The sequence below is a fragment of the Brachyspira sp. G79 genome, assembly GCF_002379365.1.
Lineage (GTDB): Bacteria > Spirochaetota > Brachyspiria > Brachyspirales > Brachyspiraceae > Brachyspira.
The window spans coordinates 2,205,871-2,250,358 of sequence record NZ_JQIU01000008.1 but is presented as its reverse complement, the minus strand read 5'-3'; the positions used below and the strand labels follow the sequence as shown (position 1 = coordinate 2,250,358).

Sequence of the window (44,488 nt, the reverse complement as noted above, 5' to 3'; positions counted from 1 at the left end):
TACAAATAATGATATATTTTTTTCTAATTTAGTACACTTTTTGCAGATTTGATTGAAGATATAAGAAACGCCCTCAACAAGGGAGCATACTTGTTCAAGAGATATACTATTATGAGGGCGGTTACTAGCATAATTAAATAATAAAGAATTGCTCATTTTATCTCCCTTTTTTAAAAAAAAATTTTTTAATCTCTTGAACTATAATCAGTATAGTACATATTAGAAAAATAATCAAGTAAAAAATCAAATAAAATTAAAAAAAAGTGTACAAAAAATAAATTCCTATTTTTATTTAAAAAAAATTGTATATAAAGTTGACATTAACTTAATATAAATATATACTGTATTTATAAACATTATTAAAGGATTTTTCAAAAGCTACGATAATGAGTCTATCATTGCTAGCTTATAGCTTAATCCTGAAATAACGTTTGGAGCTAAGCAATGTATGAGTTCAAAGAATTAAAAGAAGAGTTTATAAATTACTGTCATTTAAGTATAAGCAAGGTTACAACATATAACTATTGCTATGCTTTAGAAAAATATTTTTTCAAACATTGTGATGTAGCTATATCTGAATTAAAGAAAAGACACATCATTCAAATATATTCTAAAACGATAAACGAAAAAGGAAGAAATATAGCAAAAAATGTAAAAAATGCAATTCATAAATATTTTGATTTTTTAAATGATGTTTATGAAGCAGATTTAAATACTAGTATATTAAATGTAAAAATACCTGAATATGTTATACAAAATACTTCTACGATAGACAGCAATAAAACAATAGAATTAATAGAACTTATGAAAAAGAAAAAAGGTTTTGCTAATCAAAGAAATATTTTAATGTTTTTAATTTTAGCAACAACTGGAATACGTAGGAAAGAAGTTGTTGGAATAAAACTAGATGATATAGATTTTGAAAATAATACAATTTACATAGCTAATCCAAAAGGCAATAAAAAGCCTCGCTATGTATTATTAGCTGAAATAGTAAAAAATTATTTGAAAGATTATTTAATAGAGCGAAATAAAAGAGCAGAAAAAAATATACAAAATCTTTTAATCACTCAGCAAGGAAAAAAATGTACAATAGGAAGTATAAGTCATATAGCTAATAGACTTTCAAAAAAATATAATATTGATTTTACACTTCATAGTTTTAGAAGAGGGTTAGCTACTGAACTTTATAATGATAATAATATACAAGTTCAGGATATAGCATTATTACTTGGACATAAAAAAGTACAAACTACAGTAGATCATTATATTAAAGCTGATAAAAAAAGATTAAATATAGCTTTAGAAAATCATAACTTATTTAAAATAAAAGAAGAAGAACCTAAATGCGTACATTTTAATGACATATTAAAAATGTTTAGAGGAAGAAAAATAAAAGAAAATTAATATAAACTTTTTTATTAATTTGAAAGCAATGATATAAAAAATGGCACTCTTTTTTTAGAGTGCCGATTGTTTAACTAAGCTATTAAATAGTATATATTTTATTTTATGATTGTCAATTTATTAATTAGTATTAGTCTGAATAGAATACCAAGCCTCCCACTCATTTAACTTGATGAGAGTTTTTTGATACTCTTTGAATAAGTCCTTTTGAGTTTTAATCTGCCCTTCAGACACAATATAAGGTTCAGGCGGAGGAGAAAGCGGAACTGTAACATATTTAACAGTAGTACAGCTAACAGAAAATATAAGTAAAAATAAAAATAATATTTTATCCATCTATAAACTCTAATAATTCATTTTGACATCTTTTACATAAACCATAATCATAACATATAAAATCAACATAATTAACACCGCAACGGCTACAACGCATTTTTAATTGATATTTTAGTATATCTGTTTTTTTCCTATACGACCAATATTTACTTTCTGTTCTTTTTATTTTCTTATTGCTTTTGTGTTTAATATATATTAAGTCTTTATGATATTTTTCTTTTAATTCTTTATTAGAAAAAGAAATATCAGTATTGTAATAATTTTCTATAATATCTGATAAGTATTCCAATTTGTCAGATATTTTATATATTTTAGTTATTGTTTTTTCAGTTGCTAAAACTTTTTTATCAATACTTACTTCTTTATTTTTTTTCATTCTACAATTTCCAAAAAATATTTGATTCTTTCTTTAGTTATCAAACATCTTAAAGGTATATAAAATATTTGAAATATTACAAAAAATATGAACTCAATAATATTAAAAAAATAGAATACAGTTTCTAATAAATTAAGAGGTGTATCTTCTTTTAATAATTTAATATATTTGAGAATATACCTATAAAGATTTTTATAACTAATTAATATTAATTTAAGCATTATTTAGTTTCCTCGTTCAATACTTTTGTTATTTTGTCAAACAGTTTTTTATATTTTCTAGCTTTTTTCTTAATTTTTGTTATTTGCTTTTTAGTTAAATAATTTTGTTTCATCTCTAATCCTGTTCATACACACTCCAAAATTAATAATAAATTAATATTACCAAAATATTTTTAACTATCTTGGCGGAGAGCGTGCGTTATTGTAGTCTTTAATTATTTTATCTAATGTCATAATCTCATTAGAATTATATTTTTTATCTTCAGTAAGTTTTTCTATTGCCTCACTGCTGTTTGTGTATATCTCTTTTATATATTGACTATTAGACTGAAAAGCAATGTTTTTTTTAATGACCATATTTGACAATTCAAGTTTTGTAGTGTAGAGTGTTTCTTCAAGTTCTTTTATTTTTATGTCTTTGCTTTTTAATTGAAATATTATAAAAAATACCATAAAAGCCATCAATGAAAAAAGCACAAACACTAAAAAATATTTAGATTTAATAATCTCAAGCACTTTATTTTTAATGAAGTTTAATATAAAAGTTATAGCTACCGACATTTTTATACTACCTATTTTTATATATACATTCTTTTATTTTTTCTATATCTTCAATAGAATTATCTTCTAATTTTTTTGATGTTTCTTTAATCATATCCCAACGATTATGATTTTGATTTCTTTTTTCTAATATAGTATTAATTTCTTTTTGAGTTTCTTCTGACTCTTCTTTAGCTTTTAATCTTTTATAATCTATAAGCCAATTATACAATTCTCTATATTCTTCAGCTTTTAAATTATCATAGTTTTTTAATAGCTCATATTTTTTCTTATAAAAAGTTATAGTTTCATCAAGAGTTCTTATCATTTTTTATGTCCTTAATTTTGTTTAAAATTTCTTCATCAAGTCCTTCAATTACAGCATCTATTTCAGACTGAGTAATAACTTCTTTTTTACTTTCTTTTGAATGATCATAATAATCAACTAAATAAGTAAAAACACTGTCTAAAAAATCTAACTCTTCTTTATCAGTAATACTTTTTTGCTTACTATAAATAAAAAGCATACATTCTCTAATTGTCATTTGATTCCTTTTTTTCTTCTTTATTTTCAAACTTACTTTGAATTGTCTTGCCACCTACTAAAAACCCAAGGATAATCCCGAATGACATTATAGTTTCAGAAAGTGCTTGAGTATCTTTGATAGTAAGCCAAACAATACAAAAAAGAATAGTCAAGCTCCCTACTGTACTAATTAAACGCATTGAAGAATAATGTCCGCTTTTTGAACATTTGAGCATATCTTCAATAAAATTATCTTTTTTATCTTTCATAGATAGCGTTATCCTTGTCTAATTCATTATTTTTCTGTAAAGTTTCAATCATCTTTCCACCCAGAAAAATCTTTAAACCTTTTATCTCTTCTCTAACAACTCCAATTTCTACAGACATTAAATCAGAATAAAATATATCCATCAGTCCTAGTGCTGAATATATTTTATCTGATAAGTTTAAAGCAGCATTCTTTAATAACTCTTCTTTAGGTTTATTTGTTTTATTGACAACATCAATATGATAATCTCTCATCATATTGAAAATATATTTAATCATTGTTTTATACATAAAATAATCATTTCCTAAAATAGTTTCTATATTGTATTTTTCTAATAATGTACTATTTTTAAATTCATTATTTATATGAGTATTTAAATTATTTATAAACTTTTCTATATATTTATTGTATTCTATGTTGCCAATCGTATTTAGATGATTTCTAATAATAAGAATTGAAATATCGCAGATCATATCAAAAAGAACACTCCACACTATAAGCTCGCATATAAGTACAGTTTTTTGATATTTCACTTCTTTTTTTAATGTATTAATTAAATTAGTTAATCTGCTGATTGTTTCTTTGAAATCATTATTTTTTACAATGTCTATATTTAATTTTTCTACACTTTCATTCGGGCTTGATATATCTACTATTTTTTTTGTTTCCTGAACTTTTTTCTCTAATTCTTCAATAGTTTTATTAGAATTAAATTCTAGATCTATCTCAAAAGATTGATTTTTTAAATCCCCTTTCGATTTCACATTGAGATTTTTATCTTTATGTTTAAGCATCATAAATAAAATCCCAAAAAACATTACTAAAACGGTAAAACAAATTATAAATACAATAACCGCCTGAGTTCCCATTTATTCCTCCAATATTTTTAATATTCTATCAAATCTATTCTGCCTATCTTCAAGTCCGTTGTAACCGCCATTAATAAGTTTGGTAACTCCTTTAACATCTCCTTTACGTGCTAATAACCCTAAGCCTTTTTCCTTCCAAAAAAGCAAAGCTATTTCTATAGCAGTATCAGGTTCTTTTGCTAAGTCGGGACTATTTACCAAATCAATATTTAATTTTTCCCCATAATATTTATAATTATTTTTTCCAGTAAGCTGAATAATTCCTCTGCCTCTGTATTTGTATCCTTCATCTTTGGAATTACCTAAACGTCCGCCATAAACAAAGTCTCCTATAGCTTTGGCACCTTTAGAGCATAACTCTTTAGCTTTATCCAAACTTCCAACTCTTTTTTTGAACACTTGAAAAAGCCTTTCAGGTCTGTAATTAAAACTCTCTTCAAGCCTTTTATAATTATTGCTTTCATGAGTAGTCTGAGCTAAAAACATAGAAACTTCGTTCTTAGACGACTGTCCGCCTTCGGTGTCTGTAATATCATATTTTTCAAAAGCATTGTTCAAAGGCTCTAACCATTTTTCATTAATGCCTATTTTTATTATTTGTTCTCTATTAAGCATGTAAACCTCCTTTAATTTTCCTTTGGATATTCTGTTTTTATTTCTTGCCTTTTAGTTTGCAGACTTTCAAGCTGTGATTTTTGCTCTTCTGTAAGCAGTCCTTGACTAGCTAAATTATTTAATACACTCTCTACAAGTTCTGCTCTTTCACCATCTAAATTATACATATACTGACTTTGTCTTTGACTAATAATATAATTATTATATTCTTCAGTTGTTATTAGATTTTCTTTGAATAATTCTTCATAGCTTTTTTGTGTTATATATTTTCTGCCATCATCACTAGTTACTATCTTTTGTTTATCATCTAGTTCTTCAAGTCCTAATTCTACTAATCTAATAAAATCTTCTTGTATATTTTTATTAAGTTTATATATCCCACCGTTTCTTATTTCTTCAGCTTTTTCTAAAACTAATATTTTATTTTCAATTTGTTCTTCTAAACTCATTACAGAACCATCTTCTTTGATAGCTCTAATATCAGTAACACTCATATTTTGTATTTTTTCAAAAACTTTATATTTATCATCATCTAAAATAAAGTTTTTAAGTTTTAAATCTTTTATTACTTGTTCTGTATCTTTATTACTACTAATTATATTTTTTATCTTATTATCTTTATAAATTACTATATACATATTTTTTCTCCTATTATGCTATTCTTAACCATATTCTTATAAGCCTATTTTTAGGTCTATTTTCTGAACCTGTAGGAACAATACCATTAAAATCCATATGAAGAAATGAAGGGCGTGGGTTATAATCATTACTACTACCTCTTAATGCCCCTGAAGTTTTAAAAGCACCACCATAGGAGTATACACCACATTGTAAATCTGCATAAGCTGTTATATTTCTAATAGCATCACCCTGAACTCCATTAATTCTATTTTCATTTGCATATCCTCCCTCTGTTCTTAAGAATATGCCCTCGTTATTGTGTAATATTTGCCAAGTACCGCCAAATAATTTTTCTGGGCTTTTATTATTATCAAAACTGCCATTTACTTCTGATATTTGATAGTAAACCGAACCAATAGGTTTTATTCTATTTAATACTATTGTTTCTATATCATTCTGTACATTAGTAACTTCTTCTGATAAGACTTCTATAGCCTGCTGAACATTATCAACTCCTCTATAAACTGGTTCAAGTGTAGAGTTTTTATCAGGTGTGAGATTGAAAGTAAATACATCTCGTTGATTTATTTCACTTCCATCTTGGTAGGCTAAAATTAAACTATATATATTAGTTGTACTTGGGGATAAATATATCCCAAACTTAACCGCTTTGCCGCTGCTTGAAGTTATACCTGTTGTATTATTCAAACTAGTTTCATTAGCCACTAAATTAAAATAATTACTCATATCTAAATCAGAATAAAAATATATTGCGTTCAAGCTCGCAGTATATCCATTATAAGTACCTTGATACGATACAGTAGAATTTGTTTGAGTTAATTGTATTTGATTTATTGTTTGACCTGTTGTTGTATCTATATAAAATATATTAATATCTGTAGGTCTTAAAACTCTATTTTTTATATTTAATGTAATAGTTGAACCTGCTATAGATAAAACTTCTGTACTCTTTATTTTTAAATAAAGAGTACTACTCGGTCCGCCTTCAAAATAAAACCCAAATTGGAAATTATTTTTATCTTGTATATTAACTTCGTTTTCTAAAGTATCAAATAAAGTTAGAGATGATTCAGAAATATTCTCTATTTCAAAAAATTGTGATAATATAGCGGGGAAAACATAAGTTAACACACTTTCACTTATACCATTAATGCTTTTTATTTGAATATCTACTTCATTAGCATTTGTAATATTAAAGTTATCTAATACTCCGCTTAATAAATAGCTTCCGTCTTCCTGCTTGGAAATAGTAGCGTTATAATCATTTGTTCCGTCTGATAAAACTAAATTATAAGTTGGTATTTCTACACTAAATCTAGGAAAGTCATAACTAACTAACTGTAACTGTGCGTTGGTATTATCAAAAGAAACAAGTTCGGCTTTTGTAGCCAAGTTTCCGCTAGCACTTATTACATTATTTTCTATAGTGATATTAGTGCCTGCTGTGAGCTTGTCCTGTTTGGTAGCAAGGTCTGTCTGTGTGGCTACATTACTGCTTGTACTTATAGTATTTCCTTGAATAATTATATTCGTACCTGCTGTCAAATTATCCTGTTTTAAGGATAATTTTTGAGTGAGATATTGATTATTTACTATAGAAGTATTTGTGATTGAAGAAGGCATATTTACATTGCTTGCCCCCTCGCTGTCTCTTCCCATAACTGTATTTGCTGTTGCCTCAATAGCATAATCTTCTGTAAGTTTGTCCCAGTCAGTATTTAATGTTCCGCCCTCGTAAGCGTCCACTCCGTTTACAGTAGTTATGCTTGCCCCAGTAATTGGAGGATTGTTGTTTGATACTTGAGGATTATTTGCGTTTCTTCTAAACTGCCAAATACTGTAATCAGTTCCGTTTTTTATAACTAATGAGGCAATATTTCCTTCGCCATAATCAGCAGTTTCATCATAAAGTCCCCCTGTAAACTGTAAATACTGTACAGCTTCGGACAATAAATTATAATACCCGTTCAAAACATTACTGTCTATATTTGATTTAAACTCTATACCGCTCGCTATTGCCGCAATGTCTGGAACAAGTATATTGCTTGTATTTCCTGCTATATTTGTATTAATAATATTATTATTTAAGTTTGCCATTAATTACACCTCATCAATTAAATTAATTTCCATATTAAAGCCGATAGGCATATTTAATACATTTCTATAAGTGTTATAAATTATTCTAAAATCCTGTGAACTTTGAGTTGTCGGGAGATAAACTTTAAAATATTTTAATCTAGTTTTGTCTATTTCAATTTTCACTTCTGTAATATTTACTTCGCAAAAGTCCGCAAGCATTCCTGCTAAATTGGGTATGGACCAGTGAGTGTATTTTAAGTTATAAACAAAAGTAAATATTTTTTTTAATAAAGGAATAGGCACTAATTCGGCAGTACCATTTTCATCGTATTTATAGAAACTGTCATATTTAAGTCCGCTGTCATAGTATGTTCTGTCTACTAAATAGTGCGGTCTTTTCATACCGTAAACACTTTCTAAATAATACTGTAAATATTCTGTCTGAGCCTGATTAATACAAAACTCTTTTCCATATTCTCCAAGCTCTATTTCTTTTGTGTCTTTATTGTATTTAAAAAATAAATCATTATAATTTTCTTGAATATAATCTCTTAAAAAAGCAAAATAATTCACTATAGCGTCAGAGCGTTTATATTGCTGCCAAACCTTTATTTTACTTAATTCTTTTATCATACGCTAGCTCCTGTGAGATTACATTGTAGATTTAATAATGTGTATGCCTCATCAAACTCAGTCTGTAATTGTCTTTGAGCATTCAAAGAAGCAGGCTCATCATTGACAGTGAGCGTATAATTTATTCCAGTTATAATGCTTATATTGTAAAAATTATCTTTAAAACATTGATAAATTAAATCATCGAAAGCATAACCAGTAGGGCTATATCCTATTTTTAAATTATTAATATAATTTAAAAAATAAGTACGAAGCAGTAAAGTAAAAGCCTCGCTCGGTATATTAATAAATCCGCTTTGAACTGTAAGCGAAATATTTATGCTTAATTGATTAATTTTAGGTCTTGTATAAGTGATAGGAAAATCAACTTCATTAAAAGTAACATTTATATTTACTGTTCTGTTTGTTTCATCATTTGAAGGATTAGAAACAAAAATATCAGGATAAAGTACGCTATTAAATATAGCTAAAGCAACTTGATAATCATCACCTCCGCCAACAATAACTTCTAAAACTGCTTTACTTACTCCTTCTTCTACAATCTGCGAAGCCTGATAAGTACAAAGCCTATCAACTGTACCTTCCACCTTTTTTAATTCATCATTTAATGTTGCTACAGTTCCGCTTCTATTTGCTAAAGCTCTATTTTGAAAACGAATTCTAAACTCCGAAATAGTTTCGGCGGGTGTAGTTTCTACTGCATCATTTAAATTAGTACAGCTAGTAACATTTAATACTTGATTGAGCATAACTGTAAGAGTATTCGCAGGTGTAGGCGTATCATAATAATCAGCCCCCTCACAGTAAATACTTACCTGTCCTGAAGCATTTATAATATCGCTTTTTGTAGTAATAAACTTTTTAGAACTATCCTCATTGCTTATTTCTAAACCTTCTGGAATAACCACTCCAGCAAGTCCGTAGAAAGTTATAGTTGTATTTGGAAGTGCTTTATCTTTAATTTTTAGACCAAATGCTTCGCCAAGCTCTAAAATCATAAAGTCATTAGCATAAAGAGGCGATACGCTGTTCATAACATTAGAGAGCATATCTTGTATTTCAGAGATAACAATAACACTTTCATCTAAAAGATTATTCTGTATTCCGCTTGGGAGATTAGTAAAGCCCTCTACGTTGTCTATAGCTTGATTAAGAATATCATCTCTAATGTCTGTAGGGTTATCTTTAATTACTCCAGTATTGCCTATTATCATTATTGCTATGCTCCTGCTCGCCTTAAATATGCGAACAAGTAAACTTATTCGCAGGCTCGCATTCGCTTTCCTCCTTTTATTGCTATACTCCTATAATAGCAGTATAATTAAGTGTTTCATTATTACTGCTATTTTTTAGCTTCATATTTATGTCTATTTTCATTACTCTTGCTTTTTTATCTTCTTCCGATTTTCCAATCGTTACATCAAAATAATTATTAAAATCTCTTGCTATATTCTCAACTTCTACTTCAAGCAAAGAGGAACCGTTTATAATATTTAAAAAATCAAGTCCGTTATCAGCATTAAAAGACTGTTCACCTTTTATAGTTTGAAGCCTAGTAATAAAATCAATTATCCTAGTTTCAATATCGCCTGTTACTTCATGCCAAGCCCCATTAACATCTAAAAGCCATGCTCCCATTATTGCTATGCTCCTGCTCGCCTTAAATATGCGAACAAGTAAACTTATTCGCAGGCTCGCATTCGCTTTCCTCCTTTATTGTTATGTTCGCCCACCCAAAGGGTGCCTACTCGGTCGCCTAAAAGTATCTGCCAAACAAGTTTGTCAGATGGCTTCGGCTCACTCCTCCTTTATGCTCCTAAAACTTTAGTCTGTCCTGCCTGCTGTACTGTAACTGTTACCATAATTGTAGTTGTTGCCCCAGTGCTTGGGTCTGTAGCAGGGCATTGAACAGGAGTATTTGTTTTATCCCCTTCCAAAATTACAAGCACATTATCCGCCTTTACTTTTTGTGCAGTGCTTTCAATATTTCCAACACTTGGGGCAGTCTGAGCAAAATTACCTTGAGTAGCTCCCGCAACCTGTACTTTAAGAGGCGTTTTATATACTCCATTTCCGCCTGCTTTTACTTTTACAGATGGACTGTCTATTATAGTAGCCTGAGCTGTAGCATTGTCTGTTGTAAGCGTACAGCCTTGAACTGCTATGTATTTCACTGAAGCACCTCTAAATTATTATTTATTTTTACGCTTGTACTTCCCATTTCAATTACATTTCCGTTTTTATCTTCTACTGTTGCCCCACTGCTTGAAAGAGTTATTTTATTCTCGTTTACATCTGTAATGCTTATTCCGTCCGAACTCATAACAATATTATTTTTATTTGTGTCTAATATATTTATTCCGTTTTCATCTATCAAAATATTATTGTTATCGCCCTCATCATCGCCTGAGGCATTATCTTTTATTTGTATTTTATCATCATCAATGATTATTGAAGTTTTACCGTCCAGTGAATATATTTCAAAAGCCTTACCCTCTGTATCTTGAATAAAATCTAAATTGTCAGGAGCTAAAGGCAGAAACAAATAACCCGAACCATTGGCATTTTCAGGCATATTTTTTGGCGGTGTATTATTATCTTTTATATAACTTCCGCAAGGATAATTTGAGGCTATTAAAAGCCCAACATCGCCTTGTTTGATAGGGTAGGTAAAATAGATAGGGCGTATTATAGGCACATTATCGGCATAACCTATAACATTGTCATTTTCAAGCATTCTGGCAACTTTTACTTTATTGCCTTTCACTTCCTCAACCTTACAAGGCTCAGATTTTGGAAGGCTTTTTAATGCGTTGTTTATTTGATTAGCAATATTATTATTTATACTTTGATATGTGTCTATTTTTTGTTCAAACATCTTTTTATTACCTTTATTTTTATTATAAAAACAAAGCGTAAAAAAAGATTTATACTATAGTTAGTTTATCGATGTTTAGGGAATAAAAAAGCCGAAACCGTAAAAACGATGTCGGCTTATGTTTTTTATTAAGAAATAGTGTTTATTATCAAATACTGAAAATAAATGCTTTATCAGATATAATTAAACAACCACGCTGAATAATATCCATACCTATTATTACATCAAAAGTAGGATTATCTGCTATTTCAGAAACAAATAGTTCTTGAGAAAGAGCTATATTTTGAGGGAAAGGCAGAAAAATATTAACTTTATAAATATTAACTTCGCTAGTTCCTAAAGGAGAAAGCATAGCTCTTTTTGATATAGGCTGTATATTTAATTGTTTAATGACTTTAGAAGTAACAGCACTATTAGTAGCTCCTGTATCAAATAATACACGTACTTTATTCTCATTAGAAGTGATTCGCTGATGACTTATATTATCGTATATAAATGCTTCACAGATAGCTTGATTATTTACAATAGGAAGTGTCAATTTAGGCATTTAACACGCTCCCTATATATCCTAAATTGATAACAATATCATTCACTTTCTGTACAGAATATAAACCATCTTCATAAACTTTTCTAGCATATTTTAAAGCGTCATCTATTGAATCAAAATAATCTATTATTTGCTGTTTTCTTAATAATGCCACTTTATTAAGGCAGTCATAAGGAATGTGATTATTTTCTTTTTCTCGTAAAAAGAATTGATAATTCTGTGAAACTTCATTTTCTATTTCATCTTTAGTTACCATAACACCCTCGTAAAAATTATTTTTTGGGAATTATTAATCTCCCTGTAACAAATATATAATATATATTACTAAAATACAATACAAAAATAGACAAATTATATAAAAATGTCTAAAAAGCAACAAACACAATATATACTTCACACTTTCGCATAAAAAAATCCAAAAGACCGCTTATAAAAGGTTTAAAAAGTAGTAAAAATATATAAACTGTATATATAGACATTTTTTTAAAAGAGTTTAGAATATTAGTATATCTATAATATTTTTAAGGCTTATATATGAATAACAATATAAAAAAGAAGTCTAAAGATAGAGCTACTATATTAGCAGTTCTATCCGCTACCTGCCTTCCATTTGGATTACATAAGTTCTATTTAGGAATGTACAAAAAAGGAATATTATATATTTTATTTTGTTGGACATTTATTCCTCAAATTATTTCTTTGATAGAGTTTTTTCTATTTATAAAAATGAAAGATGATGATTTTGATATGAAATATAATAAGCTCTATGTTAGAAATGAAATATATAATAAAGTTATGGAAGAGTGTAAATATATAGAGGCAATTAATACGGAAATAGATAATTCTTTAACAAAAGATGAAAAATGTTTTTTAAAAACATATTCACAATGGTATGAATACAGAAAAATTAAAGGAAATGATAAATTAGAATTGATAACTCAAGGAAACTTTTATTTGACAAATAAAAGAATTTTTTTAGTTTCTAATACAGAAGTAAAAAAAATAGAATTGAAAGATATTATAGATGCCGTATGTAATAAAGATAATATAAACATTCCTAATATAGTAGAGATAACTAAGATAAAAGGTAAAAATGTTGTTTTTATGTTTGATAAATTAGAAGATATGTTTAAATTATATTTTATGATTATAGCTTATAAAAATAATTTACTAAAAATTAATAAAACTTATGAGGAATAAAGTTATGAAAAAAATAATCTTTTTATTTAGTATTTTTTATTTTGCTGTTATTTGCTATGGATATAAAATACCAGAAGGCGTAAACAATATTAAAGACAATAATAAAATACATTATGAATTAAATAGAGATACTTATAAATTTGTAATTTTACAAGAAAAAGAAACGCTTGAAGTTCCAGCACCTCATTTTTTTATTATCATAAGAACACAAACACCTGTAACAGAAGAAGATTTAACAAAAGGATGTTTTTTAGATATTAGAGAAAATAATAATATATATGGTTCTTTTTCTTTTGGTATGATTATAAGTTTAAATGAAAAAATTAATAATATGATGTATTTTTCTGGTATGCCTGATGTTTCTGAGGCAGAATTAGAAGATTTATCTACAAAAAAAGTAAATGCTGTTCTTATAAGAGCAGAAAACTTTAGCGGTATGCATTCTTTTTATGAAGACTTAGAATATAGAGATCAATCTAGTATACAAATAAAAGAAACAGAGAAGCATTTTATTAATGGAGAAATAGAGAAAAATGCCTCTCAATTTATCGATGATTTATTAATGATGACTAGGTTTTATTTTGAAGTATGCGAAAAAGTTTTAAATTAATTTAAGATAAAAGATTTTTACCTGAGTTTAAAGCCTTAATATCTTTAATTTTCACAGCTTCTAAAATTGTACAAAAAGCATTTATATCAGTATTCCTGCTTTGTAGAACATATCTAATAGTAGTTATTTGATATGTTCCCTCATACATTTTCGATACTCGGTCGGCAGTAATTCCAAAACCAGCAGGGTCTCCCTCTGTTATAAATGCCTGCCCGTAGCCTATAAAACTTTCTAATTTAAGCTGTATTGTTTGGAGTATTCTAAACTTAGAAGTAAGGGGCACTGTAAGAGTTATAGTGTTAGGATTAATTAATTGAGGCTGTCCGAGTAAATCTTTATCGCTAATTATATCTATTTTATTTATTGCAGGTTCTCCTATATATATTGTGCTCCCTTGTTTTTTTATAACTTCATTAAATGCTTTTTTTACATAATCAGCTAAACATACCGCCCCTTTTCTTTTTGTTTCAAATATGCCTTCAATATTATTTGAATGAATATTAGTTTCTGCTAATTCAATACTGCCTTCCGTGTGAATACCAATTTCCGCAGAAATGCCTTCTTGTTTTGCTCTTGTTAATATTAAATAATTATCTATGAATTTTTTTACATCATTTCTCCATTCTGTACCTTGATATATATTTAATTGATTAACAGAGGCTTTTTCGTCTTCTGTTAATTCTCTTACAGGGATTAAGTTTAAAACAAGAACTGTACTTGCTCCGTCCATATTGGCATAGCTGTTTGCCACATAACCGTCATAAATTGGCGTTGTTGTTATTTGACTGTCATTTAAAGCATAGCAGGTATTTTTTGGATCAACCAATCCTTGATGATAATGTATAGGTGTTGCTTTTACTCCAGCATAAATTACAATTCTAGCTCCTGCCAATTTTCCTGCGGAGTTTTCATTATGCCAATATCTATTTACATTATATAAACTTAATACTGCCATGTCATATATATTTTTATTGCTTGTATCACAATATGAAACGCACTCAAACTCTATATGTATATTGTCGCCCATATTGCCTAAGTTTTGCTGTAATACCAAAGTTGTTGGCGGTTGGTAGTTAGGCTGTTTGCTTCCGCCTACACTCACGCCGTTTTTTGATGTTAGTTCTATTTTATAAGCTCTCATCTATGCCCTCCAAGTAAATAACTCCTGTATTTCCTCTTCAAACTCTTTATAAATGTCTATGAGGCAGAGTTTTACTTCATTTAATTTATTTTTAGAAAACAGTGCTTTTCCTTTCATTATTTTAAGCTCTTCGCCTCTCATTTGTAAAGTTATAGACTGTAATTTATCCTTACAGGCTACACTGAAAGTAAGCTCATTGTACGGAAGCATTATTTTTAATTCGTTCCAGATTTTAGTTTTCAATAGTGTTGTTTGTGTTAAACTTTTCATAGTCTATATTCCTTTTTGTTATATTTTCAAAACTTTTGCTTAAAAATAGTTCATAAACAGTGCCTAAAAAATCATACGGAAAATACTTAAAATCATATTCATATAATTTATTTGTAATAACTTTTATAATATCAGAATGTATTTCAAAATCTATTTCATTATCTTTATTAAAAATACTAGAGCCTGTATATTGATAAGCATTATTAAATAATTTATTTATATCATCAAATCTTTTAATATCTCTTAATCCAGTGATGAGCATTTTTTTATCTTCCATAAACTTTAAAGCTATTAATTTGATAATTAGCCATTTTGCTATCCTATCAATATCATTAGAAGATAATTCTTTATTTAATGAGGATATGCTTATAACTATCCTTACAGTTAAATCATCTATATCTTTAAATATTTTATTATCAATATTAAAATCTTCCATAAATTAAATTGCCGTACTGCCTTCACAGCACAATAGACAGCACGGCGTAATCAGTCAACTCTTTTTTTTAAAATTATTCACAATTTAAATCAAATTAAACTAAACAAAGACTAAAGCTAAGTTCTAGTTATCGGTTTTGATAATTCCTTACTGTCATCGCGACACAACAGTAGGATAATATGAACAGTTTTTGGCTCCTCCTTTTCTAATTAAATTATTTAGTATGTATGTAAAGAGTGCGATGTACACACTATTAATTAGCGAAAACAAATAAGAAGTTTTATTCACTAATTTAATTATACATTCAACTTCTTGAAAAAGATTTATACTATAGTTAGTTTAAATTAAAAAACATAAAAAAATAAGCTAGTATCTTAAAAACAACAAAAAAGATACTAGCTGTTAATTAATTTTAAGGATTATATGAGTTACTTAAACTATACAATATAATCTATATATTTCTTTATACTATAGTTAGTTTAATCCAAAGAATAGAGCTCAAATTGATTCTTTTTGAAATTAAATATTAATTTATAGTTATTAAAAGCTATATCTCCGATTAAATAATTGACATTTTCAGCAAGCACGAAAGGAACATTACTTATAATAGCCTCCCCTGCCTCATTAAGTATAGAAACTTCCACATTTTCCATATAAAAGTTCGGAAATATTTTGAAAGTGTATGAAGTACCATCTATACTTATCTGCTGTGAATAAAATCCAGTTCTCAAATCAGGATATTGCTCTGCGAAAGTCCCTTCCGTATTTACAGTGAAAGAAAAAGATTGTAGAAGCGTCATATAATAACTCCAGTAATATATTTGCTTAATGTACTTACGAGCTTGTCTGCCTCGCTTTTATAAACAGGAGTTAGCGTCTTTAAATCAAGCCTAAATGAAACGCCTTTTTGTCCAGCCTCGTTTTCTATTCCGTACAAACCAACTAAAACAGCATATTTAATATCTCCCCAAGGAGTGAGTATATTAAAAGTGCCTCCCTTCTGTACATAATATTCCAAGGCGTCAACGAATATTTGATTAGTTATCATTTGAACTGTCCACGGATTAGCTGAAGTGATTAAATTATAAAGTATTACAGAAAAATCGGCATTCTGCCTCACAGCTCCGTCTATTAATAATTGCTTGTTCAAATAAGGATATTCAGAATATTCATTAACCAAAAAAGGAACATCTCCATTGTAGGTAACTTCAAACCCAACGAGAGGGAGAGGCAAATCATTTTGAGTAACATATCCACTTAAAATATTTGCCGTATCTGGTAAAATAACCGCAAACTTATTATATTTCGCTGCTATAGATTGAAAATTAAATCCAGTATTGTTTATACTTGAGGCAGAGCCGAGTAAAGTTTGTATCAGCATTTTTTTAATATTCCTTTAGCTTATTAAAAACTTTTTCTTAAATAATGAATTAAACTATTATAATTATTAACATTATCTTTTTTTAATTGTTTTTTTACTTCATTACTGAAATACATATCAATATATTCTTTGAAATAATTGAAAGGAAACCTAAAAAGAAAATCAGCAATACTGTTTTCTGTAGGCAACCTTTCAATATTTCCATTTCTATAAATATGAAGCCCTATGCCTCGGAAGTCTCTTGCGTTTGTGATTGTGTCATAAAAGTATTCTTCCACTCCGTAGCATTCAATAATGTAAAAGTTATGCCGACCTGTTTTATCCTTTCTTCCCACGCTTCTATAGTCATTCTTGGTTTCGCATAGCGAAGAGTTACTATAAAAAAAAGCAAAGACCCTTTTATAATTTCTTTTGCCTCATTGTCTAAAGTATTTAAAGGCTTTATTTCGTTATTTTCAAAATAATAACCTGCGGCAATAGAGCGTTCAAGCATAGCAGTAATTTTTAATTTACTGTCATCTATATATTTTTTGTATTTAGGGTCATTAATATTATATTTATTTTCTGCTTGATATTCTATTATCTCATCAATATAAATATCATAGTCAGTGAGAAGAACTAGACTATTTATTTTATCCGTATATTCCGCAAATCTCCCAAGCACTAAAGCATTAGATTTTATTTCCTCTCTATTTACAGGCGGAAGAAAAACATTTATTTCACCATTTGTAGTATTGATAGGGAATACTATATTTGCTGTATTGTAGTCTATTTTAGCATTCATATTATTGTTATGCTCATGCTCGCCTATAAACTCAAAGCAAGTGAACTTACTTTGAGGCTTGCAATCGCTTCCTCCTTTTTTATTTTTTATCCTATTAAAACTCCGTAGAGTTCTGTATTCACTGCTAAAGTACCTTTAACTGTAAAAGTATAAACAGGGCTTGAGGCATTAGCAGAAACTTCACCCATTGATAAAACGCAGGCGAATAAAGTATATTCTCTTCCTACATCATCAGTAAATACGCATGTTCTGTTTGTACCTTGAACAAGCCCGTTTGTGAATATTCTATTTCTCCAAGTTTCCGCAGGAGTTACAACTTTATTAATAGAAACATTGATTGTAGCAGGAACAGCCATTTCAACTGCCCCAACGGTCCCGAAATTGACTTTTAATTGTTTTACTGTTTCTTCATCTATACTCATAGAAGCAGCGTCTTCTCCCATATCGAAAGCAGTAAGGTTTAAGTCTGCGTCATCAGGAAAAATCAAAGAAGTAACCGCTTTATTTATAAATCTTTCTAAATAACTAGGTAATTGTGCCATTTATAACCTCCTTTATTTATTCTACTGTAATGTTTGGTACTACTTGTAATATGAAATGCCCTATAGTAGCATAACAAGAAGCACCGTCATATATTCCGTCTTTCCAGTCTTGATATTGATTAGCTTTATACGTAGCAAAATCAACTGCCGCCCATTCTCCGCTGTTTAATATAGCATTTGTATTAGTGTCATAATCGGAGCCGAAATTATCTAATACTCCGAAAGTAACCATCGTATTGCTTATAGCAACTAATTTATTTTTTATTATATTAATTCCGTTTTGATTAAACTTTATAGCTTGAAGCGGATTATTTGAAGCCTGTATCATCATTGAGACAACATCTACTGTAAGCCTAAAAATGAAAGTATCTAAAGCAAAATAATATTCCCAATCTTTGCCGTCTGCTACCATTCCGCCTAAAATAACAGTATTATTATTAAGCGAACCTATCCAGCTACAGCCGTTTTCATTTAAAGCATTTACTAAAGAATTAGATAATCTGTCTTGAGGAGTTATACCATAAATAGTTTTCCATTGAAGCAGTGAAAGAGGATTACTCACACTTAAATCATAAAGACTTCCTGATTTTACAGCCATTATAGCACCGTTCGCACTTTCTCCTTCAACTGCGGAAGGATAGATAGGAGCAAAACTTTTACTTGCTAAATATAAAGCAAATGTTTCATCTGTGCTTGGGTCAGTGCCTTCAGGAAGTTCTATACTAAAATATTGCCCTGCTGTAACGCTTGAATAAGATTTTACCAAAGCGATAAAATCAGTATTAGTATAAAAAGCAGTAGGACAAGCCCATTCATACACTCTTAATTCTCCGCTTGCCACAAAATCACTTAAAACTTGAACTGCTTCAGAAACTATTTCGCTTGTTATGTTGGTCCAATAACTTGTACTGCTTAAATTAGTAGGTGTCAAGTCTGTGGCACTTAATGCTGTGTCTGCTTGAATACATTTATATGTTTCGCCTTGAGCATTTACATATAAACTGTCTATTTCATAACTTTTAGGATCCGATGTTTCTTCCCAATAAGTACCCTCTGCTAATTTGCTTGGTGCTAAATTAGTTTCGCTTGTTGCTGTATCTGCCTGTAAGCATTTATATGCTTGGCTTGTGCTCACATAATAATCACCTACAGCGTATTGCTTAATGTTTGGAACTGTTCTTGTTTCCAAAACATTAATTTGTCCCATAGCATTATTAGTAAAAAAAGAGTTCAAGAAACTTTCAGTATATGAACCTTCTTTTAATTCTAAATCTGCTATTTCACTTTTACTTATTGTCTTTAAAGTATTAGCCTCTAAATTAGTATCTCCATAGCTTACTACACCAAAAACTCTAGTATAGTCCGCAGGAGTATTCACACCTAACACTTTGACATTAACTATTACAGGTTGTAATGGATTAGGTCTGCTCATTGTTGTTATGCTCGTACTCGCCTATAAACTCAAAGCAAGTGAACTTACTTTGAGGCTCGTACTCGCTTTCCTCCTTTATATTTTTTTATAATAAATATTTATTGCGGGTTTATTTCCTCCGCATTAAATAAAGTTATTTTTTGTTCATTAACTTGAACGATAATTGTTTTTATTAATTCTATTACAATATTGCTTGTTACTGTTTCTTGATAATAATTTATCTTAAAATCGCTTATAGCTTTATTGCTTACTATTCCAAAGCCTTTTTGTCTGTCATCTGAAACGCTTTTAAAATTAATAAAATCATTTACTCCAAAAACGTTATTATTATAATTCTGTGCTAATGTTTGTATGTTGTATGCTAATTCCTGCTGTGCCTCAGTAGTAGCATTTATTAAATGAAGTCTTATAGTGTCCTGTTTCCATTGCCCCACATAATTATTTTCATTTTCTTTTTTGTATCGGGACATTGAAAGTCCTTTAGTATCAACTACTTCTACACTCAAATATGCTGTTTCTAAATTAAGAGGGCTTAAATATGACGGATAAATAGGGATATTTAATCTGTCTTTATTGTAAATCCAAAGCGGTATTGAATTATTTAATAAATTACTGCTTATTTCTGTAATATCATAAACAACAAAACCTTTATTTTTATTTTGTAGTATTTCAGCTCTGTAATCATAATGATTTGCTTCTTGGTTATAAGCTATGAGAGAATGAACCATAAAAAAATTATTGTCATAGCTTAAAATAAAAAGCTCAGGAGTTTCTTTGAAAGTATCGCTCAATGAAACAGGAGTTTGTATAATATATTCTCCTATGTCCATTTGCCCAGACAAAGCCATTTCTCTGTTTTTATTTGAATGTATCGCTATGTTTTGAATAATTGTACTTTTAGTTTTATCTATCAAAATATAGCAAAATCCATTTTCTAAATTGATTTTTGAGGCACTATAACACACGCAAGGAACGGTTTTTGATGTAAACTCTTTTGAAGCCTTATTTAAAAGTTTAGTTTTTTCTCCAGCCATTAAGAAATCCTTTTATTGCTATGTTCGAACTCGCCTAATGACTCCCTCGACACTGAAGTATCGAGGCGGCTCGTTCTCACTTATACTTTTATTGCTATTTAACTATATTCAAGTCCTTTCTTAGTAATTATATTTTTATATTCAGCAGGTATTTCATAAAGTCTGTAAATTAAACGCATAGTACATCGGCAGTTTATAGGAATGCCCGGAAGTCCGTCCTCAATTTCATCAGCATAATGAACATCTTTAGTTTTTTTAATAAGTCCTTTTTTAAGTGCCTCACTGTTTCTAAACAAATATAGCTTACCTTCTCTTTGCCAATGATTATTATGCATTTTATCGCCTTTAGGATAAAGCCCAGACGGATTGCCTACTACTCTAATGTCTTTTCTATTTTTCCAAATGAAGCCTATCGCATTATTTTTAGTTGCTGTAATGTATGTCATATTAGAAACGAGCTTATGCTGTTGGTCTCTAATTATCATATTCTGCCATTTGTTAGTTTTATAATTTTTTTTAGCCTTCTCAGGCAGTACATCATTCCAAAAGTCATACTCTAATTCTTTTAAGTTTTTATTAGGGTGCGGAATTGAAACAAAGTTCATTAATCTGTTTTTTATTTCTTCTATTGTGTTTTTGTCTTGAGTTGTTATATATGATAATGAAACATTTATCCTGCTTTCTAGCTCTTTTTTGAAATCAGGCTTTAAATCTTCAATTTTATATTTTTGAAGTGATGGGGCAGTTCTGAAAACGCCTTTTTTTATAAATTTATTATATTCATTTTTTAATTTAGAACGCACTTCTTTATTCACACTTTTTAATACTTTGTCATAATCTTTTTTTATGCCTTTATCTATTGCTCTGACAAGTGCCTCAATTTTTGTACTTGACAAAATATTATCAATGCTGAATAAATTATCATCGAAAAATGACTTTAATATTCTTTTTGCTGTATCAAATAAGCTAAGCATAACTACAGTATAAAATCAATTAATGAAAAAAGATTTATACTATAGTTAGTTTATCGCTGTTTAATATTTTTTATTTTGGTATTGACTTATCATAAAACTTTGTTAAACTAAATATATAGAGCTGGAATGAATGGCAGAAAATTTGCCGCCCTCGACTGCCGCTTGCTTGATTTTCAAGTACTGCGATGAAGGGAACGGGCGTCCTTCCATTTTAGCTTTTTTTATTTAATATATTTTGATGTAATTCTTCTTTTCTATTTCTATCTTTATTTATTATTACATGATAATTTACTATTTCATAGTTTTCTTTTTTATCTGATAATTCTAACAATACTAAATCGCTATGTTTATCATCTGTTCTTGATATAAAATTATGATAGGCTGTCTTTTCAGCATTTGCCTTTAATATTAATTCTGGCTTATATAAAGCATTTCCTATTATTCTTTTAGCTTCTTCTTCCGTAATATCAGGGTGGCTTGCCTTATTTTTTTCAATTATATTCTTTTTTAATAATATAGGCTTATCTTCTAAACCTTGTTTTTTCAAAAAAGATTTTGGAAAGTTAGGCAATGTATTATCTTTATTCCAGTCTATTTTTTCAAGCTGTTTAATTTTGTCCTGTATTTCTTTTTCTTCTTTTTGTTTATCTTCTTCGCTTGAATCTTCGTTATTAGTTTCTTCTTTGTCTTCCTGTTTATCGTTTTCTCCGCTTCCTTTTTTGAACTGTCCATTTTCATCTCTTGGGTGTTCTTCTTCCTTAAAATCAGGCGACTGCCCGCTGTAAGCGTCAGAATCTGCTTTTATACTACTGTCATTTTTTGTATAATCAAACATTTCCTCATCATATTCTGTCCCTCCCATTCCGTCCATTCCTTGAGGCGGAGAGTCTAATTCCATTTCATTCTTAAATATTTCGCTTTCGTTTAGCTCCTCTTGAATATCCGCTATATTAGCTCCTAATTGCTGAGCTTTAAGTAAATTATCAAGTTTTTTAGCATTATTGTCTTGAGTAATACTTTCAGGCTCTGGAAATAAGTTGCCGTATTGATATGTGAAATTATCCGCCCAGCTTCTAAATATTTCGCTGTCTGTTTTATCCTGATATTCGCTGTATTTATAACGCATATCATCTATAAAAGCACTGTCCCAAGCCTTGAGCATAACATAATAATCAGTAAGATTGTATAGAGGAGTGAGTTTGTTTTCTCTAAAACTTTCTATTATTGATATTTCAGTTTCTTTGTCTTTGTCTCCCTCGCTAAATCCGTTTGAAAGACTTTTATCGAATAGTATTGAGGCAGGCGTATCATTCAATGCTTTTGTTATGTCATCTTCAAGTTTATTAATGCTTTCTATAAGTCCGCTTAAATTAGAAATAGGGAAATCTTCTATACTGCTGTTAGAAGATATAGCAATAACTTCTCCGCTTCTTTTTTGCCTTAAAATCTGTTTTGCGGCAGTTATTGCGTCTATTATTACTCCATTTAATTTAGCTTTTTCAGGATATTTATAAATAATTGCCCCTGCTTTATAAAGTAAATCACCTATAGACTTTATTGCGTCATCATACTGCTCTAATAATTTAACCATATTATAAAATACAGAAGGAGGAGAAAACGGAATTAATGAAGTTCTACTGTCTAAATAAAGAGGCTCTAAAGCGTGAGAAACACAAACTCTTTTTCTAGGTATTGATTTAGAACTTACTTTTACATCAATTACTTCCAGAAAATGAAAAGATAAAGGGTCTAAATCCACCCTCGAACCGCTTATATTAAGCGGGTCCAACACTGTAAACTTCATTTTATATTTATGAGCGTCTTCAAAAGTAGGTTTTGTAGTAAAGTCGTCCTTTTCTTCCTCTTCATTATACATCGCCACATATAAAGCCCCTGTTCCGTAAATACGGGCATTGTATATAGTTTTTTTTATAGCGTCTTGCTGTTTCATTACTTCCGCTGTCTCTTTGAACTTTTCTACTGCCTCAGGCGGTGCTTTCTGTATATCTATTTCTCGCTCCGCACTCATAGCAAAGTTTACAAGTCCTTCGACTATTCTTTTGCCGAGTGTGGCAGTTCTATAAATATCTTTACATTCATCGTATGATAATATTGTATTTTTACCGTCTTTAAAGAAGCTCATATTATTGTTATGTTCGCCTACGCCTATGATTAAATACTGACTTCGTCATTATTTGGCTTCGGCTCACTTCCTCCTTTTTATTATTTTTTAGTATTAATTTTTTAATGCCTCACCTTCATTTTCATAATAAATAAGTTCAAGTAATGTTTCCAAAACGATATTCTCTTTGACTTCCTCAGGGATATATTGACATACATTATCTATAATAGTCCTTTCAAGTTCCTGATTTTTGGCTAAATATATAAGTTTGTTTTGTATATAAGGCATTGAATAAGCGGCATAATCTATTAGTTTAAGTTTCTCTATTTCTATTCTGTCTATATTATTAGTATTTAGACTTCTGAAATCTATATTCTCATTGTCAAAAGCTATTATTGAATTAACATCATTTATATAATCTTTTGTCTTCTCTGCTATATCGTTAGTGTCATATACTTTTATGTCTTTAATTAAGAAATGCTGTAATTGTTTTAATCCGTCTCTGGTATAGAAATAATCAAATAACACAAATACGCTTTTACTTCCTTTGTAGCTGTAATAAGCAATTTTGTTTGTAATATTGTATTCAGTATCAATATCATCAATACATTTAAACCAAGCTCTTTTGAAGTAAACATCTATAGAATTAGCATCTTTCAAGCCTAATAGCTCATAAACGCCCCATACAAAACTATCAAGCCTGTCTGGGCTTTCTCCTTGTTCTCCTTGATAGCCTTGTATTGTAAGTAAAAGCATTTGATTTTCTAAAGTAGGGAAACTTTTTAAGAAATACACTTTTCCTTGAGAACATAAATTTGCTACAGGTAAAGCTCTTAAATATTTACTCTGTGTTGCTCTAACTGCTATTAAACGAACACTTTTACTTTCACTTAATATAGTATTTGCTACATGATCACCGCCTTGATTTTCTTCATAAACAACTGCTTCACATTCATAATTGAAATAAGTCTTTACAAGCACTTTCGCATATTCTGAGGCAGTATAATGTCCGCTTACATCAGCTATTAAATGAACATATCCCTCGTGAGTTAGTCCTAATACTGTAATTCCGTACTCGTTATTGAAGTCTTTTGAGCTTGTGGCAGGGTCGGTTGCTACTATTTTACGTACATAATTGTCTTTGTCATAAGCTAAATTGAGATTTAAGTCTTTTATCTCTTCATAGGTCCATAAAGCTCCGTCAAACTCTGTCTGCGGTTCTCCGTTCCAAATATATTTCCATTTTTTTAGATTTGTTGCTTTGTCAAGTTCCGCTAATGAAATAAGTTCTGGCGAATTAAACTTATTGTCATAATAGTTTATATTTATATGCTGTGTCAAAATGTGACGCTCTCGGGTCACATTTTCATTAAAAAAATAATCATAAATTATAGTATTTTGTCTATGCCTGTTGTAAGTAAATATTATTTGATAGTCTTCAACTCTTGCCGCAGTCGGTATCAATTTTTCAAGTGAAAGTTCTGAAATACTTTGAGCTTCCTCAACCCAAGCTAAAAATAAAAGGTCTGTAGATTTTAATGTGTCCGAAGCGTCAGAAGAAGCCTCTTTTAATCCCATAAAAATAATTCTGACATTATTATGTTTTGAAAGTATTTCTTGCTTTGTAATATTAAAATATTTCTCAAGATGATATAGTTTAATAATACGTTCAAGAAGCGGTTTTACCGATGTATCAATAGATTTTTGTATCTCACGACCGCAAAGCAAAGAGCCTGCCGTTCTTCTTTCAAGTGCCTTTAATATAACATATCTTGCCACCTGTTCACTTTTTCCGCCTGCTCTTCCGCCTTCAAGGTGTACAAACTTTTTTGTAGGGTCAATATTCTCTTTTCTAGCTAATTTAAAGAATAATTCTATATCATGCCTCAAAATCTCTAATTTATAATCAAGCTCAGTTGCCCCACCTGACTCTTCGCCGTCTTTTTCTATTCCTATGCCATGGCAGTATTTTGCTAAAAAAATAAGCCCCTGTACTGATTTATTTGTGTATAATTTTTCTAATATTCCTTTTCTCTGCTTTTCTTTTAACTTCATATACCAAAATGTGAGTGTTTTTTCGTTTATTTCTTTTCCTGCCTCATCTTTTAATATTCTGTGTACGCTTTGCTTTACCCAGCTATTTTGTAAATAAAGTTCTTCAAAAGTTGGATATTTAGACTGTTTTTTATTGATATAGTCTTTAAACTTCTCAATCATAAAAGGTATATGATATTTGTCCTTAATTTTATTATTAGCCATTTGCTTAATTATAGAATAGAGAAGAGAAAAAAGATTTATACTATAGTTAGTTTATATATAAAAGAAACAATACTTTTCACTTTTATAATTCCTAATTTTAAGTAAAAAAAATCAAAAAAACCGCTTATAAACTGTTGTGAAAGTATAAAAAAAATGTATAAACCTTTTATATACTTTATTATTTGTATGATGTATTTATGAAAAAGTTATTTATATTTTTACTTATTTTTAATTTAGCCTACTCTCAAACTTATAAAGGAGAGATAACCAATTTTGAGCTTGTCAGAGTAAGAGACGGCGATACTTTTGTTGTTAATATAAAAAATATTCCCGCCGTGTTTGGAGAAGAAATAGCTATCAGAATACGAGGCATAGACACTCCAGAGCTTGATGATAGTAGAAAAGCTATTAAAGACATAGCCTATAAAGCCAAGTTTGAACTAGAAACTTTGTTGTATTCAAGCAAAAAGATAGTTTTATACAATTTAGGACGTGATAAATATTTTAGAGTGTTAGCAAGTGTAAAAGCCGATGATATTGATGTGGGGCAATATTTGATAAAAAAAGGGCTAGCCAAAAAGTACACAGGCAAAAAAGAATGGTAATTACCTTTTAGAATTAAAAGATTTTATTAGTTTCTCTAATTCGTTCTTTATTTTTCGTATATCATTATCATTACGTACATTAGCATTAATATTTATATTATATGTTCCTCCACTTGCTCCCGAAGAAGCTAATTTTTGAGGCTGTTTCATAGCAAAAATGTAATCTTGAGGATCTGTTTTTACAACTTGCCCCGTTTTTGTAATAATAGCGTCATTTACTCTTTTTTCAGGATATTGAGATATTCCTCCATTCTTACCAAGATACTGATAATCGCCTTTTTCATCTTTTATTTTCCACCAACCATTTTCAGCTTTATATTTAGGACCAGAATAACCAAATATATCACCTATAGTTTTTCCTCCTATTCCAAGTTCCATTAATCCGCTAATAAAACTATCAAGTCCCATATCTATACTAAGAAATATTTTAGAAAAACTTATTTTCACCTTCTCCCAAATATCGATAAAGCTATTTTTTATAATTTCCCAAATATTATTTGCATTTAACTTAAAATTATCCCACCATTCTTTTAAGCCTTCAACTGCCTCAAATACAGCTTTTAATTTTGATATTGGGCTAATTAAATCAGCTAATAATTTATCTATTCCTAATTCATCAAGTTTTTTCCATATATCGCTCATAAATTGACCAAAAACTTTTATTCCATTTCCTAAAGGTTTTAATATAGGTTTTATAGCATTCCAAAACCACTTAAAGTCATCTATAATTTTTTTTATAGTTTTCCCCATTATATTAATAAAAGTTCCGCCTATAGTCATAACAGTTGGCAGAATATCTTTTTGAAACCATTTAATAAAATCTATTAAATCAGGTTCTATTGTTTTCCATACGTTAACTAAACTTTGCCCTATTGCTATTAAATTAGGTTTTAAAATATCCCATAAATTGCTGATACCATCTAAAAATCCTTTTGATAATTCTTTTAATACGTTTGTCCACCCTTCAGTATCAATGCTAAACCCTTTGAACATTTGACTAAAAAAATCTTTTCCACCATTAAATAAATCTATGCCTTTAGATACTAAATCACTTCCAATTTTTCCAATAGAATTAAAAAAACTAGACATCATATCTAAGTTTTTTTTAGTAAATACTTTACCTAAAAGCCAAGTAAAACTATCAGCTAATTTATATATATAAGGTGTAATCAATTTTAATCCAGTTGTGAGAGCAGGTGCTATTTTCCCGCCTATATTTTGCGAAACATCTTTTAATATTGTAGTAAAGCGTATTAATGCTCTTTCGCCTTCCATTAAAGATTCCCCGCTTTTTCCTCCAAACATTCCCATACCTTCTTTAAAATATTTCTGTATTTCTCCTGTCCCCTCTTCTAATACGAATTGGAATTGGTCAAAAGGTATTCCTATACTATCAATAATTTGTTTTTTTAAGTATTTAGGCAGGTCGCTGTCTTTCATACTTTCAAGGACTTCAAAAAGTGCCTCAGTAGGGTTCTTATTTTTTAAATCTGAGGCATTAAGTCCTAAACTTGCGAAATTGCCCCATTTTGAATAATCTGATAAAGAAGTTGTAAGTCCTTCTATAGATGATATTAAAGTATCTTCACCTATACCTGTCATTTTACCCGCAAAGTTCAAAGCATTAGATTCTCCAAAATCAAGACCTATGTTTTTAGCTCTTGTATTTGTAGATAAACTTCCGTTCATAGCGGCAATTCCTGCTGTAATACCAGCCATAGGCAAACCTGCTGCAGCTAAAGCTCCCCATTTTATTTTACTAGAAACTAATCTAATAAGATTTAATTTTTGTAAACTAACCCCTAATAATTTATTTTGCTCTTTCAAGCCTTTATTAGAATCAATTATATTTTTAGAAAAATCTGATGAATTATTTTTAGTATTTTTATTTGATAATTCTTGAAATCCGCTTAAATTAGTTTTTATTTTCTCAGACATTTTAAATGCTTTCTCTAAAGCACTTAAATCAAATCCTATAGAATAAAGTTCACTCATTCTTTAATATCCTTTTAACTAAAATAATTAAGTCCCTCATTACTGCTTTCCCCGTTATAATTTATTTCCATACTTTGATAATATTCTCCTGTATCAATAAGTCCTACTGTCCCCGTTCTTTTGGATCTTAAAGTCATTATCCCGTGTTCCCCTTTCTCCATAAAATCAAGCCATAACCCTTTTATATGGTTTGCTATTACGATATTTGAATTATCGCTTTCATTTGGGTGTAAAGCAGAATAACTTTTTTCTTTAGCAATAAAAAAAGAAATATCATCTTTGTATTTTTCTAAAAACTTAGATACTACATGATATTTCTCTTCAAGTTCAACAGCTATTTCATAGACTGTTTTTTCATTATCTTTTTCATCATAATAATTTGAAGCATTATTGTGAATAGAATCTTTTTCTAAAAAAGTTAAAACTTCTAATGCGTCCATTATTACTATGTTCGCCTACGCCTATGATTAAATACCGACTTCGTCATTATTTGGCTTCGGCTCACTCCTTTTATATTATTATTCCGTTCATCTGTTCAAAATACATCTCAGCCTGTACTCCGTACGGCGTACTCATAAGCCAAGAAGTCTCCAAATCGCCTTCCGATACGCTTTTAGGCAAAGTAGATGAGGCAGAAGAACCGCCTGACGAAGAAGATATAATTATTCCAGCCGTACTGTCATAAACGCCGTATTGAACATAAAGTTTTTGTAAAGCTTCAGTCCCCACAGGGGCACAGGCGTGCGGTTCATTCCAAATATCTCCATTCTCATCTTTTTTCACAGCAAAAGAAGAGCTAACTATTGATATATGCAGAGCATAATTAAAAATTAAATTAATATAATTATAATCCCTCATATAACGCTTTAAAGAGGCACATCTATTCAATGCCTCTTCATAAGCTAAAGTTGTTTGCTGATATGTATACTCACTAATTCCAAAAGTTGTTGGAATAGTATCTTCTGGAGTTTCAATTAAAGGATCTTTCTCTTTTAAAGTAGGCTCTTTTATTAAAGCCCACTTCAAAAAAGAATCATAATCTAAGGTCATTTATTTTTTACCCTCATCTTTCTTCATTTTCTCTACTTCTATTTTTATTCCGCCGTCTTCATCAGTTGCTTTCATTTTTGATTGGTCTTCCTGTACCTTTTTAGCCTCTTCTTTCTCTACATCTTTATTCTGCTTTTCTAAAGCATTACCATTTGACTTTCCAACCTTTATAATAGCATTTTTACCTGAAATATACGCTTCATAATTGCTAGCCCATTTTTTGTACTCATCTTCACTAGCAAAGGTGAGTTTATGATTTAAAGCATAAGCAGGTATCTTGAAATCCTGAGTATAGCCGTTTCCTTTAGCGTCCAATCTTCTTAAAGGAAAGTTTCTATTTTTGCCTGTTACATTGCTCACTTCTACAGTATAACTCATTTATTCCTCCTTATGCATAATTATATTCTATGGCTCTTATAGCGTCTGCTCTTACAGTATAAGCAGGCGTATAAATAGAGTTTATAACCCATTCATGAGATTGATACATTTCAGGGTTTTGGTATTCTTCATACTCTAAAGCGTCATCAATAAAAGTATTGACGTAATCATCAGCACTAACAGTATTAAAGTAACCAGTAGAGTCTCTATCTTCTTCAGGTATTTCAACACCGGGAGCAAGCATAAGCATTACATCAGTATTGCCTGCCCCTTTCCCTTTCATATATGAACAAGGAACTAATTTAACATTTAGTCCATTCATATCATAAACTACATTTTCAAATATTTTAGCTATTGAAGAAGTACCTGCTCCTTTCTCCTGATAAGCAGTGAGCGGTACGATTTTACTTCTTATATAGTTTATAGCGTCTATTGGAGCTACTATAACTATAGGTTTTAACATATTCCAAGAAAGATTTCCCAATTCTCTTGCTTGAGAAACTAAAAACTCCATTAATTCGCCCGGTATATATGTTGTCAATTTATTATTTGAAGCACTATCGGCAGGTAAAGATGTAGTTTCTGAAGCAGCATTAAAAAGCCCTTGATTTTCTGAAGCGTCTGCTCCAAAGAATGTTATATGTGCTCTTCTTTGTGCCATAGCCTGTAATGAGATAATTTTTTTAAACTCAACTAAACTTTTACCAGCACCTAGCTTATCAAACTTAGCTTCTTCATTAATATTAGTTGTAAAAGATGTTTGTACTTCATAATAAGGAACAGCCATTTGTCTGAGTGTTCCGTCATTTTTTGGTATATCTTTTCTCCAAATTGAAGAGCCTCCAACTACAGTGTTAGCACTTATATTGTCTGCTAACATTACATACAATACATCATCTCCTCTTGTTCCATAATTAGTTCTTTTACCAATTACAGCATTATACTCTATACTCTCATACAATTTCCCTATAATGCCCGGAGCCTTAGCGTGAGGAAATATTCTTTCAAAGTTCATACTCATAATTTGTTCTCCTTTTTTATTTTATAGTTTTACCAAAACACATGTAACATCTGTCCATTCTACAGTGTCTACATTAAGTTTTCTTTTCTTCCCATTTACTACAGAAGAAAGAAGCTGTACCCCTGTCAAAGCACATGTAGAAGTATTAGAAGTTGTAAGCTCATTATTAGTTGGGTCCCAATACAAAGCAGTAGATAAAGCTACTCCTACCAAATTAGCATTACAAGGTAAAAATACTTGAATACCGCTTCCTATTTTTCCAATAGGTACTATACCGTGAGGCAAAGGAAGTCCTCCATTACCTGAATTGTCAACCATATTCTGCGGACTTTCAAGTATAAATCCGTCTATTACATCGCTTGAAGCAGCAACAGCTTTATTAATAACAAAAGTTTTTGGATTAAACCCTGTCATATTGTCTGTACCATTAGCCTCTGTGTTGTCATTTTTTATAACAACTGGAGTACATGGAAGCAATGTATTAGGCTCTAAAGAACCTATTTTTGCCTGTAAAGTATTTGCTGATAAATCGTACTGATTTTGTACAAATCCGCATAACGCCACTCCTGTGGCAGAAGAAAAAGCATTTCCTTTTGCTAATCCAGTATTGCCTGCATATATATTATCCATTTGTCCCTCCTTCATTAAAATACATTTTTAAATCTTTTTACTTTGCCGTCATCAAAGACACAAACAGGCTTGTCATTATTCTTTTTTAATTCCTGTTTTGCTTTGGTTTCTATATTTTTTTGAATATCTGTTACACAGTCGACAGCTAATGCGTAGTTGTCTTTAGTTACTTTATTATTGCCGCTAAAAAGAGATTTGAACTTATCTGACAACAAAGATGAATTAGATTTTAAGAATCTTTCTATATAAGAATACTTGGTATCATGTTCTCTTTCCTTTACATACTTTACGCCTTCCTCTTTGTATTTAGATGCTAAGTTATAGGCTCTATCCACCATAACTTTTTTCTCTTCCTCATCTTCGATAGTCTCTTCTTCATCAGCCACTATTTCTTCTTTCGATAACTCTTCATTCATATCCTCTTTCTCATCTTTGCCTTCTTTTTTAGCAATTTGAGAAATAAGCATATCGATTTTTGAAGCTATATCATCTAATGTAACACCTTGTTTTTTCTCTGTAGCCATAGCTTCAGGGCTTCCTTCTTCTCCGTCTTCTTTTATGCTTTCCTTGTTAGAAAGCATAGAAATAAGCTGGTCCAACTTTGATTCTATGGAAGCTATCTTTTGAGTTTCCTCATTTTCAACTTCTTCCATACTTTCATCTTTTTTGACCTCTTCTTTAATTTCTTCTTTTTTTTCTTTTAATTCTTCAGGCATTTTATCCTCCTTCATTGCTGCCTCAAAAAATCTCGTAACAGGCTCCTGATGATTAAAATCATCAGGCACTCGATTTTTCTCGTCTGTTTTATTATTTATATTTTCATTAGAATTAGGCATAATTCTTTTAAGACTATCTATTTGAATAGCTTTTTCGCTGTAATTATCCCAGTACCCATCAACTACTAAAGCTAAATGATCTATATATTCAAACTCTTCTTCTACGATGTCGCTTCCATTGTTTTTGATTTCTTTAGTTTTTATGGCTGGTGAAGTAGATTTTAATTTTTCATTGATTAATTTTAAGACTTCAGGGTCATATATTCTTGCTATGCCCCATACTTCTTTTATTTCAGGTTTTATATATGCGGCAACTATATTTCCAACTACATGATTTTTATAGTTTTCGCCGTTTAACAATTTACTGTCTGGGTGTTCTATTAAAACAGGTATTCCAACACAGGCTTTTAAGAACTTATTTGACAAAAATTCATCTTCTAATCTATTTATTTTATAAACTACAGGATTATTTTCATCATCAAATATAACTTCTCCGTTTTCATCTTCTTTATATCTTTCAGTTATACCTGTTCCTGTAATTCTTAATTTTATATAGAAACTTTCCTCGTATATTTGAGGTGATTTGAGACTTCCGTCGATTAGTCCTTGTATCATTTCCCTATAAGCGATTGTACTCATAAAAAAATAATACAATAATGAATGAAAAAAAGATTTATACTATAGTTAGTTTATCGCTGTTTATTCATTATTGAGCCTTAATTTATCCTTTTTAGCATCGTTTTGTCCGTCGAGAAAAGCACATATTCTTTCTATACGCTCTTCTTTTTTTTCTTGATTATAAGTAATAATATCGCTGTACAAAAACCATTTGAGATGAGACGCTGAAGTTCCTAATTTCTCGGCGGCTTCTTTGATACTTGAAGAATAATACCCTATTTTGTAGAAATTTTCTTTTGATATTCCATAAAAAAAACTTCTGGCATTTTTTCGGATATTCTTTTTTTTAGGTAAACTAATGCGTTTATTAGATTTATAATGCTTATGTTTGTTTATTTTTTTTGTTTTTATTTCTGATAAACTGTTATTTTGTATACATTTAGAAAGTAAACAAGTATTGTTTTCAGCAAATAAACAATTTTTATAACAATGTTTAGTTTTTTCCATAATTATTTATTATTTTCAATTATTTTTTTCTAATTCTTTATATTTCCATACTTTCCTTTTCCCTATAGAATTATAATTAAGTTCAAAATACTTATTTTGTATTTTTATTCTTGGTTCTATACGATTCAACTTTTCTAATAACTCTTTATCTAATGCCATACTGCCTCCTAATTATAAATAGTCTTTTCTTATTTTCAAATAAGTAAATATTTCTTCAGCATTACGCATAACAAATGCCTCATTCATTATTAATCTCTAATTCTTTAAGTATTATATTATACAATGTAGTAAAACTTCCTATATCTTTATACGTTTTTGTTATTTCTGTTTCAACTGTACTTTCTTCAAGATTATCAGACACTTCTAATATATAGCAAGGTTTTAACATATTATTAGATATATAAACTTTAAATATTTTTGTATTGCTTGTAATTTCAATATAATTTTTTAATCTTATTAGACTATATTCTCTACCATATCTATAATATGTGAATTTATCCAATAATTGATTATATAATTCTCTATAAAATTTCTCTGCTACATTAAAATATTCATTTTGTAATCCTATAAATTGTATATTATTCATTATTTAAATCCTTATCAAAACTTATCTGAATAAATCATAAACTCTCTTAAAATACTTATTAATTCAACCCTGTTATCATAGTAAAACTTAGCTTTGTCTGATAGGTTCTCTATTTCATTAGCTTTATCGGTAATATAGCTATTGTTATCTTCATAAACACAAGAACCTTTATATGATATATAAAAAGCAAAACCGCCTGCCTCATCTAAAAAAACTCTGACATCATTATCAACTATCAATATTTTTTCAATGTTAATATCAATGCTATCTACAGCATTTCCTATAAAATCTTTTAATTTATTTTTAGCTCGTCTTAAAATATTTCTCTTATAAAACTCGTTTAAATCTTTTAAGTTCAGGTTTTCGATAAATAACTTTTGATTTTTTTCTTCTAATTTAAATGTAAGCTCTTCATAGCCTTTTATTATATTGCTATAATTTGTTATTAAGTTTTTATAAAATTGTTCATTTGTTTCTTTTATCATTTTTTAAGCTCCTTATTTTTAATTCATAAGTTAAATGAATTATACATTTTTTTAACAAAGACAATAAACTACTAATATGTATATCCCATAAATAATAGCCGTATGGTAAATCTTTATGATAATTGTATACATCTTCGTTCAAATCATCTATTGTTATTTTTCTTATGTCATAATCTTTTATATCTTTAGCTATTTTATAAATGAAATAATAATTTTTTATAAAATCATTATTTTCATCAGGATCAATATATTTTCTTAATATAAAAATAATTACATCAGCAAACAATTCAGCATTATAAAAAATCTTCTTTTCTTTCTGCTTGTAAATATAGATGAACTAAATATGTTGTATTATAATTTTTATAATTATTAAAACTGTTAAACTTAATTTGTTTACATACCTCCATTATTTCTTTATTCATCTTATATTTTCCTTTTAGCAGTAATTATCTTTGTAATATCTTCTTATTTTATTTTTAAAATCTTTCACTGCATGAGATATAAGAGTTTCTGATACTTGATTACTATTAGCTATATCTTTGATTTTATTATTTAGAAAGAAGTATTCTTTAAAATAAATCCTTTCTTTTTCATTATAGAAAATATTATGATTATAGAAGTCTTCTAATAATGTTTTATCAATATTTTCAAAATAAAGTTTTTCAGGATTATATCTGTTATCTTTATATATTTCTTTTTTTATTTTATCTCCGTCTTTATTTTCAATTACTTCTAAATCTTCTAAAGAATATAAATATTTTTTATTTTTATTCGCTTAGAAAACTTTAATAATTTTCTTGCTCCATCTATCATATTTCCAAATACTCTGTAATAACTATAAGTTAAAAACTTAATATCAAATCTATTATATTTCTCTACTGCGTCCATAAGTCCTAATACTCCCCATTGTATAAAATCTTCAATAGAAACTATATTGCTGTAGACAGATTTGTATTTACAATAGACTTTTTCCGCCATTTTTCTCACTAAAAAATAATAATTATCTATAATTTTATTTCTTATTTTTATATCTCTGCTTTTTTGATATTCTTTTACCAAAAGTTTAATTTCTTCATCATTTAAAAACTTTTTCATTATTTATCCCCATTTAATATTTGCTTTATTTCTCTATCATCTTTGGGAAATGGATATAAAGCGTTCTCTAAATATTCTATATAGTAGATAGTTTGCTTATCATTTTTTACAACATCAATTAATCTCACTTTATCTTTATAGTTTTTGAAATAATTACAAACCATTTGTTTCCTACAATATCCAATACCGCCTTGAGTACCTTTAACTTTAATTAAGAAAGGGCTGTTTATAGTTTTATTTTTCATTTTTAACCTCTATAAATTAGTAGATAATAGATACATAAATAAATTAATTAAAAATAAAATAAAATAAGGAAATATAAATTGCTGAATAGTTTTATTCGTATCGTCTTTTTTTAACATCTGGTTTACATCAATTCCTCTTTTATCAGCTATTAAAAAAACAACAACTGCTAATAAAAAAATCATAGATAAAAATCCAAAATAAAACATAAAAATAATCTTCATTTTATATTCCTCATTTCTTTTTTCTTTTATCAGCTCTTCTCTTAAAATCTTTCTTCAGTTCAAAATCCAAACAAGCTCTATTTGTTGCTATAGTAGCTCCTCTGTATACCTGACAAATTAAAGAACCGTATGCAGATTTAGCAAACCTACATTCAAAGCAGTAATATTGAGTTTTTTGTCTATTAGTCATTAAAAAACCTCCAAGTATGGATTTTCGCCACAGGCGGACTTCGTCATGTATTCAATATCTTTTTTTAACTGAAAAATCTGATATTCATAATTAGCTACTTCTCTCTCAAGTTCTGATACTCTCTTTTTAGTAGTATCATTCTGTAACAAAAATAATACCCAAAGAAACAAAGCAAAAATTAAGTTTTTCATTATGCTATTCTCCTTTTTCTTCCCAAATAACGGGCTCACACATTAAATACTTATTAATTTTATATAAAGCGTCATTAATTCCATAACTTACTGAGCAAGGAATATGCTCGGCTTTAGTTCTATTGAGTATGTCTTTTTGGTCTTTAGATAGTTTGCCTATTACTGTTTTTAATTCTAAACAGAATGTAGTATCTTTTCCATTAAACTTTTTTATAGTCAAATCAGGATAGCCTTTTTTTACTCCCTGTTCTCTCATTTTTTTTCTAGTCTTAAAAGATTTTATTCTTATTCCGCTCATAGAAGGCTCACAGATAATATTTTTATCATCAAGGTATGCTATAATTATTTGCTGTATTCTTTCTTCAGATAAATGATTGTTATATCTTTTCCCCTCATCTTTTTCAGCTGAAATATTATTTTTTAATGTTTCAATATCTATATCTCTTATTTCTTCAACTATCTTTTCTAAATTAAAAAATTCGTATCTATCAGCAATTGTCATTTTCGCTCTCCTTTATTTTTTTCACTATTAAAGTACACCATAGATTTGCTTGTCTTTTACTTGTACATTTAATAAAATCACTTTTTCCATCTCTAAAATAAATATATATACCGTATATATCTAATTTAGGATTAACTAATGAATGAACTCTTACAAAATCATCTTTATTAAAAGCAAGTCCTAATTTTTTTATATGAATTAATTTACTCATTTTACTTCTCCTCTTATTTCATATCTTGTATTAAGAATATGATAAATGTTATCCATATCTTCCTTACAAGCAGAGCATACGCCAACAAGTACAACTTTGCTTAAAATGTACGCCATTTCCTCAACAGCCTCATTTTTATGACAAACTTCGCATTTCATAATTTAATCTCCTTGTTTTTTAAAGAATTTATTTACTTCATTTAATACAACATCTAAATCATAATGTTCTATTTTTACTGCTATTTTTATACCATTATTTTTCTTATATTGTATATAGGCATAATATTTACTATAATCTCTTGCTATATTTAATTGATAATTTCCTATTAAAAATATGAGTTCTTTAATATTATAATTCAATTGCTGCTTTTCTTTGTATTCTATTTTCTCTTTCATTAAATAATTAATTACATAAATATAAAAATCATCTATATATTTTTTTAGACTTTTTTTATACAAATTATTTATACGCCTTTCTTCTAATATAAATTCCTGTTCTTTTTCTTTAATGTCCATTTTTCACTCCTTAAAATAAAGTATATTGCTCAGGTTCTTGGAACTTTAAAATACCATTCCAAAACCTATTGGCTTCTTTATGGCTTTTATTAAACCATTCTTTACCATGAGGCTGTCTTTTTTTAGTAGTTACGCTTGGACTTTGAAACTTTTCATCAGTGAGATAACAAATAGCACCATCAAAATTAGCTTCACTTTCTCTCTCTTCCTCTGCTTTTAGTAATCCGTAAGTCATACCCATATTAAAAATATCTCCCATAATTCCAGAGATAGTTTTACATTCAGAATCAAAACATTTATTATATTCTTCTATAAAGTTATACATAAATAAATCCTTACTTAAAAATCAAAAACATACTGTTCTTGTTTAGTTTCTTTTTCTTTCTCTTCTTTGTCTTCGTATTCCATATTCTTTATGAAATCAAAAGCCTTTCTAAACTTTTCTATTTGTCTTTTAGCTTTAACTCTTTCCAAACAATTATTAGCAACATAAGCTAAAGTGTAGAAAGTATCAAAATGCTCTATACTCAAAGAGTTCATATGATGAATTACAGCAGCCGCACCTATCAAGTTTAATTGAATATAGCTCATATAAACACACATCAAATCTAAGTCCTGTAATGTCCAAATCAATTTTGCTGAATAATTGATATTTGATTCCGAAGCTATTTGACAAGACGCTATCGCCATTCCTCCAGCCCCGCAAGTAGGTTCTAATAATTCAATAAAATCTTCATTTTCTAAATTATTAAGATAGCCGTTAATCCCTAAACTAATTTTACTCATAGCTAAAGAAACATCATAAGGTGTAAAAAACTGTCCTTTATAATGATTTTGAAGTTCTAATTCATGAAATAATACTCCTAATACATCTTGAAATACTATTTCTTCACCATCTTTTTTTATGAACTCATTCATTATTTCAGCTTTAAAGCACTGATAATGTTTCAATTCTTCTTGACTATATTTTGAGGCAGTGCGTTTGAATGTTTCTATTCTCTTTTCTGCCTCAATACCAACTCCAATAGCAATTTCTAAAGCGAACATTTCCACAAAATCATAAAATACGTTAGCTACAGTATGAGTATAAGAAACAGCTTTTATATGATCATAAATGTTTTTAAATCTATAAACTGTCTTTTTAGCCATTGTTATTTCCTTTTTATTGTATAGCCATATATTTTTTTAATTGAATAACTTCCCATACTGTCCAGTCGATATATCTGTTCACTATTTCGTCTTCAGTAAAGTCGTCCAATGTTTTGCCTTCTGCTTTTAATTTTTTAGCCTCTTCTTCAATCTTTACTTCGCCTAATGCTTCAGTAAAAATATCTCCTAATTCTCTTCCAAACTCTTTATCTAATTTATTTTTATGATGTCTTTTAATAACTTTCTTTTTATTTTTTGTATTTGTTTTTTTATATTTTTAGTTTTTATATTCATTGACTACCCCTTTTTTATAAATATTAAAATAATCTTCCTTGCCATTCATCACTTATAACAAGTACATAATTTTTAATACCGCTTATTTTATCCTGCCTTTTGCCTGTTTCTTGTAAAATACCGTATTTGAGCATAGCATTTACTCTAGCAGACACTGTTGACTTTTCCATTTTTAGATAATGAGCGATTTCCCCCCTTGTTGCTGAGCCTTTTTCTAAAAGACAATCATAAATTAGTTTAAATTGCTTATTATCTAATTTGTTTTTTATGCTGCTGTAATAACAGTCTATTGAAGTTGTTCTAGCCATTATTCACCCCTTAAAGATTTTTTTAATTGACTTAAAACTCTTTTATTAATAGCCATGTTTCTTTTTGTCTCTTCATCAATAAAAGCAGAATCAAAATTACAAGATAATCTTTCTGATAACTCTTTGATAATTTCTTTATTTTCAGTTTTTTTATCTTTGCTCATTTGATTTCTCCTTTTTCTCTGCTATAGATTTTTTAATTTCCTCAAAAAATCCTCCGTCCTCGCTTAAATAGTCATAATACTCTTCAAGCGTCATACCTAATTTTTCCGCTTCCTGTCTGTCTATCTCTTTCTGTCTTCGCTTTTCCTCTGCCTCTCTTTTCTTTTTCTCAAGCTCTAACTGCTGACGTTTTATTTCTCTTTGAGCAAGTTCTTCAGCAGTGTAATGCCTTTTTATGCTGTTATTTTTTTCATCGCCGTTTTTGAGAAATATCCTAAGACAAGACAAGAAGTCAAGCCACCTCGTGCTTAAATCCTGCCTGCTTTTACTCTCAACAGTCTTTTTTGCCAACTTCACGCAAGAAACCCAGTCATATCGCCGAGTCTCAAAAGAACTTCTGAGTTCAGATTGCTTTTGCGGTGTTTTATAGCAGTCCAGTTGGCAAAGCGAAGTAGCAGTTTTAGCAGTGAAAGTTTCAAAGACTACGCATAGTTCTCTAACAAACAAATCAAAATCCGAAGAGGGGGGCTGCTTTTCTTTCTCTCTCTCTTTCTCTAATTCTAACTCTTTCTCTATCTCTCTCTCTGGTGTAACCGAAGCGTAGTTTTTTTGTAGTTTTTCTACAGAATTATTACAGTTTTCTTCTTGTTCTTCTACAAAATTACTGCAATCATTTTCATGATTCTCTACAAAATTATTACTAGCTTCTTCTTCAATTTTTATTGTGTCTAATTTTTTCTTGTATTTTGAAACTCTGTCGCTTTCAGTAGAGGCTTTACCTATTAATGTTTGTATATCAGACATATAAATAGTTTCATTGTCTGCTATAGTGATTAATCCAAGCTGTTTAAATACATTTAATCCAGTTCTTACAACATCTTTATTTATTCTAGTTATAGTTGCTATCATATCGAGATTGTAAGGAATCATATCTTTAAATAATAAAGCTCCGTTTGACTTCAAAGAAATTAGACATATTTTTAAATATAGATTTTGATACAAAATACCATTGTCCATACTTTCTAATATTTTCATCTCTTCGCTGTCAAAAAAAGTATCTTTCAGCTTGAGATAGTAGTATTTTTTATTTTCTGCCATACTCAAGCCTTTTGTTCTACTTCTATAACTTCATCATTGTATTTTATTTTTAATACATCATCTGAAACTTCTATAGCTATAGATTTTACTATATCCTCTACAGCATTAGTTGCTATTAATATTGCCGCAGTTGGTATTGAAGCGTCCGCCATTTTACCATACTGAAATGCTATCTCATTATGTTTATCACTTTTAGCATTACAGCTTACGGCAACACCTCTAATAATAAACCCTCTGTTTATCTCATAACTTATTGAAGCTAGAGCCTGTTCTATTACTTCTTTTATTTTTATAGTAATTATTTCAGATAATTTATTTGCTCTTTCTAATTTATTCACTGTTTTTATATAATTAGATACAGCTTTTCTTGATATGTCATATATCACTTGAGATATAACTTCTGTCTGCTTTTCATTTAAAGCTAAGTCATTTGTCATAAAACTTTTTTCTTCTAACTCTTCGTATATGCCGTTACCTATTGCCTCAGCTACATCTCTATAATTATCATATCTGATAAGTTCTTCAAAAATATCTTGAGTACAATTTTTAGCAACCTTATTAACAACTATCTCAGTTCTATTCTGAAGCTGAGGTTCTTCATTTTGTAATTTTTCTTTGTTAGTGTTATTTTCTTTTTTCATTTTGTTTCCTCCAAAGTTTTTATTTTTGAGTTATTAAGTTTTTTTCTTTTTTATATCAGCAGGGGCTTTCACCCCCGCCAACTAAATATAAATATAGTTAAAGGAGTCAGTCTATCCGTATTGTCTTAAAATAAAGGACCGTCATAATCATCTAAATCATCATTAATTTGATGAGGCGGATTATTTTCTCTCTCTTCCTGCTCTGCTATTAAATTATCCCAGTTTTCATCGCTTGCTGTAGAAAAAGGATCTTCGTCTTCATTGGCTTCTACATCTATTACTGTTTTAGCTGATTTTGATTCTTTAGCTGTCTCTTTTTGTTCATTTTCTGTTATATTAGTTGTTTCTCTTTCTAAAAGTATTATATCTATATAAGCAGTATATTCTTCAGCATAACCTATTAGTTTTCCTTCAGCATAATCTTTTCTATATGTTTTTAATTTATCCGTAGAAAGATTATGCCATTCTTCACCTTTACATAATCCAGTAGGACATATACTTAATTTTTTATTTAATACTTCAGTTACTATATTTAAAAGTTTTTCATTAGGTTTTTTATTTGTATAATATTCTCTAGCTTTTACTAACTCTTCTATATCTAATTCACTTATTTTTTTTCTATTAAATCATATATAACTTTTAGTATGATTTTATCTGTTACAATCAAAGCTAGCTTTTTTAAATCTTTTAAATCTAATTCACTGTACTCTCTTCCTTTTAATATTTTTTCTACTTCTTCATCCTCTACTTTTTTATCTGACTTAGATACTTCTTTGTTTTTATCATTATTACTGTTTCTTCTTCTTAATTCAGCAACCGCTTCTTTATAATATTCAGAATAAGTATTTTTCATTTGGCTTTCATTAATATGCCATAATAATATAGATGTCTCCATTTCTGACCAAGTTTGATCTTCATATTTTTTATAAGGAGAGCGATTATATCCGTTCTCAAAAACATCTTTATCTTGATTATAATTACTATTATCTAAATCATTTGTAACTATTTGTTCAGCACTAATATCTACTATGTTTCCATCTTTACTAAAATCAGCGGCTTCTTCAGATGTATACAAGTTTTTCATACCTTGAGGATATATAGTTCTCAAGGCTTCTCCAACTGCTCTGTGTTTGAGCATATCTCTAGGATAATTTTTCCAATTCATTTTTTCAGTAAGATAATGAGGTTTTCCTGTTTTATCATAATAATCAATTATTTTACTTGCTTTTTCTATAGTCCATGTAACTTCAAGACTTCCATATTGTTTATGAGAAACTCTAACAGTACATTCTTTATCTGTATAAACTTTATATTCAACTTGTCCGCCTGCTTCTAAAAATCTTCTTAAAGCAGCAACAGTTTTTATTGTAGGTTTTCCATTTATAATGTCATAATCCATACTAGCCTGAATAGGATTTATTCCCTCATTTTCAGCTACCATTAGTAAAATAAATGCTTCTGCTTTATTTTTTACTCCAAACATTTTTGCTTCTGTGATATAGTCTGCCATTCTGCTTATATCTGATAACTGATATACTCTAGTAATGTTTTGATTATTAATTTTTGTCATTGCTTTTTTGTTATCTTTATTATTTTCCATGACTACTCCTTCTATTTATTATCTTTATCACATTCGTAGTGGATCATATACAAGCCGTAACAGTTTTTAATATTTACGTATTTTGTTTTCACCGAAGGTGTGCCTTTGGCAAAATTATCTTGTATAGCTCCGCCACAAACAGCACATTTTATTTCTTTTCTTTTTTTGAAAATATCTTTTAATAAGCTCATTAGATTACCCCCTCATTTATTAATCATCTTCCCTGTTTTTCGATACTTATATGTATTGTATTTTTTGAAATTAAATCAAAAGTATCAAAAGCAACTATTTTATATTTTTTACTTTTTAAATATTCTATTAAATCTGTTATGCTTTTAGGCTTATAATTTAATTTATAATCTTTGAACATACTCTTTCCAGTATAGGTGCTTTTAAAATGACCTTCGTATATTTTTATATCAATATCTAGTTTCATTACTCTTGTTCCTCTTGAGTTTTTCTTGATATGTCTTTAATACTTATGTCTTTTACCAAACGAGCGAAAGATAATTTTTCACCGTTTATAAGTGCTTCTTTTATCTTTTTATCATCTCTCGCTTTAGAAACTTTCTCTATTTTGTAGTCATCAGTTATTAAAGCACTGTCTATTATTTCTACTTTATCAGTAGCTGTAGATACTCTATAAGCACCGCAGACAACACTTTTTTCTTGTTTTACTTTGTTATCTTCTACGAATCTAGCTATAGACATAACATTTGAAATACTATCTTTAAGATTGATTACTGTTTTTTCTATAGATTTATTTTTATTTTGAATTATATCGATAAGCTCTTTATTGTATTCTTTTTCTTTCTCTTTAAGTTTTATAATATAGCAGAGTTTACCTACTATCTCTTTTAATTCTTCTTTATTGTCTTTAGTCTCTTCATACAAAGATTTTAGAGCTTCATTAAACTCATTTTCTAGCTGTATTAATTGAGCTTCAAAAGTTTCGCTTTTATCTGTGATATTTAGCTTATCTTCTCTAGCTCTTTGAATTAAAGAGAGTTTATCTTCAAGCTCTCTAATTTTGTTATTTAATTTAATTTGCTTGTCTAATGTTTCATTTATCATTTTTTACTCCTTAAAAATTATTATTTATATTTATAGCTTATAGCTTTTCCTGCTTTGTTAAATAAAAAATGGCAGACTACTAATCTCTTTAAGATTAATAGCCTGCCAAACGGTAAGTTATGGATTATAAAATATTTATGAGTATTGATTTCTTTATCTGATTTTTGTACACTTTTTGCAAAAAGATTACTATTTGTGCATTTTTCGGCGGGAAAAAG

66 protein-coding genes are annotated in these 44,488 nt (G+C 28.9%); 4 read left to right on the top strand and 62 right to left on the bottom strand.

From position 1 onward, the window contains the following. The first annotated feature begins 444 nt into the window (after positions 1–444). On the top strand, positions 445–1,407 hold the full coding sequence (locus tag KQ44_RS11425) for a site-specific integrase (RefSeq protein ID WP_096737514.1): 963 nt from the start codon (positions 445–447) through the stop codon (positions 1,405–1,407). A 120-nt stretch (positions 1,408–1,527) separates the two neighbouring features. Here the strand turns inward: KQ44_RS11425 and KQ44_RS11420 are convergent, their stop codons facing one another. The 17 genes from KQ44_RS11420 to KQ44_RS11335 all read right to left on the bottom strand — a co-directional run bounded on the left by KQ44_RS11420 (position 1,528) and on the right by KQ44_RS11335 (position 12,193). Beyond that, complete coding sequence (locus KQ44_RS11420) at positions 1,528–1,743, bottom strand: hypothetical protein (protein ID WP_096737513.1); 216 nt, start codon at positions 1,741–1,743, stop codon at positions 1,528–1,530. After that, positions 1,736–2,119, bottom strand: coding sequence for a hypothetical protein (locus KQ44_RS11415; RefSeq protein WP_096737512.1), 384 nt, complete (start codon positions 2,117–2,119; stop codon positions 1,736–1,738). The genes KQ44_RS11420 and KQ44_RS11415 overlap by 8 nt, the downstream gene beginning before the upstream one ends. A gap of 398 nt (positions 2,120–2,517) precedes the next feature. After that, positions 2,518–2,901 (bottom strand): hypothetical protein, encoded by a 384-nt coding sequence (locus KQ44_RS11405; RefSeq protein WP_096737510.1) that lies wholly within the window; start codon positions 2,899–2,901, stop codon positions 2,518–2,520. Positions 2,902–2,908: 7 nt separating this feature from the next. Next, positions 2,909–3,208, bottom strand: coding sequence for a hypothetical protein (locus KQ44_RS11400; protein WP_096737509.1), 300 nt, complete (start codon positions 3,206–3,208; stop codon positions 2,909–2,911). After that, positions 3,192–3,407, bottom strand: a complete 216-nt coding sequence (locus KQ44_RS11395; protein WP_143277864.1) for a hypothetical protein — start codon at positions 3,405–3,407, stop codon at positions 3,192–3,194. The genes KQ44_RS11400 and KQ44_RS11395 overlap by 17 nt, the downstream gene beginning before the upstream one ends. Before the next feature lie 7 nt (positions 3,408–3,414). Then, on the bottom strand, positions 3,415–3,675 hold the full coding sequence (locus KQ44_RS11390) for a hypothetical protein (RefSeq protein WP_096737507.1): 261 nt from the start codon (positions 3,673–3,675) through the stop codon (positions 3,415–3,417). Further along, positions 3,665–4,471, bottom strand: coding sequence for a hypothetical protein (locus tag KQ44_RS11385; RefSeq protein WP_143277863.1), 807 nt, complete (start codon positions 4,469–4,471; stop codon positions 3,665–3,667). The genes KQ44_RS11390 and KQ44_RS11385 overlap by 11 nt, the downstream gene beginning before the upstream one ends. 72 nt (positions 4,472–4,543) lie before the next feature. Continuing rightward, complete coding sequence (locus KQ44_RS11380) at positions 4,544–5,158, bottom strand: glycoside hydrolase family 19 protein (RefSeq protein ID WP_096737505.1); 615 nt, start codon at positions 5,156–5,158, stop codon at positions 4,544–4,546. Positions 5,159–5,169: 11 nt separating this feature from the next. After that, positions 5,170–5,796: a phage tail protein gene (locus KQ44_RS11375; protein WP_096737504.1), complete on the bottom strand. Its 627-nt coding sequence runs from the start codon at positions 5,794–5,796 to the stop codon at positions 5,170–5,172. Positions 5,797–5,809: 13 nt separating this feature from the next. After that, a complete protein-coding gene (locus KQ44_RS11370; RefSeq protein ID WP_096737503.1) occupies positions 5,810–7,897 on the bottom strand; it encodes a hypothetical protein in 2,088 nt (695 codons plus the stop codon). 3 nt (positions 7,898–7,900) lie between these two features. Further along, the gene (locus tag KQ44_RS11365; RefSeq protein WP_096737502.1) at positions 7,901–8,512 is read right to left on the bottom strand and encodes a hypothetical protein; all 612 of its coding nucleotides are present in this window, start codon (positions 8,510–8,512) and stop codon (positions 7,901–7,903) included. Continuing rightward, positions 8,509–9,726, bottom strand: coding sequence for a baseplate J/gp47 family protein (locus KQ44_RS11360; RefSeq protein ID WP_096737501.1), 1,218 nt, complete (start codon positions 9,724–9,726; stop codon positions 8,509–8,511). Before KQ44_RS11360 ends, KQ44_RS11365 begins: the two co-directional genes overlap by 4 nt. 82 nt (positions 9,727–9,808) lie before the next feature. Next, positions 9,809–10,150: a hypothetical protein gene (locus tag KQ44_RS11355; protein WP_096737500.1), complete on the bottom strand. Its 342-nt coding sequence runs from the start codon at positions 10,148–10,150 to the stop codon at positions 9,809–9,811. Positions 10,151–10,320: 170 nt separating this feature from the next. Beyond that, a complete protein-coding gene (locus KQ44_RS11350) occupies positions 10,321–10,686 on the bottom strand; it encodes a hypothetical protein (RefSeq protein WP_096737499.1) in 366 nt (121 codons plus the stop codon). After that, positions 10,683–11,390, bottom strand: coding sequence for a hypothetical protein (locus KQ44_RS11345; protein WP_096737498.1), 708 nt, complete (start codon positions 11,388–11,390; stop codon positions 10,683–10,685). Before KQ44_RS11345 ends, KQ44_RS11350 begins: the two co-directional genes overlap by 4 nt. A gap of 148 nt (positions 11,391–11,538) precedes the next feature. After that, on the bottom strand, positions 11,539–11,937 hold the full coding sequence (locus KQ44_RS11340) for a retropepsin-like aspartic protease (protein ID WP_096737497.1): 399 nt from the start codon (positions 11,935–11,937) through the stop codon (positions 11,539–11,541). Further along, positions 11,930–12,193: a hypothetical protein gene (locus KQ44_RS11335; RefSeq protein WP_096737496.1), complete on the bottom strand. Its 264-nt coding sequence runs from the start codon at positions 12,191–12,193 to the stop codon at positions 11,930–11,932. The genes KQ44_RS11340 and KQ44_RS11335 overlap by 8 nt, the downstream gene beginning before the upstream one ends. A gap of 278 nt (positions 12,194–12,471) precedes the next feature. On the opposite strand from KQ44_RS11335, the gene KQ44_RS11330 reads away from it, so the two are divergent. Then, positions 12,472–13,137 carry a TM2 domain-containing protein gene (locus tag KQ44_RS11330; protein WP_096737495.1) on the top strand — a complete coding sequence of 222 codons (666 nt, stop codon included), beginning with the start codon at positions 12,472–12,474 and terminating at the stop codon, positions 13,135–13,137. Between the two features lie 4 nt (positions 13,138–13,141). Beyond that, complete coding sequence (locus KQ44_RS11325; protein WP_096737494.1) at positions 13,142–13,747, top strand: hypothetical protein; 606 nt, start codon at positions 13,142–13,144, stop codon at positions 13,745–13,747. A gap of 1 nt (position 13,748) precedes the next feature. Here the strand turns inward: KQ44_RS11325 and KQ44_RS11320 are convergent, their stop codons facing one another. The 12 genes from KQ44_RS11320 to KQ44_RS11265 form a co-directional block, all read right to left on the bottom strand. Next, positions 13,749–14,888 (bottom strand): hypothetical protein, encoded by a 1,140-nt coding sequence (locus KQ44_RS11320; protein ID WP_096737493.1) that lies wholly within the window; start codon positions 14,886–14,888, stop codon positions 13,749–13,751. Beyond that, a complete protein-coding gene (locus KQ44_RS11315; protein ID WP_096737492.1) occupies positions 14,889–15,158 on the bottom strand; it encodes a hypothetical protein in 270 nt (89 codons plus the stop codon). Then, on the bottom strand, positions 15,121–15,594 hold the full coding sequence (locus KQ44_RS11310) for a hypothetical protein (protein ID WP_096737491.1): 474 nt from the start codon (positions 15,592–15,594) through the stop codon (positions 15,121–15,123). The genes KQ44_RS11315 and KQ44_RS11310 overlap by 38 nt, the downstream gene beginning before the upstream one ends. Before the next feature lie 479 nt (positions 15,595–16,073). Continuing rightward, entirely contained in the window at positions 16,074–16,394 is a 321-nt protein-coding gene (locus tag KQ44_RS11305; protein ID WP_096737490.1) for a hypothetical protein, read from the bottom strand. Further along, positions 16,391–16,975, bottom strand: a complete 585-nt coding sequence (locus tag KQ44_RS11300) for a hypothetical protein (RefSeq protein WP_096737489.1) — start codon at positions 16,973–16,975, stop codon at positions 16,391–16,393. The genes KQ44_RS11305 and KQ44_RS11300 overlap by 4 nt, the downstream gene beginning before the upstream one ends. Before the next feature lie 223 nt (positions 16,976–17,198). Beyond that, a complete protein-coding gene (locus tag KQ44_RS11295; protein ID WP_096737488.1) occupies positions 17,199–17,759 on the bottom strand; it encodes a hypothetical protein in 561 nt (186 codons plus the stop codon). A gap of 86 nt (positions 17,760–17,845) precedes the next feature. After that, positions 17,846–18,301: a hypothetical protein gene (locus KQ44_RS11290; protein ID WP_096737487.1), complete on the bottom strand. Its 456-nt coding sequence runs from the start codon at positions 18,299–18,301 to the stop codon at positions 17,846–17,848. Between the two features lie 16 nt (positions 18,302–18,317). Next, positions 18,318–19,733 (bottom strand): hypothetical protein, encoded by a 1,416-nt coding sequence (locus KQ44_RS11285; protein WP_096737486.1) that lies wholly within the window; start codon positions 19,731–19,733, stop codon positions 18,318–18,320. A gap of 98 nt (positions 19,734–19,831) precedes the next feature. Continuing rightward, positions 19,832–20,767 (bottom strand): hypothetical protein, encoded by a 936-nt coding sequence (locus KQ44_RS11280; RefSeq protein ID WP_096737485.1) that lies wholly within the window; start codon positions 20,765–20,767, stop codon positions 19,832–19,834. Between the two features lie 98 nt (positions 20,768–20,865). Next, complete coding sequence (locus tag KQ44_RS11275) at positions 20,866–21,741, bottom strand: hypothetical protein (protein ID WP_096737484.1); 876 nt, start codon at positions 21,739–21,741, stop codon at positions 20,866–20,868. A gap of 211 nt (positions 21,742–21,952) precedes the next feature. Continuing rightward, positions 21,953–23,884: a phage portal protein gene (locus KQ44_RS11270; protein WP_096737483.1), complete on the bottom strand. Its 1,932-nt coding sequence runs from the start codon at positions 23,882–23,884 to the stop codon at positions 21,953–21,955. Positions 23,885–23,977: 93 nt separating this feature from the next. Then, positions 23,978–26,122: a phage terminase large subunit gene (locus KQ44_RS11265; protein WP_096737482.1), complete on the bottom strand. Its 2,145-nt coding sequence runs from the start codon at positions 26,120–26,122 to the stop codon at positions 23,978–23,980. 197 nt (positions 26,123–26,319) lie between these two features. Here KQ44_RS11265 and KQ44_RS11260 point away from each other — a divergent pair, with 197 nt between their 5' ends. Beyond that, positions 26,320–26,727, top strand: coding sequence for a thermonuclease family protein (locus KQ44_RS11260; protein WP_096737481.1), 408 nt, complete (start codon positions 26,320–26,322; stop codon positions 26,725–26,727). On the opposite strand, the gene KQ44_RS11255 is transcribed toward KQ44_RS11260, so the two are convergent. From KQ44_RS11255 to KQ44_RS14610, 33 genes are all read right to left on the bottom strand, one after another. Further along, on the bottom strand, positions 26,728–28,722 hold the full coding sequence (locus KQ44_RS11255; RefSeq protein WP_096737480.1) for a hypothetical protein: 1,995 nt from the start codon (positions 28,720–28,722) through the stop codon (positions 26,728–26,730). A 14-nt stretch (positions 28,723–28,736) separates the two neighbouring features. Further along, positions 28,737–29,162 carry a hypothetical protein gene (locus tag KQ44_RS11250; RefSeq protein WP_096737479.1) on the bottom strand — a complete coding sequence of 142 codons (426 nt, stop codon included), beginning with the start codon at positions 29,160–29,162 and terminating at the stop codon, positions 28,737–28,739. Between the two features lie 70 nt (positions 29,163–29,232). Continuing rightward, positions 29,233–29,772 (bottom strand): hypothetical protein, encoded by a 540-nt coding sequence (locus KQ44_RS11245; protein ID WP_096737478.1) that lies wholly within the window; start codon positions 29,770–29,772, stop codon positions 29,233–29,235. After that, positions 29,773–30,150, bottom strand: a complete 378-nt coding sequence (locus KQ44_RS11240) for a hypothetical protein (protein ID WP_096737477.1) — start codon at positions 30,148–30,150, stop codon at positions 29,773–29,775. 10 nt (positions 30,151–30,160) lie between these two features. Next, on the bottom strand, positions 30,161–31,171 hold the full coding sequence (locus KQ44_RS11235; RefSeq protein ID WP_096737476.1) for a major capsid family protein: 1,011 nt from the start codon (positions 31,169–31,171) through the stop codon (positions 30,161–30,163). Between the two features lie 21 nt (positions 31,172–31,192). Continuing rightward, on the bottom strand, positions 31,193–31,801 hold the full coding sequence (locus tag KQ44_RS11230) for a hypothetical protein (protein WP_096737475.1): 609 nt from the start codon (positions 31,799–31,801) through the stop codon (positions 31,193–31,195). A 14-nt stretch (positions 31,802–31,815) separates the two neighbouring features. Continuing rightward, positions 31,816–33,192, bottom strand: coding sequence for a DUF2213 domain-containing protein (locus tag KQ44_RS11225; protein WP_168171276.1), 1,377 nt, complete (start codon positions 33,190–33,192; stop codon positions 31,816–31,818). Between the two features lie 84 nt (positions 33,193–33,276). Continuing rightward, complete coding sequence (locus tag KQ44_RS11220) at positions 33,277–33,702, bottom strand: hypothetical protein (protein ID WP_096737473.1); 426 nt, start codon at positions 33,700–33,702, stop codon at positions 33,277–33,279. A 15-nt stretch (positions 33,703–33,717) separates the two neighbouring features. Continuing rightward, positions 33,718–33,861 (bottom strand): hypothetical protein, encoded by a 144-nt coding sequence (locus KQ44_RS14485; protein WP_168171275.1) that lies wholly within the window; start codon positions 33,859–33,861, stop codon positions 33,718–33,720. A gap of 79 nt (positions 33,862–33,940) precedes the next feature. Continuing rightward, complete coding sequence (locus tag KQ44_RS11215) at positions 33,941–34,288, bottom strand: hypothetical protein (protein ID WP_096737472.1); 348 nt, start codon at positions 34,286–34,288, stop codon at positions 33,941–33,943. A gap of 14 nt (positions 34,289–34,302) precedes the next feature. Then, entirely contained in the window at positions 34,303–34,773 is a 471-nt protein-coding gene (locus KQ44_RS11210) for a hypothetical protein (RefSeq protein WP_096737471.1), read from the bottom strand. Next, on the bottom strand, positions 34,754–35,059 hold the full coding sequence (locus KQ44_RS11205) for a hypothetical protein (protein ID WP_096737470.1): 306 nt from the start codon (positions 35,057–35,059) through the stop codon (positions 34,754–34,756). Before KQ44_RS11205 ends, KQ44_RS11210 begins: the two co-directional genes overlap by 20 nt. A gap of 7 nt (positions 35,060–35,066) precedes the next feature. Then, positions 35,067–35,195, bottom strand: coding sequence for a hypothetical protein (locus tag KQ44_RS15475; RefSeq protein ID WP_276307044.1), 129 nt, complete (start codon positions 35,193–35,195; stop codon positions 35,067–35,069). Positions 35,196–35,514: 319 nt separating this feature from the next. Beyond that, a complete protein-coding gene (locus KQ44_RS11200) occupies positions 35,515–35,868 on the bottom strand; it encodes a sigma factor (protein WP_096737469.1) in 354 nt (117 codons plus the stop codon). Further along, positions 35,868–36,113, bottom strand: coding sequence for a hypothetical protein (locus KQ44_RS11195; protein ID WP_096737468.1), 246 nt, complete (start codon positions 36,111–36,113; stop codon positions 35,868–35,870). Before KQ44_RS11195 ends, KQ44_RS11200 begins: the two co-directional genes overlap by 1 nt. A 9-nt stretch (positions 36,114–36,122) precedes the next feature. Next, on the bottom strand, positions 36,123–36,335 hold the full coding sequence (locus KQ44_RS11190; RefSeq protein ID WP_096737467.1) for a hypothetical protein: 213 nt from the start codon (positions 36,333–36,335) through the stop codon (positions 36,123–36,125). 10 nt (positions 36,336–36,345) lie between these two features. Next, on the bottom strand, positions 36,346–36,525 hold the full coding sequence (locus KQ44_RS11185; RefSeq protein WP_096737466.1) for a hypothetical protein: 180 nt from the start codon (positions 36,523–36,525) through the stop codon (positions 36,346–36,348). After that, a complete protein-coding gene (locus tag KQ44_RS11180; protein ID WP_096737465.1) occupies positions 36,525–36,716 on the bottom strand; it encodes a hypothetical protein in 192 nt (63 codons plus the stop codon). Before KQ44_RS11180 ends, KQ44_RS11185 begins: the two co-directional genes overlap by 1 nt. A 4-nt stretch (positions 36,717–36,720) precedes the next feature. Next, positions 36,721–37,218 carry a VRR-NUC domain-containing protein gene (locus KQ44_RS11175; protein WP_096737464.1) on the bottom strand — a complete coding sequence of 166 codons (498 nt, stop codon included), beginning with the start codon at positions 37,216–37,218 and terminating at the stop codon, positions 36,721–36,723. Then, the gene (locus KQ44_RS11170) at positions 37,205–37,429 is read right to left on the bottom strand and encodes a hypothetical protein (protein WP_096737463.1); all 225 of its coding nucleotides are present in this window, start codon (positions 37,427–37,429) and stop codon (positions 37,205–37,207) included. Before KQ44_RS11170 ends, KQ44_RS11175 begins: the two co-directional genes overlap by 14 nt. Further along, the gene (locus KQ44_RS14480; RefSeq protein ID WP_168171274.1) at positions 37,426–37,587 is read right to left on the bottom strand and encodes a hypothetical protein; all 162 of its coding nucleotides are present in this window, start codon (positions 37,585–37,587) and stop codon (positions 37,426–37,428) included. The genes KQ44_RS11170 and KQ44_RS14480 overlap by 4 nt, the downstream gene beginning before the upstream one ends. A gap of 3 nt (positions 37,588–37,590) precedes the next feature. Then, on the bottom strand, positions 37,591–37,944 hold the full coding sequence (locus KQ44_RS11165; RefSeq protein ID WP_096737462.1) for a hypothetical protein: 354 nt from the start codon (positions 37,942–37,944) through the stop codon (positions 37,591–37,593). 10 nt (positions 37,945–37,954) lie between these two features. Beyond that, on the bottom strand, positions 37,955–38,269 hold the full coding sequence (locus KQ44_RS11160) for a hypothetical protein (protein ID WP_096737461.1): 315 nt from the start codon (positions 38,267–38,269) through the stop codon (positions 37,955–37,957). 14 nt (positions 38,270–38,283) lie between these two features. Continuing rightward, on the bottom strand, positions 38,284–39,093 hold the full coding sequence (locus KQ44_RS11155) for an N-6 DNA methylase (RefSeq protein ID WP_096737460.1): 810 nt from the start codon (positions 39,091–39,093) through the stop codon (positions 38,284–38,286). Positions 39,094–39,410: 317 nt separating this feature from the next. Further along, the gene (locus KQ44_RS11150; RefSeq protein ID WP_096737459.1) at positions 39,411–39,695 is read right to left on the bottom strand and encodes a winged helix-turn-helix transcriptional regulator; all 285 of its coding nucleotides are present in this window, start codon (positions 39,693–39,695) and stop codon (positions 39,411–39,413) included. Continuing rightward, a complete protein-coding gene (locus KQ44_RS14475; RefSeq protein ID WP_168171273.1) occupies positions 39,695–39,859 on the bottom strand; it encodes a hypothetical protein in 165 nt (54 codons plus the stop codon). Before KQ44_RS14475 ends, KQ44_RS11150 begins: the two co-directional genes overlap by 1 nt. Then, a complete protein-coding gene (locus KQ44_RS11145) occupies positions 39,846–40,955 on the bottom strand; it encodes a phage replisome organizer N-terminal domain-containing protein (RefSeq protein WP_096737458.1) in 1,110 nt (369 codons plus the stop codon). The genes KQ44_RS14475 and KQ44_RS11145 overlap by 14 nt, the downstream gene beginning before the upstream one ends. A gap of 2 nt (positions 40,956–40,957) precedes the next feature. Further along, positions 40,958–41,596 carry a hypothetical protein gene (locus tag KQ44_RS11140; RefSeq protein WP_096737457.1) on the bottom strand — a complete coding sequence of 213 codons (639 nt, stop codon included), beginning with the start codon at positions 41,594–41,596 and terminating at the stop codon, positions 40,958–40,960. Between the two features lie 607 nt (positions 41,597–42,203). Continuing rightward, positions 42,204–43,196: a recombinase RecT gene (locus KQ44_RS11135; protein WP_096737456.1), complete on the bottom strand. Its 993-nt coding sequence runs from the start codon at positions 43,194–43,196 to the stop codon at positions 42,204–42,206. Positions 43,197–43,207: 11 nt separating this feature from the next. Continuing rightward, entirely contained in the window at positions 43,208–43,387 is a 180-nt protein-coding gene (locus KQ44_RS11130; protein WP_096737455.1) for a hypothetical protein, read from the bottom strand. Positions 43,388–43,410: 23 nt separating this feature from the next. Beyond that, complete coding sequence (locus tag KQ44_RS11125; RefSeq protein WP_096737454.1) at positions 43,411–43,632, bottom strand: hypothetical protein; 222 nt, start codon at positions 43,630–43,632, stop codon at positions 43,411–43,413. Continuing rightward, entirely contained in the window at positions 43,632–44,270 is a 639-nt protein-coding gene (locus KQ44_RS11120) for a siphovirus Gp157 family protein (RefSeq protein ID WP_096737453.1), read from the bottom strand. Before KQ44_RS11120 ends, KQ44_RS11125 begins: the two co-directional genes overlap by 1 nt. A 20-nt stretch (positions 44,271–44,290) precedes the next feature. Continuing rightward, on the bottom strand, positions 44,291–44,488 hold a 198-nt coding region (locus tag KQ44_RS14610; protein WP_205676568.1), incomplete at its 5' end, for a hypothetical protein.

Excerpts from the sequence above, each read along its gene's own strand:
- KQ44_RS11425 (WP_096737514.1), top strand. The coding sequence starts at position 445 with ATGTATGAGTTCAAAGAATTAAAAGAAGAGTTTATAAATTACTGTCAT.
- KQ44_RS11420 (WP_096737513.1), bottom strand. The coding sequence starts at position 1,743 with ATGGATAAAATATTATTTTTATTTTTACTTATATTTTCTGTTAGCTGT.
- KQ44_RS11415 (WP_096737512.1), bottom strand. The coding sequence starts at position 2,119 with ATGAAAAAAAATAAAGAAGTAAGTATTGATAAAAAAGTTTTAGCAACT.
- KQ44_RS11405 (WP_096737510.1), bottom strand. The coding sequence starts at position 2,901 with ATGTCGGTAGCTATAACTTTTATATTAAACTTCATTAAAAATAAAGTG.
- KQ44_RS11400 (WP_096737509.1), bottom strand. The coding sequence starts at position 3,208 with ATGATAAGAACTCTTGATGAAACTATAACTTTTTATAAGAAAAAATAT.
- KQ44_RS11395 (WP_143277864.1), bottom strand. The coding sequence starts at position 3,407 with ATGCTTTTTATTTATAGTAAGCAAAAAAGTATTACTGATAAAGAAGAG.
- KQ44_RS11390 (WP_096737507.1), bottom strand. The coding sequence starts at position 3,675 with ATGAAAGATAAAAAAGATAATTTTATTGAAGATATGCTCAAATGTTCA.
- KQ44_RS11385 (WP_143277863.1), bottom strand. The coding sequence starts at position 4,471 with ATGATGCTTAAACATAAAGATAAAAATCTCAATGTGAAATCGAAAGGG.
- KQ44_RS11380 (WP_096737505.1), bottom strand. The coding sequence starts at position 5,158 with ATGCTTAATAGAGAACAAATAATAAAAATAGGCATTAATGAAAAATGG.
- KQ44_RS11375 (WP_096737504.1), bottom strand. The coding sequence starts at position 5,796 with ATGTATATAGTAATTTATAAAGATAATAAGATAAAAAATATAATTAGT.
- KQ44_RS11370 (WP_096737503.1), bottom strand. The coding sequence starts at position 7,897 with ATGGCAAACTTAAATAATAATATTATTAATACAAATATAGCAGGAAAT.
- KQ44_RS11365 (WP_096737502.1), bottom strand. The coding sequence starts at position 8,512 with ATGATAAAAGAATTAAGTAAAATAAAGGTTTGGCAGCAATATAAACGC.
- KQ44_RS11360 (WP_096737501.1), bottom strand. The coding sequence starts at position 9,726 with ATGATAATAGGCAATACTGGAGTAATTAAAGATAACCCTACAGACATT.
- KQ44_RS11355 (WP_096737500.1), bottom strand. The coding sequence starts at position 10,150 with ATGGGAGCATGGCTTTTAGATGTTAATGGGGCTTGGCATGAAGTAACA.
- KQ44_RS11345 (WP_096737498.1), bottom strand. The coding sequence starts at position 11,390 with ATGTTTGAACAAAAAATAGACACATATCAAAGTATAAATAATAATATT.
- KQ44_RS11340 (WP_096737497.1), bottom strand. The coding sequence starts at position 11,937 with ATGCCTAAATTGACACTTCCTATTGTAAATAATCAAGCTATCTGTGAA.
- KQ44_RS11335 (WP_096737496.1), bottom strand. The coding sequence starts at position 12,193 with ATGGTAACTAAAGATGAAATAGAAAATGAAGTTTCACAGAATTATCAA.
- KQ44_RS11330 (WP_096737495.1), top strand. The coding sequence starts at position 12,472 with ATGAATAACAATATAAAAAAGAAGTCTAAAGATAGAGCTACTATATTA.
- KQ44_RS11325 (WP_096737494.1), top strand. The coding sequence starts at position 13,142 with ATGAAAAAAATAATCTTTTTATTTAGTATTTTTTATTTTGCTGTTATT.
- KQ44_RS11320 (WP_096737493.1), bottom strand. The coding sequence starts at position 14,888 with ATGAGAGCTTATAAAATAGAACTAACATCAAAAAACGGCGTGAGTGTA.
- KQ44_RS11315 (WP_096737492.1), bottom strand. The coding sequence starts at position 15,158 with ATGAAAAGTTTAACACAAACAACACTATTGAAAACTAAAATCTGGAAC.
- KQ44_RS11310 (WP_096737491.1), bottom strand. The coding sequence starts at position 15,594 with ATGGAAGATTTTAATATTGATAATAAAATATTTAAAGATATAGATGAT.
- KQ44_RS11305 (WP_096737490.1), bottom strand. The coding sequence starts at position 16,394 with ATGACGCTTCTACAATCTTTTTCTTTCACTGTAAATACGGAAGGGACT.
- KQ44_RS11300 (WP_096737489.1), bottom strand. The coding sequence starts at position 16,975 with ATGCTGATACAAACTTTACTCGGCTCTGCCTCAAGTATAAACAATACT.
- KQ44_RS11295 (WP_096737488.1), bottom strand. The coding sequence starts at position 17,759 with ATGAATGCTAAAATAGACTACAATACAGCAAATATAGTATTCCCTATC.
- KQ44_RS11290 (WP_096737487.1), bottom strand. The coding sequence starts at position 18,301 with ATGGCACAATTACCTAGTTATTTAGAAAGATTTATAAATAAAGCGGTT.
- KQ44_RS11285 (WP_096737486.1), bottom strand. The coding sequence starts at position 19,733 with ATGAGCAGACCTAATCCATTACAACCTGTAATAGTTAATGTCAAAGTG.
- KQ44_RS11280 (WP_096737485.1), bottom strand. The coding sequence starts at position 20,767 with ATGGCTGGAGAAAAAACTAAACTTTTAAATAAGGCTTCAAAAGAGTTT.
- KQ44_RS11275 (WP_096737484.1), bottom strand. The coding sequence starts at position 21,741 with ATGCTTAGCTTATTTGATACAGCAAAAAGAATATTAAAGTCATTTTTC.
- KQ44_RS11270 (WP_096737483.1), bottom strand. The coding sequence starts at position 23,884 with ATGAGCTTCTTTAAAGACGGTAAAAATACAATATTATCATACGATGAA.
- KQ44_RS11265 (WP_096737482.1), bottom strand. The coding sequence starts at position 26,122 with ATGGCTAATAATAAAATTAAGGACAAATATCATATACCTTTTATGATT.
- KQ44_RS11260 (WP_096737481.1), top strand. The coding sequence starts at position 26,320 with ATGAAAAAGTTATTTATATTTTTACTTATTTTTAATTTAGCCTACTCT.
- KQ44_RS11255 (WP_096737480.1), bottom strand. The coding sequence starts at position 28,722 with ATGAGTGAACTTTATTCTATAGGATTTGATTTAAGTGCTTTAGAGAAA.
- KQ44_RS11250 (WP_096737479.1), bottom strand. The coding sequence starts at position 29,162 with ATGGACGCATTAGAAGTTTTAACTTTTTTAGAAAAAGATTCTATTCAC.
- KQ44_RS11245 (WP_096737478.1), bottom strand. The coding sequence starts at position 29,772 with ATGACCTTAGATTATGATTCTTTTTTGAAGTGGGCTTTAATAAAAGAG.
- KQ44_RS11240 (WP_096737477.1), bottom strand. The coding sequence starts at position 30,150 with ATGAGTTATACTGTAGAAGTGAGCAATGTAACAGGCAAAAATAGAAAC.
- KQ44_RS11235 (WP_096737476.1), bottom strand. The coding sequence starts at position 31,171 with ATGAGTATGAACTTTGAAAGAATATTTCCTCACGCTAAGGCTCCGGGC.
- KQ44_RS11230 (WP_096737475.1), bottom strand. The coding sequence starts at position 31,801 with ATGGATAATATATATGCAGGCAATACTGGATTAGCAAAAGGAAATGCT.
- KQ44_RS11225 (WP_168171276.1), bottom strand. The coding sequence starts at position 33,192 with ATGATACAAGGACTAATCGACGGAAGTCTCAAATCACCTCAAATATAC.
- KQ44_RS11220 (WP_096737473.1), bottom strand. The coding sequence starts at position 33,702 with ATGGAAAAAACTAAACATTGTTATAAAAATTGTTTATTTGCTGAAAAC.
- KQ44_RS14485 (WP_168171275.1), bottom strand. The coding sequence starts at position 33,861 with ATGGCATTAGATAAAGAGTTATTAGAAAAGTTGAATCGTATAGAACCA.
- KQ44_RS11215 (WP_096737472.1), bottom strand. The coding sequence starts at position 34,288 with ATGAATAATATACAATTTATAGGATTACAAAATGAATATTTTAATGTA.
- KQ44_RS11210 (WP_096737471.1), bottom strand. The coding sequence starts at position 34,773 with ATGATAAAAGAAACAAATGAACAATTTTATAAAAACTTAATAACAAAT.
- KQ44_RS15475 (WP_276307044.1), bottom strand. The coding sequence starts at position 35,195 with ATGAATAAAGAAATAATGGAGGTATGTAAACAAATTAAGTTTAACAGT.
- KQ44_RS11200 (WP_096737469.1), bottom strand. The coding sequence starts at position 35,868 with ATGAAAAAGTTTTTAAATGATGAAGAAATTAAACTTTTGGTAAAAGAA.
- KQ44_RS11195 (WP_096737468.1), bottom strand. The coding sequence starts at position 36,113 with ATGAAAAATAAAACTATAAACAGCCCTTTCTTAATTAAAGTTAAAGGT.
- KQ44_RS11190 (WP_096737467.1), bottom strand. The coding sequence starts at position 36,335 with ATGAAGATTATTTTTATGTTTTATTTTGGATTTTTATCTATGATTTTT.
- KQ44_RS11185 (WP_096737466.1), bottom strand. The coding sequence starts at position 36,525 with ATGACTAATAGACAAAAAACTCAATATTACTGCTTTGAATGTAGGTTT.
- KQ44_RS11180 (WP_096737465.1), bottom strand. The coding sequence starts at position 36,716 with ATGAAAAACTTAATTTTTGCTTTGTTTCTTTGGGTATTATTTTTGTTA.
- KQ44_RS11175 (WP_096737464.1), bottom strand. The coding sequence starts at position 37,218 with ATGACAATTGCTGATAGATACGAATTTTTTAATTTAGAAAAGATAGTT.
- KQ44_RS11170 (WP_096737463.1), bottom strand. The coding sequence starts at position 37,429 with ATGAGTAAATTAATTCATATAAAAAAATTAGGACTTGCTTTTAATAAA.
- KQ44_RS14480 (WP_168171274.1), bottom strand. The coding sequence starts at position 37,587 with ATGAAATGCGAAGTTTGTCATAAAAATGAGGCTGTTGAGGAAATGGCG.
- KQ44_RS11165 (WP_096737462.1), bottom strand. The coding sequence starts at position 37,944 with ATGGACATTAAAGAAAAAGAACAGGAATTTATATTAGAAGAAAGGCGT.
- KQ44_RS11160 (WP_096737461.1), bottom strand. The coding sequence starts at position 38,269 with ATGTATAACTTTATAGAAGAATATAATAAATGTTTTGATTCTGAATGT.
- KQ44_RS11155 (WP_096737460.1), bottom strand. The coding sequence starts at position 39,093 with ATGGCTAAAAAGACAGTTTATAGATTTAAAAACATTTATGATCATATA.
- KQ44_RS11150 (WP_096737459.1), bottom strand. The coding sequence starts at position 39,695 with ATGGCTAGAACAACTTCAATAGACTGTTATTACAGCAGCATAAAAAAC.
- KQ44_RS14475 (WP_168171273.1), bottom strand. The coding sequence starts at position 39,859 with ATGAGCAAAGATAAAAAAACTGAAAATAAAGAAATTATCAAAGAGTTA.
- KQ44_RS11145 (WP_096737458.1), bottom strand. The coding sequence starts at position 40,955 with ATGGCAGAAAATAAAAAATACTACTATCTCAAGCTGAAAGATACTTTT.
- KQ44_RS11140 (WP_096737457.1), bottom strand. The coding sequence starts at position 41,596 with ATGAAAAAAGAAAATAACACTAACAAAGAAAAATTACAAAATGAAGAA.
- KQ44_RS11135 (WP_096737456.1), bottom strand. The coding sequence starts at position 43,196 with ATGGAAAATAATAAAGATAACAAAAAAGCAATGACAAAAATTAATAAT.
- KQ44_RS11130 (WP_096737455.1), bottom strand. The coding sequence starts at position 43,387 with ATGAGCTTATTAAAAGATATTTTCAAAAAAAGAAAAGAAATAAAATGT.
- KQ44_RS11125 (WP_096737454.1), bottom strand. The coding sequence starts at position 43,632 with ATGAAACTAGATATTGATATAAAAATATACGAAGGTCATTTTAAAAGC.
- KQ44_RS11120 (WP_096737453.1), bottom strand. The coding sequence starts at position 44,270 with ATGATAAATGAAACATTAGACAAGCAAATTAAATTAAATAACAAAATT.